This window comes from Streptomyces sp. NPDC058683 (assembly GCF_042716195.1).
Lineage (GTDB): Bacteria > Actinomycetota > Actinomycetes > Streptomycetales > Streptomycetaceae > Streptomyces.
This window is the reverse complement of sequence record NZ_JBHXSK010000003.1, coordinates 283,523-339,985: the sequence shown is the minus strand read 5'-3', so window position 1 is coordinate 339,985 and position 56,463 is coordinate 283,523. Positions and strand designations below refer to the sequence as shown.

At 71.4% G+C, this 56,463-nt stretch carries 53 protein-coding genes and 1 pseudogene (2 of these 54 only partly in view); 32 read left to right on the top strand and 22 right to left on the bottom strand.

Annotation, left to right across the window (positions count from 1 at the left end; all coding sequences use genetic code 11):
• Both ACFWXC_RS05310 and ACFWXC_RS05305 read right to left on the bottom strand, forming a co-directional pair.
• Positions 1-136, bottom strand: partial view of an MFS transporter gene (locus ACFWXC_RS05310; RefSeq protein WP_384473342.1) — the 5' portion only. 1,049 nt of this gene lie to the left of the window's left edge; the window shows 136 of its 1,185 coding nt (coding positions 1-136); its start codon is at positions 134-136; the stop codon falls past the left edge of the window.
• Positions 137-484: 348 nt separating this feature from the next.
• Positions 485-1,264 carry an IclR family transcriptional regulator gene (locus ACFWXC_RS05305; protein WP_384473339.1) on the bottom strand — a complete coding sequence of 260 codons (780 nt, stop codon included), beginning with the start codon at positions 1,262-1,264 and terminating at the stop codon, positions 485-487.
• A 153-nt stretch (positions 1,265-1,417) separates the two neighbouring features.
• Between ACFWXC_RS05305 and ACFWXC_RS05300 the strand changes: the two genes are divergently transcribed.
• From ACFWXC_RS05300 to ACFWXC_RS05290, 3 genes and pseudogenes are all read left to right on the top strand, one after another.
• Positions 1,418-2,314 carry a 5-dehydro-4-deoxyglucarate dehydratase gene (locus tag ACFWXC_RS05300; RefSeq protein ID WP_384473447.1) on the top strand — a complete coding sequence of 299 codons (897 nt, stop codon included), beginning with the start codon at positions 1,418-1,420 and terminating at the stop codon, positions 2,312-2,314.
• Positions 2,311-2,450, top strand: a pseudogene (locus ACFWXC_RS05295) (glucarate dehydratase); the annotation flags it as partial. The gene ACFWXC_RS05300 and the pseudogene ACFWXC_RS05295, both read left to right, overlap by 4 nt.
• Positions 2,451-2,616: 166 nt before the next feature.
• Positions 2,617-3,792, top strand: coding sequence for a carbohydrate kinase family protein (locus tag ACFWXC_RS05290; RefSeq protein ID WP_384473336.1), 1,176 nt, complete (start codon positions 2,617-2,619; stop codon positions 3,790-3,792).
• A 233-nt stretch (positions 3,793-4,025) separates the two neighbouring features.
• Here the strand turns inward: ACFWXC_RS05290 and ACFWXC_RS05285 are convergent, their stop codons facing one another.
• Positions 4,026-4,715, bottom strand: a complete 690-nt coding sequence (locus tag ACFWXC_RS05285; protein WP_384473333.1) for an FAD binding domain-containing protein — start codon at positions 4,713-4,715, stop codon at positions 4,026-4,028.
• Between the two features lie 251 nt (positions 4,716-4,966).
• Here ACFWXC_RS05285 and ACFWXC_RS05280 point away from each other — a divergent pair, with 251 nt between their 5' ends.
• From ACFWXC_RS05280 to ACFWXC_RS05245, 8 genes are all read left to right on the top strand, one after another.
• Positions 4,967-6,034: a PhoH family protein gene (locus ACFWXC_RS05280; protein ID WP_384473330.1), complete on the top strand. Its 1,068-nt coding sequence runs from the start codon at positions 4,967-4,969 to the stop codon at positions 6,032-6,034.
• Between the two features lie 14 nt (positions 6,035-6,048).
• Positions 6,049-6,546: an rRNA maturation RNase YbeY gene (ybeY, locus tag ACFWXC_RS05275; RefSeq protein ID WP_351691360.1), complete on the top strand. Its 498-nt coding sequence runs from the start codon at positions 6,049-6,051 to the stop codon at positions 6,544-6,546.
• A gap of 18 nt (positions 6,547-6,564) precedes the next feature.
• Positions 6,565-7,866 carry a hemolysin family protein gene (locus ACFWXC_RS05270; protein WP_384473327.1) on the top strand — a complete coding sequence of 434 codons (1,302 nt, stop codon included), beginning with the start codon at positions 6,565-6,567 and terminating at the stop codon, positions 7,864-7,866.
• Positions 7,863-8,222 carry an MmcQ/YjbR family DNA-binding protein gene (locus ACFWXC_RS05265; protein ID WP_384473324.1) on the top strand — a complete coding sequence of 120 codons (360 nt, stop codon included), beginning with the start codon at positions 7,863-7,865 and terminating at the stop codon, positions 8,220-8,222. The genes ACFWXC_RS05270 and ACFWXC_RS05265 overlap by 4 nt, the downstream gene beginning before the upstream one ends.
• A 50-nt stretch (positions 8,223-8,272) precedes the next feature.
• Positions 8,273-8,623: a cytidine deaminase gene (locus ACFWXC_RS05260; protein ID WP_384473321.1), complete on the top strand. Its 351-nt coding sequence runs from the start codon at positions 8,273-8,275 to the stop codon at positions 8,621-8,623.
• A gap of 465 nt (positions 8,624-9,088) precedes the next feature.
• Positions 9,089-9,556 (top strand): hypothetical protein, encoded by a 468-nt coding sequence (locus ACFWXC_RS05255; protein ID WP_384473318.1) that lies wholly within the window; start codon positions 9,089-9,091, stop codon positions 9,554-9,556.
• A gap of 154 nt (positions 9,557-9,710) precedes the next feature.
• Complete coding sequence (locus ACFWXC_RS05250) at positions 9,711-11,045, top strand: beta-xylosidase (RefSeq protein WP_384473315.1); 1,335 nt, start codon at positions 9,711-9,713, stop codon at positions 11,043-11,045.
• 80 nt (positions 11,046-11,125) lie between these two features.
• Positions 11,126-12,184 (top strand): WxL protein peptidoglycan domain-containing protein, encoded by a 1,059-nt coding sequence (locus tag ACFWXC_RS05245; protein ID WP_384473312.1) that lies wholly within the window; start codon positions 11,126-11,128, stop codon positions 12,182-12,184.
• Here the strand turns inward: ACFWXC_RS05245 and ACFWXC_RS05240 are convergent.
• Complete coding sequence (locus ACFWXC_RS05240) at positions 12,078-12,416, bottom strand: P-II family nitrogen regulator (protein WP_384473310.1); 339 nt, start codon at positions 12,414-12,416, stop codon at positions 12,078-12,080. The two genes, ACFWXC_RS05245 and ACFWXC_RS05240, sit on opposite strands and share 107 nt — an antisense overlap.
• Positions 12,413-13,723, bottom strand: a complete 1,311-nt coding sequence (locus ACFWXC_RS05235) for an ammonium transporter (RefSeq protein WP_384473308.1) — start codon at positions 13,721-13,723, stop codon at positions 12,413-12,415. The genes ACFWXC_RS05240 and ACFWXC_RS05235 overlap by 4 nt, the downstream gene beginning before the upstream one ends.
• A 142-nt stretch (positions 13,724-13,865) precedes the next feature.
• On the opposite strand from ACFWXC_RS05235, the gene era reads away from it, so the two are divergent.
• Complete coding sequence (era, locus tag ACFWXC_RS05230) at positions 13,866-14,834, top strand: GTPase Era (protein ID WP_384473305.1); 969 nt, start codon at positions 13,866-13,868, stop codon at positions 14,832-14,834.
• 34 nt (positions 14,835-14,868) lie between these two features.
• On the opposite strand, the gene ACFWXC_RS05225 is transcribed toward era, so the two are convergent.
• The 3 genes from ACFWXC_RS05225 to ACFWXC_RS05215 form a co-directional block, all read right to left on the bottom strand.
• Positions 14,869-15,348 (bottom strand): hypothetical protein, encoded by a 480-nt coding sequence (locus ACFWXC_RS05225; RefSeq protein ID WP_384473302.1) that lies wholly within the window; start codon positions 15,346-15,348, stop codon positions 14,869-14,871.
• Between the two features lie 43 nt (positions 15,349-15,391).
• Positions 15,392-19,924 carry an RHS repeat-associated core domain-containing protein gene (locus tag ACFWXC_RS05220; protein WP_384473299.1) on the bottom strand — a complete coding sequence of 1,511 codons (4,533 nt, stop codon included), beginning with the start codon at positions 19,922-19,924 and terminating at the stop codon, positions 15,392-15,394.
• Positions 19,925-19,991: 67 nt separating this feature from the next.
• Positions 19,992-20,840, bottom strand: coding sequence for a helix-turn-helix transcriptional regulator (locus ACFWXC_RS05215; protein WP_384473296.1), 849 nt, complete (start codon positions 20,838-20,840; stop codon positions 19,992-19,994).
• A gap of 131 nt (positions 20,841-20,971) precedes the next feature.
• On the opposite strand from ACFWXC_RS05215, the gene ACFWXC_RS05210 reads away from it, so the two are divergent.
• Positions 20,972-21,829, top strand: coding sequence for an NAD-dependent epimerase/dehydratase family protein (locus ACFWXC_RS05210; RefSeq protein ID WP_384473293.1), 858 nt, complete (start codon positions 20,972-20,974; stop codon positions 21,827-21,829).
• Between the two features lie 50 nt (positions 21,830-21,879).
• Here ACFWXC_RS05210 and ACFWXC_RS05205 read toward each other — a convergent pair whose 3' ends face one another.
• The 4 genes from ACFWXC_RS05205 to ACFWXC_RS05190 form a co-directional block, all read right to left on the bottom strand.
• Positions 21,880-23,133 (bottom strand): MFS transporter, encoded by a 1,254-nt coding sequence (locus tag ACFWXC_RS05205; protein WP_384473290.1) that lies wholly within the window; start codon positions 23,131-23,133, stop codon positions 21,880-21,882.
• Positions 23,130-24,503 carry a GH1 family beta-glucosidase gene (locus tag ACFWXC_RS05200; RefSeq protein ID WP_384473287.1) on the bottom strand — a complete coding sequence of 458 codons (1,374 nt, stop codon included), beginning with the start codon at positions 24,501-24,503 and terminating at the stop codon, positions 23,130-23,132. The genes ACFWXC_RS05205 and ACFWXC_RS05200 overlap by 4 nt, the downstream gene beginning before the upstream one ends.
• Positions 24,504-24,574: 71 nt before the next feature.
• Positions 24,575-24,841, bottom strand: coding sequence for a protealysin inhibitor emfourin (locus tag ACFWXC_RS05195; RefSeq protein WP_384473284.1), 267 nt, complete (start codon positions 24,839-24,841; stop codon positions 24,575-24,577).
• Positions 24,842-24,862: 21 nt separating this feature from the next.
• Positions 24,863-25,927, bottom strand: coding sequence for a M4 family metallopeptidase (locus ACFWXC_RS05190; RefSeq protein WP_384473281.1), 1,065 nt, complete (start codon positions 25,925-25,927; stop codon positions 24,863-24,865).
• A 319-nt stretch (positions 25,928-26,246) separates the two neighbouring features.
• Between ACFWXC_RS05190 and leuA the strand changes: the two genes are divergently transcribed.
• The 5 genes from leuA (at position 26,247) to ACFWXC_RS05165 (ending at position 31,816) form a co-directional block, all read left to right on the top strand.
• On the top strand, positions 26,247-27,968 hold the full coding sequence (gene leuA, locus ACFWXC_RS05185) for a 2-isopropylmalate synthase (RefSeq protein WP_384473278.1): 1,722 nt from the start codon (positions 26,247-26,249) through the stop codon (positions 27,966-27,968).
• A 185-nt stretch (positions 27,969-28,153) separates the two neighbouring features.
• Positions 28,154-28,849 carry a TerB family tellurite resistance protein gene (locus ACFWXC_RS05180; RefSeq protein WP_384473275.1) on the top strand — a complete coding sequence of 232 codons (696 nt, stop codon included), beginning with the start codon at positions 28,154-28,156 and terminating at the stop codon, positions 28,847-28,849.
• Between the two features lie 228 nt (positions 28,850-29,077).
• Positions 29,078-30,259 (top strand): exo-alpha-sialidase, encoded by a 1,182-nt coding sequence (locus tag ACFWXC_RS05175; RefSeq protein ID WP_384473444.1) that lies wholly within the window; start codon positions 29,078-29,080, stop codon positions 30,257-30,259.
• 82 nt (positions 30,260-30,341) lie between these two features.
• The gene (locus ACFWXC_RS05170; protein ID WP_384473273.1) at positions 30,342-30,875 is read left to right on the top strand and encodes a SigE family RNA polymerase sigma factor; all 534 of its coding nucleotides are present in this window, start codon (positions 30,342-30,344) and stop codon (positions 30,873-30,875) included.
• On the top strand, positions 30,872-31,816 hold the full coding sequence (locus tag ACFWXC_RS05165) for a hypothetical protein (RefSeq protein ID WP_384473270.1): 945 nt from the start codon (positions 30,872-30,874) through the stop codon (positions 31,814-31,816). The genes ACFWXC_RS05170 and ACFWXC_RS05165 overlap by 4 nt, the downstream gene beginning before the upstream one ends.
• Before the next feature lie 45 nt (positions 31,817-31,861).
• On the opposite strand, the gene ACFWXC_RS05160 is transcribed toward ACFWXC_RS05165, so the two are convergent.
• Complete coding sequence (locus tag ACFWXC_RS05160) at positions 31,862-32,539, bottom strand: TetR/AcrR family transcriptional regulator (RefSeq protein WP_384473267.1); 678 nt, start codon at positions 32,537-32,539, stop codon at positions 31,862-31,864.
• 125 nt (positions 32,540-32,664) lie between these two features.
• Here ACFWXC_RS05160 and ACFWXC_RS05155 point away from each other — a divergent pair, with 125 nt between their 5' ends.
• The 10 genes from ACFWXC_RS05155 (at position 32,665) to ACFWXC_RS05110 (ending at position 43,215) form a co-directional block, all read left to right on the top strand.
• Positions 32,665-33,081, top strand: a complete 417-nt coding sequence (locus ACFWXC_RS05155) for a nuclear transport factor 2 family protein (RefSeq protein ID WP_384473264.1) — start codon at positions 32,665-32,667, stop codon at positions 33,079-33,081.
• Positions 33,082-33,277: 196 nt separating this feature from the next.
• Positions 33,278-34,882: an ABC transporter substrate-binding protein gene (locus ACFWXC_RS05150; protein WP_384473261.1), complete on the top strand. Its 1,605-nt coding sequence runs from the start codon at positions 33,278-33,280 to the stop codon at positions 34,880-34,882.
• 4 nt (positions 34,883-34,886) lie between these two features.
• Positions 34,887-35,846, top strand: coding sequence for an ABC transporter permease (locus ACFWXC_RS05145; protein ID WP_384473259.1), 960 nt, complete (start codon positions 34,887-34,889; stop codon positions 35,844-35,846).
• A complete protein-coding gene (locus tag ACFWXC_RS05140; protein WP_384473256.1) occupies positions 35,843-37,867 on the top strand; it encodes a dipeptide/oligopeptide/nickel ABC transporter permease/ATP-binding protein in 2,025 nt (674 codons plus the stop codon). Before ACFWXC_RS05145 ends, ACFWXC_RS05140 begins: the two co-directional genes overlap by 4 nt.
• Positions 37,868-37,872: 5 nt before the next feature.
• Positions 37,873-38,862 carry an oligopeptide/dipeptide ABC transporter ATP-binding protein gene (locus tag ACFWXC_RS05135; protein WP_384473441.1) on the top strand — a complete coding sequence of 330 codons (990 nt, stop codon included), beginning with the start codon at positions 37,873-37,875 and terminating at the stop codon, positions 38,860-38,862.
• The gene (locus ACFWXC_RS05130) at positions 38,862-39,788 is read left to right on the top strand and encodes a dihydrodipicolinate synthase family protein (RefSeq protein ID WP_384473253.1); all 927 of its coding nucleotides are present in this window, start codon (positions 38,862-38,864) and stop codon (positions 39,786-39,788) included. Before ACFWXC_RS05135 ends, ACFWXC_RS05130 begins: the two co-directional genes overlap by 1 nt.
• A 105-nt stretch (positions 39,789-39,893) precedes the next feature.
• On the top strand, positions 39,894-40,118 hold the full coding sequence (locus ACFWXC_RS05125; RefSeq protein ID WP_360484394.1) for a hypothetical protein: 225 nt from the start codon (positions 39,894-39,896) through the stop codon (positions 40,116-40,118).
• 49 nt (positions 40,119-40,167) lie between these two features.
• A complete protein-coding gene (gene recO, locus ACFWXC_RS05120; protein WP_351691460.1) occupies positions 40,168-40,917 on the top strand; it encodes a DNA repair protein RecO in 750 nt (249 codons plus the stop codon).
• A gap of 17 nt (positions 40,918-40,934) precedes the next feature.
• Positions 40,935-41,774, top strand: a complete 840-nt coding sequence (locus ACFWXC_RS05115) for an isoprenyl transferase (protein ID WP_384473250.1) — start codon at positions 40,935-40,937, stop codon at positions 41,772-41,774.
• An 88-nt stretch (positions 41,775-41,862) separates the two neighbouring features.
• Positions 41,863-43,215: a histidine-type phosphatase gene (locus tag ACFWXC_RS05110; RefSeq protein WP_384473247.1), complete on the top strand. Its 1,353-nt coding sequence runs from the start codon at positions 41,863-41,865 to the stop codon at positions 43,213-43,215.
• A 179-nt stretch (positions 43,216-43,394) separates the two neighbouring features.
• On the opposite strand, the gene ACFWXC_RS05105 is transcribed toward ACFWXC_RS05110, so the two are convergent.
• From ACFWXC_RS05105 to ACFWXC_RS05090, 4 genes are all read right to left on the bottom strand, one after another.
• On the bottom strand, positions 43,395-43,814 hold the full coding sequence (locus ACFWXC_RS05105) for a transcriptional repressor (protein WP_360484170.1): 420 nt from the start codon (positions 43,812-43,814) through the stop codon (positions 43,395-43,397).
• Positions 43,815-43,875: 61 nt separating this feature from the next.
• Entirely contained in the window at positions 43,876-44,778 is a 903-nt protein-coding gene (locus ACFWXC_RS05100) for a metal ABC transporter permease (RefSeq protein WP_384473243.1), read from the bottom strand.
• On the bottom strand, positions 44,778-45,542 hold the full coding sequence (locus tag ACFWXC_RS05095) for a metal ABC transporter ATP-binding protein (RefSeq protein ID WP_384473240.1): 765 nt from the start codon (positions 45,540-45,542) through the stop codon (positions 44,778-44,780). Before ACFWXC_RS05095 ends, ACFWXC_RS05100 begins: the two co-directional genes overlap by 1 nt.
• Positions 45,543-45,553: 11 nt before the next feature.
• On the bottom strand, positions 45,554-46,510 hold the full coding sequence (locus ACFWXC_RS05090; RefSeq protein WP_384473237.1) for a metal ABC transporter substrate-binding protein: 957 nt from the start codon (positions 46,508-46,510) through the stop codon (positions 45,554-45,556).
• 185 nt (positions 46,511-46,695) lie between these two features.
• Here ACFWXC_RS05090 and ACFWXC_RS05085 point away from each other — a divergent pair, with 185 nt between their 5' ends.
• Positions 46,696-48,078: a glycine--tRNA ligase gene (locus tag ACFWXC_RS05085; RefSeq protein ID WP_384473234.1), complete on the top strand. Its 1,383-nt coding sequence runs from the start codon at positions 46,696-46,698 to the stop codon at positions 48,076-48,078.
• A 118-nt stretch (positions 48,079-48,196) separates the two neighbouring features.
• Here the strand turns inward: ACFWXC_RS05085 and ACFWXC_RS05080 are convergent, their stop codons facing one another.
• Positions 48,197-49,243: a chitinase gene (locus tag ACFWXC_RS05080; RefSeq protein WP_384473231.1), complete on the bottom strand. Its 1,047-nt coding sequence runs from the start codon at positions 49,241-49,243 to the stop codon at positions 48,197-48,199.
• A 185-nt stretch (positions 49,244-49,428) separates the two neighbouring features.
• Between ACFWXC_RS05080 and ACFWXC_RS05075 the strand changes: the two genes are divergently transcribed.
• Both ACFWXC_RS05075 and ACFWXC_RS05070 read left to right on the top strand, forming a co-directional pair.
• Positions 49,429-50,439: an aldo/keto reductase gene (locus ACFWXC_RS05075; protein WP_384473228.1), complete on the top strand. Its 1,011-nt coding sequence runs from the start codon at positions 49,429-49,431 to the stop codon at positions 50,437-50,439.
• Between the two features lie 26 nt (positions 50,440-50,465).
• Entirely contained in the window at positions 50,466-51,068 is a 603-nt protein-coding gene (locus ACFWXC_RS05070; protein ID WP_384473226.1) for a TetR family transcriptional regulator, read from the top strand.
• Here the strand turns inward: ACFWXC_RS05070 and ACFWXC_RS05065 are convergent.
• The 3 genes from ACFWXC_RS05065 to ACFWXC_RS05055 form a co-directional block, all read right to left on the bottom strand.
• Entirely contained in the window at positions 51,055-51,519 is a 465-nt protein-coding gene (locus tag ACFWXC_RS05065) for a hypothetical protein (RefSeq protein ID WP_384473223.1), read from the bottom strand. The genes ACFWXC_RS05070 and ACFWXC_RS05065 overlap by 14 nt on opposite strands.
• A 188-nt stretch (positions 51,520-51,707) precedes the next feature.
• Positions 51,708-52,850 carry a serine hydrolase domain-containing protein gene (locus tag ACFWXC_RS05060; RefSeq protein WP_384473438.1) on the bottom strand — a complete coding sequence of 381 codons (1,143 nt, stop codon included), beginning with the start codon at positions 52,848-52,850 and terminating at the stop codon, positions 51,708-51,710.
• Between the two features lie 61 nt (positions 52,851-52,911).
• Positions 52,912-53,130: a hypothetical protein gene (locus ACFWXC_RS05055; RefSeq protein ID WP_384473220.1), complete on the bottom strand. Its 219-nt coding sequence runs from the start codon at positions 53,128-53,130 to the stop codon at positions 52,912-52,914.
• A 290-nt stretch (positions 53,131-53,420) separates the two neighbouring features.
• Here ACFWXC_RS05055 and ACFWXC_RS05050 point away from each other — a divergent pair, with 290 nt between their 5' ends.
• Positions 53,421-55,682 carry a SpoIIE family protein phosphatase gene (locus ACFWXC_RS05050; RefSeq protein ID WP_384473217.1) on the top strand — a complete coding sequence of 754 codons (2,262 nt, stop codon included), beginning with the start codon at positions 53,421-53,423 and terminating at the stop codon, positions 55,680-55,682.
• A 7-nt stretch (positions 55,683-55,689) separates the two neighbouring features.
• Here the strand turns inward: ACFWXC_RS05050 and ACFWXC_RS05045 are convergent, their stop codons facing one another.
• Positions 55,690-56,463: the 3' portion of an MFS transporter gene (locus ACFWXC_RS05045; RefSeq protein WP_384473213.1), read on the bottom strand. Its footprint extends 654 nt past the window's final position; 774 of the gene's 1,428 nt are visible here — the last part of the coding sequence; its start codon lies off the right edge, out of view; its stop codon occupies positions 55,690-55,692.

Here is a 56,463-nt window from a genome sequence, read left to right as displayed (position 1 = left end):
CGATGGCGCCTGCCTGGGTGGCGGAGATCGGAAGCCCCGATTCGAGCCTGCCGACGGTGGTCGGGAGCAGGTAGGGGGCGAGGTACCCGGCCGTGAAAAGGGCGACGAGGGGCCAGGGGGTGGTGCGGGCGAACACGGGCGTTCCCAGGGCATGCGAAAGGACCGACGGAGGAGGGGGGTTGGGCGCAGGCCGTCGACGGACAGGAACGCGCGGGCAATTTGTATCAAGTGAGGGAGGGCGGAAGAAGGGCGGGGGGTGTGATGTGGGTCATGTTCTGTTTCGGGGGTGGGGTGAGGGGTAGAAGCGCCGCGCGCCGTGGGGGTTCGGTGGGGTGGCGGGTGCGGGTCCGATGTGGCTGATCGCGCAGTTCCCCGCGCCCCTGGGTTGGCTGCGGAGCCGCATGCTGACAGGTCCCGCGCCTCTGGGTTGGCTGTGGAACCGCGTGCTGACGTGTTGGCGCGCCCCTGGACGGAGGCGTTGTGGTCAGCGCCAGTTGACCGTGCCGCCGGGGGCTGTCGCCGACTCGATCCTGGCCCGGGTCTCCCTCATCACCGTCACGATCTCCGCCTCGTGCTCCGGGGTCAGGCGGGCCACCGGCACGGAGCAGCTGATCGCGTCCTGGGCCGGGGTGTCGTAGCGCAGGGCGAAGCCGAAGCCGACGATGCCGGTGACGGCTTCCTCGCGGTCGATCGCGTAGCCGCGGGCGCGGATCTCGGTGAGGTCGGCGGCCAGCGCGTCCCGCGTGGTGTGAGTGCGGGGGGTCAGCGGCTCGTACGGGCCCCCGGGGAGGTCCTCGGCGGGGCGTTCCGCGAGGAGTGCCTTGCCGAGGGCGCCCGCGTGGGCCGGCAGCCGTCGGCCCACCCTGCTGATCGTGCGCAGGTATTCGTGTGACTCCCGGGTCGCCAGGTACGCCACGTTCGGGCCGTCCAGGCGGCCCAGGTGGATCGTCTCGCCCAGCTCCTGGGACGCCTCGTCCAGGTACGGGCGTACGAGGCGGACGCGCGGGTCGGAGTCCAGGTAGGTCGTGCCGGTCAGCAGGGTGCGGATGCCGACGCCGTAGAGGGAGCCGGTCGTGTCGGTGCGTACCCAGCCCCGCGTGATCAGCGTCTGGAGCAGGGCGTACATCGAGCTGCGCGGGACGCCGAGTTCGTCCGCCAGTTCCTGGAGGCGGGCCGGGCGGTCGCCGCGGGCCGCGAGGAGCTCCAGCAGCTCCACCGTGCGCGCCGCGGACTTCACTTCGCGGACGCCTGCTGTCTCGGACATGTGCAGATCGTAGAGGGGCGGGGCGGTGTGCGCCGTTGACGGGGGGTGTTCGCATATCTAGTCTTTGTCTCTATACGTGGATGACGTCTACATGGGGAGATGGATTCGGTGGCCGGACAGCCGGAGGATGTGGTGCGGAGGCTGCGCGAGGGGATGGCGGGCGGGGTGCTGTCGTTCCCGCTCACCGCCTTTCACGCCGACGGGTCCCTGGACGTGGACGGAATGAGGGAGTACCTCGGCGGGCAGCTCGCCGCCGGGCCCGGTGCCCTCTTCCCGGCCTGCGGGACGGGGGAGTTCTTCTCGCTGGACGAGGACGAGTACCGGCAGGTCGTGGCCGTCTCCGTCGAGGAGGCCGGCGGCCGGGTGCCGGTGGTCGCCGGGGTGGGGTACGGCTGGGCGCAGGCCGTGCGGTTCGCCCGGGTCGCCGAGGAGGCCGGGGCCGACGCCCTGCTCGTGCTGCCGCACTATCTCGTCGCCGCCCCGCAGGACGGGCTGGTCGCGCAGCTGGAGCAGATCGCGGCCCGGACGTCCCTTCCGCTCATCGCCTACCAGCGCGGACAGGTCGCCTTCACGGCCGGCTCGCTGACGCGCATCGCCCGTATCCCCGGCGTGATCGGGCTCAAGGACGGGCACAGCGACCTGGACCGGCTCCAGCGGCTCACCCTCGCCGCCCCGGAGGGCTTCCTCTTCTTCAACGGCGCCGCCACCGCCGAGATCCAGGCCCGCGCCTACGCCGCCGTCGGCGTCCCCGCCTACTCCTCCGCCGTGCACGCCTTCGCCCCCGAGATCGCCGACGCCTTCTTCGCCGCCCTCGGCGCCGGCGACCGGGGCACGGTCGACAAGCTGCTGCGCGACTTCTACGTGCCGTTCGTCGAACTCCGCGACCGCGTCCCCGGATACGCCGTGTCCCTCGTCAAGGCGGCGGCCCGGCTGCGCGGCCGTCCCGTCGGCCCCGTGCGCGCCCCGCTCACCGACCCTTCGGCCGCCGACCTGGCCGACCTCGACGCCCTGCTGACGGCCGGACTCGACCTCGTGGGAGCGTCCCGGTGAACCTCACGATCGCCGACGTCCGCCTGAGCCGATCCTGGTCGCCTACCCGCCGCTGCTGAACACCCAGGGCGTGCACCAGCCGTACACGCCCCGGCTGATCGTGGAGGTGGAGACCGCCGACGGGGTGACCGGGCTGTCCACCGTCGCCGACGAGGTCGCCGTGGCCGCGACCGTCCCGGACCACACCGGCCGTGCCGCGCTGGTGGCGACGCTCGTTCGGGCGGTCGTACGGCGAGAGCCGCCGCCGCTGTCACGACATGGTGCAGACTGGCCGGATCCGCACCACGCCCAGGGAGCGCACCGTGACCGCGTCCAACGCGTTCGCCGGAGAGGAACCGGAGTACCTCGACGACGACAGAGGAGCAACAAGACCGCACTGCGCCGCGCAGGTCGACCCGCTGGCCGGCCTGCGCACGCCGGACGATCCGCCCTGGGACGTCTACCTCACCGGCACCGTCTTCCTCGACATCATCTTCACCGGCCTGCACTCCGCCCCCGTGCGCGGCACCGAGTCCTGGGCCCGGGGCATGGGTTCCAGCCCCGGCGGCATCGCCAACATGGCCACCGCCCTCGCCCGGCTCGGCCTGAAGACCTCCCTCGCGGCGGCCTTCGGCGACGACCACTACGGCGAGTACTGCTGGGACGCCCTCGAACAGGGCGAGGGCATCGACCTCTCCCCGTCGCGGACCGTGCGCGGCTGGCACTCGCCGGTCACCGTGTCCATGGCGTACGAGGGGGAGCGGACCATGGTCTCGCACGGCCACGAGCCGCCCGCCGACATGCTGTTCCGGCAGCAGAACGCGCCCGGCCACCCCGCCCACGCCCGCGCCGCCGTCGCCTCCCTCACGCCCGGCAAACGCAACCCCTGGATCGCCAAGGCCGCCGCCGAGGGCACCCGGATCTTCGCGGACGTCGGCTGGGACGACACCGGCGCCTGGGACCTGGCCGGGCTCGCCGATCTCGAACACTGCGAGGCGTTCCTGCCGAACGCGGAGGAGGCGCGGCGGTACACCGGCGCCGACTCCCCGCGCGCCGCGGCCCATGCCCTCACCGAGTACGTGCCCCTTGCGGTCGTCACCCTCGGGGCGGAGGGCGCCTACGCCGTCGACGGGCGGACCGGGGAGTCCGCGGAGGTCCCGGCGATCGCCGTGGAGGCCCTCGACCCGACCGGCGCGGGTGATGTCTTCGTCGCCGGGTTCGTCACCGGCACGCTGGCGGACTGGCCGCTGGCCGACCGCCTCGCCTTCGCCGGCCTCACGGCGGCGCTCTCCGTCCAGGAGTTCGGCGGCTCCCTGTCCGCGCCGGGCTGGTCGGAGATCGGGGCGTGGTGGCGGAAGGTCCAGTCGGTGGCGGGGCAGGATCCGGCGGCGCTGCGCAGGTACGCGTTCCTGGAGGGCCTGGTGCCGGAGGAGGACCAGGTGAGGCCGTGGCCCCTGCGGAGGGCGGTGCCTACGATCGGATTCGGCCGGTCGGCGTGATGATCACGGGTGCGGGTGCGTGGGGGCTGGCGGCGGGGGGTTTCGCTTACCGGCGCTTGCACGGTGCCTCCCCCAGAGGGGGTACCCCCAGCGCCCACCCGTGCCGCCCCAGCGGCACGACTGCCCGCAGCTAAGGAGAGACGGTGAGTGAAGCGCCCCTTCAGGGGCGCGGGGAACTGCGCGATCGGCCCCCACCGGCCCGCAGCCGACGACGAAACCCGCACGGCCCCGGCCTACCCTCCGCGCACCCCGGCAACCTGCTCCCGCAGCAGCTCCCGCCCCGCCCCCGACACCCCGGCCAACGCCCCGGCGAACAGTTCCTCCACCCCGCCCTCCTCGGCCCGCACCCTCCCGCTGCTCAGCACATACCCCTCCCGCACCGCGACTCTCAGCACACCCTCCGTGTCCACCGCCGCCGCGGCGATCGTCGGTACCTCGCCGCCCCCCGGGTCCGCCACCTTCACGTACGCCCCGTTCACCGGCTCCCGCCAGCGCAGCGCCAGCAGCACCGGCGACTTGGCCTCCAGCTCAGACAGGTCCACCTCGTCCACCCCGTCCGCCGTGAGCACCTCGGCCCACGCGTCCAGCACGATCGCCGCCGGCAGCAGATCCCGCAGGCTCGACCCGGCGATGTTCCCGCCCACCGTCGCCGTCCGGCGTACCGAGCCCGTGCCGACCCCCTTCGCCGCCTTCCGCAGCACCTCCGGAACCCGCTCGTCCACCTGGTGCAGAAGCACCGCACCCCCCAGCACGCCGTCCCCGATCGCCGTCGCCTCCGGCACCTTCCGCAGGGACACCGCCTGTTCCGGGAAGCCGTCCCGCTGCCAGACGGCCCAGATCAGGGTCGCACCACCGATGGGTATCGCCCCCTCGGCCAGGCACTCCCGGGCCTCGGACACCGACGTGGGCAGACGCAGCAGCACGGCTACCTGCTTTCTGGGCGGACAGGTGGCGTGGAGCGAACGCGGCCCCGTGACCACGTAGGGCAGTGACGGCCCGGATTCTGCCCAGGCGTGCAGGAGCGCATGCAGGGCTCACGGCTGCATCAGGGGCGCCTTTCCTCGCGAAAAGGCCTACGGCGTTGTCAGTCCCGCGTCGTACGCTTGGTACCGCGAGGCCGCCCTCAGCTACGCGGCCCTGATGAGGAGGAACCGCAGGCCTTAAGCGCCGGCCCATGACTCAGACACCCACAGCTCACACTCCCGCGCAGCAGCAGGCCCGAGCTCAGTTCGAGGTTCCCGCCCAGCACCCGATGGTCACCGTGCTGGGATCCGGCGACTCCCTGCTGCGCGTGATCGAGAAGGCCTTCCCGGCGGCCGACATCCATGTCCGGGGCAATGAGATCAGCGCGGTCGGCGATGCCCGTGAAGTCGCCCTCATACAGCGCCTGTTCGACGAGATGATGCTGGTGCTCCGCACCGGACAGCCGATGACGGAGGACGCAGTGGAACGCTCGATCGCCATGTTGCGGGCGAGTGAGAACGGGGAGGGACCGGAGGAGACCCCGGCCCAGGTTCTGACACAGAACATCCTGTCCTCGCGCGGCCGCACCATCCGCCCCAAGACCCTCAACCAGAAGCGGTACGTCGACGCGATCGACAAGCACACGATCGTCTTCGGCATCGGCCCCGCCGGTACCGGCAAGACCTACCTGGCCATGGCCAAGGCGGTGCAGGCCCTGCAGTCCAAGCAGGTCAACCGCATCATCCTGACCCGGCCGGCGGTCGAGGCGGGCGAGCGGCTCGGCTTCCTGCCGGGCACGCTCTACGAGAAGATCGACCCGTACCTGCGTCCGCTGTACGACGCGCTGCACGACATGCTCGACCCGGACTCGATCCCGCGCCTGATGGCGGCCGGGACGATCGAGGTGGCGCCGCTGGCGTACATGCGCGGCCGTACGCTCAACGACGCCTTCATCATTCTCGACGAGGCCCAGAACACCTCGCCCGAGCAGATGAAGATGTTCCTCACCCGGCTCGGCTTCGAGTCGAAGATCGTGATCACGGGTGACATCACCCAGGTCGACCTGCCCAGCGGGACCACGTCCGGTCTGCGCCAGGTGCAGGACATCCTGGAGGGTGTGGAGGACGTGCACTTCTCGCGGCTGACGTCCCACGATGTCGTACGGCACCGGCTGGTGGGCCGTATCGTCGACGCGTACGAGCAGTACGACAACGAGCACGGCACCGAGAACGGCACGCACCAGGGCGGCCGCTCGAAGTCCGGGCACAAGGGGAAGTAGACAAGCACAGCGCCATGTCGATCGACGTCAACAACGAGTCCGGAACCGAGGTCGACGAGCAGGCGATCCTCGACATCGCCCGCTACGCCCTCGCACGGATGCGCATCCACCCGCTCTCCGAGCTCTCGGTGATCGTCGTGGACGCCGACGCCATGGAGCAGCTGCACATCCAGTGGATGGACCTGCCCGGGCCGACCGATGTCATGTCCTTCCCGATGGACGAGCTGCGGCCGCCGTCGAAGGACGAGGACGAGCCGCCGCAGGGGCTGCTCGGCGACATCGTGCTCTGCCCGGAGGTCGCCGCGAAGCAGGGGGCCGAGGCCGACACGCAGCACTCCATGGACGAGGAGCTCCAGCTGCTCACCGTCCATGGCGTGCTGCACCTGCTCGGCTACGACCACGAGGAGCCCGACGAGAAGGCCGAGATGTTCGGTCTGCAGGCGGCCATCGTGGACGGCTGGCGGGGGGAGAAGGGCCTGACCGGTCCCTCCCCGGCGCCGACGGTCTCCTAGCCGGGTGGTCGTCCTCGTATGAGTCCGCAGATCGTCGCCGGAGCGATCGCCCTGGTCGTCGTGGCATGGCTGGCCGCCTGCGCCGAGGCCGGTATCGCCCGGGTCTCCAGCTTCCGCGCCGAGGAGGCCGTGAAGTCCGGGCGGCGCGGCAGCGCCAAGCTCGCCCAGATCGCCGCCGACCCCACCCGCTACCTCAATGTGGCGCTGCTGGTCCGCGTCGCCTGCGAGATGGCCGCAGCGGCCCTGGTCACCTACGCCTGCCTCCAGGAGATCCCGGCCACCTGGGAGGCGCTGCTCGCCGCGATCGGCGTGATGGTGCTCGTGTCGTACGTCGCCGTCGGCGTCTCCCCGCGCACCATCGGCCGCCAGCACCCGCTGAACACGGCCACGGCCGCCGCGTACGTGCTGGTGCCGCTGGCCCGCATCATGGGCCCGATCCCGTATCTCCTCATCCTCATCGGTAACGCCCTGACCCCCGGCAAGGGCTTCCGGCGCGGCCCGTTCGCCTCCGAGGCCGAACTGCGGGCCCTGGTCGACCTCGCCGAGAAGGAGTCCCTGATCGAGGACGACGAGCGCCGGATGGTGCACTCGGTCTTCGAACTGGGCGACACCCTCGTCCGCGAGGTCATGGTGCCGCGCACCGACCTGGTGGTCATCGAGCGGTACAAGACCATCCGGCAGGCCCTGACGCTGGCGTTGCGCTCGGGCTTCTCGCGCATCCCCGTCACCGGGGAGAGCGAGGACGACATGGTCGGCATCGTGTATCTCAAGGACCTGGTCCGCAAGACGCACATCAGCCGGGACGCCGAGTCCGACCTGGTCTCCACCGCCATGCGGCCCGCGTTCTTCGTGCCCGACACCAAGAACGCCGGCGACCTGCTGCGCGAGATGCAGAAGGAACGCAACCACGTCGCCGTCGTCATCGACGAGTACGGCGGCACGGCGGGGATCGTCACCATCGAGGACATCCTGGAGGAGATCGTCGGCGAGATCACCGACGAGTACGACCGGGAACTCCCGCCGGTCACCGACCTCGGCGACGACCGCTACCGGGTCACCGCCCGCCTCGACATCACCGACCTCGGCGAGCTGTACGGGCTCGAGGAGTACGACGACGAGGACGTGGAGACCGTCGGCGGGCTGCTCGCCAAGGCGCTCGGCCGGGTGCCCATCGCGGGTGCCGCCGCCCAGGTCGAACTCCCCGACGGACGGAGGCTGGCCCTGACCGCGGAGGCCGCCGCCGGACGCCGGAACAAGATCGTGACCGTGCTGGTGGAGCCGGTGCCGGTGGCCGACGACCCGAAGGACGAGCCCGAGTGACCCCCGACCGGCTCCGCGCCTTCTGCCTCTCCTTCAACGCGGCGGACGAGGACTTCCCCTTCAACCCGGACATCTCGGTCTTCAAGGTCCTCGGCAAGATGTTCGCGCTGAGCTGGATGGACGCCCGCCCCCTGAAGGTCAACCTCAAGTGCGACCCCGACGACGCGATCCGGCTGCGTACCGACCACGAGGGCCTGATCATCCCCGGCTACCACATGAACAAGCGCCACTGGAACACCGTGACCGTGGACGGCGGCCTCCCCGACCGCCTCGTGAAAGAGCTGATCGAGGACTCGTACGACCTCGTCGTGGCCGGCCTGCCGAGAGCGGAGCGGCTGCGGCTGGACCGGGCGTGACGCGGTGACCGGGGTGCCTGACCCAGTCAAGTTGTTCGTATGCTCGGGGCATGACCGAGAGCAGCGCGCTTGATCCCGAGGACCGCAAGATCGTCACCCTGGCCCGGTCGGCCCGGGCCCGCAACGGGGTGCCCGAGGGGGCTGCCGTGCGGGACTCGACGGGGCGGACGTATGTGGCGGGGACCGTGGAGCTGGCCTCGCTGAAGCTGAGCGCGCTGCGGACGGCGGTGGCGATGGCGGTGGCGTCGGGGGCGGAGTCGCTGGAGGCGGCCGCGGTGGTGACGGTTGCCGACGGCGTTTCGGGCGAGGACCTTGCGGCGGTGCGGGATCTTGGGGGGCCGGGGACGCCGGTGCTGCTGGCGGGGCCGGACGGGGCGGTACGGCTGACCGTCTCCGCCTAGCTTTCCCACCTACCCACCCGACTCGCTCCGCTGAGAAGCGAGGACCTTGTTGACTCCGTCCGTCGAGGGACCGGGGACTGTTGACTCGGGTGGGTGGGGGTGTGGGGCGGGTGCTGCGCCGTCGTGGCTTGTCGCGCAGTTCCCCGCGCCCCTTTCGGGGCGCCTGTGCTGGTCCCACCTGAAGGGGCGCGGGGCTGCGTCGATTTGCGGCTCCGCCGCGTGGGCGCGATCAGCCCCCGCGCACCCGCAGTCGTCCGCGCACCGCCGCCCCCCTCTCCGCAGTCGGCCAAATTTCAACCTTGTCGGTCTGCGTCTCTCGCGTATCAATGGGACCGTAAGTTCCGACGGGCCGTCAGATTGTGATGGTGCGTCAGATTCGGCCCCGCGGTGTGCCCGCATCCACCCGGACCGGGGTCGCCATCCCCACATGGCATTCCCACGCAACGGGAAGGGAGCTCGATCTCCATGAAACGCTTGACCACCGGTGCGGCACTCGCGGCGGGGGCCCTCGCCGCCACGGCACTGGCCTTCGCACCCTCGGCGGCCGCCGTCACCCCGACCACCGCCACCGTCACCGCCAGCTGCGGCATCTTCGGCGGCGGTGCGGCCACCCTCACCGCGACCCAGAGCGGTACCTCGGCCACCCTCACGCTCACCTCCAGCGCGATCACCACCCCGCTCGCCCTGTCGGCGAACTCCATCGCCTCCACGCTCACCATGGCCAACTCCACCGGCAGCAACGTCGTCTTCAGCGGCACCGTGAACCCGGCCATGGCCGCCGGCAGCGCCGTCACCGTCGGCCCGCTGCCCGGCACCGTCGCGTCCGGCGACAGTCTCGACTTCTACGGCGGCTCGCTGAAGATGGTCATCTTCGGCGTCACCGTCACCTGTACGTCCAGCGCCGCCCAGTCACCCGGACCGTTCGTCTTCTGAGCGTGCTGACGGGTTCGTTCCGGATGCCGCAGAAGCTGATGAACCGTCAGGTTTCTGCGGCATCTCCATTGACTTCTCACGCGCCCTCCACATCAATGGCCCCCTGTCGGCGCAGAGGAGCCGCTGCGCCCGCAACCCTCAGGAGGGGGCTTCCATGGGTTCACCCCCAAGATCACGAAGATCCCGACGGTGGCGCTGGATCTCACTGTTCGGGGCGACCGCGCTCGCGGTCACGACGGGGGGCGCGCTGGCCTGTCCGGCCGGCGCCGCCGGGGCGAACGTCGACTTCGCCACGCACTGCATCCCGCCCGCCGTCGCGGGCCTCCCGCCGATCGACGGCACCACCACCGCCAGCATCTCGGTGGACGACACCACCCCGAAGGTCGGCGACACGGTCACGGTGACCTACACCGTGGTCACGCCCGCCGCCAACAACCCCACCGCTCTCGCCCTGCCGGCCGACATCATGACGCCGACCGGGAAGGTGGCGCTGGGCGGCGCGCAGACCGGGGCCGTCACGGTCACCGGGCCGAAGAAGAACGACCCGGTGCCCGGCTACGGCACCTTCCCGTCGTTCTCCATGACCGGCACCTTCACGGTCACCTCGCCGGGTGCCATCACTCTCTCGCCCGGCGACTACAACATCCACACCAGCTACATCCTGGAGCTGGACACCCCCTGCACGGTCACCAACCCGCCCGCCCCGGTGTCGGAGACCGTCACGGCGACCGACTCGACCCCGGTCAACAACCGTGCCATCAGCCTGGGTTCGGCCTCCGGGAACCCCGGTGACAGCGTGACCGTCAGCGGGCAGAACTTCACACCCGGCGCGACCGTCACGCTCGCCGGGCGGTCCGGGACCAGCCAGACCGCGGACACGGCCACCGCGACCGCGGGCTCCGACGGTTCCTTCAGCGCCCCGATCACCGTCAACGACAAGACGACGACCGGGATCGTGGCGTACGAGGGCAGTGCGTGGAGCGACACGGCGGGGGCCGGTCCGGCCGCCTACGTCGTCAACGACACCACGCCGGTGCCGGACGGGAGCCAGAAGCTGACGACCACCGTCAAGGCGGGGACCCTGTCCATGTCCCAGGCCGGGGACTCCGTCGCGCTGTCGGCGGTCGACTTCGGTCAGGGCGGGGCGTCCACCGGCGCGCTGCAGACCGTCACCGTCAAGGACTTCCGTGGCGGTCCGGCCGGCTGGTCGCTCACCGGCAAGGTCACCGACTTCACCGGTCCCGGCGCCAAGATCGACGCCGGGAAGCTCAGCTGGACCCCGTCCTGTGCGACCAAGGCGGGCAGCCCGAGCACCTGTGCGGCCGGTTCCGCGGGCGCCGTAGGCGGTTCCGGAGCGACCCTCGCGTCGACCCCGGACGCCACGGTCACCGGCGGTGAGTTCACGGTCGGCGCCGGACTCTCCCTGGACGTACCGGCGTTCACGCCTCCGGGGTCGTACTCCGGAGTTCTCACCCTGACGCTCACCTGAGCCAACTCCCCTGTGACGGCCGGGCCTCCAGGAAGGACCCGGTCGTCACCCGACCCGCTTCCGACCGGGGGTCCGCACCCATGCGTCGCGTCAAGCCGTATGTCCTCCTCCTGAGCCTGCTCCTCGGACTCCTGTGCACGGCGGCTCCCGCGCACGCCGCCGACAACGGCAGCTGGTCCGTCTACCCGGTCGCCTCCAGGATCGCGGCGCGGCCGTACTTCTATCTCTCCCTCGACCCCGGGCAGACGATCACCGACAAGGTGGCCGTCGCCAACAAGACCGGCGAACCGCTCACCTTCCGGCTGTACGCGGCCGACGCCTACAACACCGCACGGGACGGCGGGTTCGCCGTCCGGACGGTGAAGGAGAAGATGCGGGGGGTGGGGGCCTGGGCGAGCATCGCGAAGACGCGGGTCACCGTGCCACCGCACAGGACGGTCACCGTTCCCTTCACCCTGCGGGTGCCCGAGGGCGCCGAGCCCGGTGACCATCCGGGGGCGATCGTGGCGCTGGACGAGCGTGTCGATCCGGGGGCCGGCTCCCTGGCGCTCGGTGTGCAGCGGGCCGTCGGCGCCCGGGTCTACCTGCGGGTGAGCGGGCCGACGCTACCGGCCGTCGCCGTCGAGAACGTGCACCTCACCCACCACCAGCCGCTCGTGCCCGGCCTCGGCGACAGCACGGCCACCGTCTCCTACACCCTGCACAACACGGGGAACGTGACGCTGAACCCCAGGGTGCGGCTGCGGGCCGAGGGGCTCTTCGGCCGTACGCTGCTCAGCCGCGACCTCGCCGGGATCCCCTCAGAGCTGCTGCCGGGGGAGCGGGTGCGGCTCACCGCGCGCTGGCGGGACGCGCCCCAACTCGACTGGGGGGACGTGACGTTGACGGCCAGCGCGAGTGGCACCAGGGAGTCGGCGAGCACGTCGTTCCTCGCGCTGCCGTGGCTGGTGGTGGGGCTGGCCTTCGCCGCCGGGGTGGCGGGCGGCGTGCTGCTCGCCCGGGCGCGCCGCGGCCGGGGTCTGCCGCGGCTGCTCAGAGGGCGTCGGGGCCGCGCTCGCCCGTCCGCACCCGTACGACCGTCTCCACCGGCAGTGCCCACACCTTCCCGTCCCCGATCTTCCCCGTCCGTGCGGCCTTGACGATCGCCTCGATCGTCGGCTCGGAGTCGGCGTCCTCGACGACGACCTCGATCCGGACCTTGGGGACCAGGTCGACCTGGTACTCGGCACCGCGGTACACCTCGGTGTGGCCGCGCTGCCGGCCGTACCCGCTGGCCTCGGTCACGGTCAGGCCCTGCACCCCGATCTCCTGGAGGGCGGTCTTCACCGCCTCGAGACGGTACGGCTTGACGATCGCGGTGACGAGCTTCATGGCTGGCTCTTGACCTTCTGGGCGGAGGGGAGGAGGGACGCGCCGACCGGGGCGCCGTGGCCCAGGACCCCGTGATCGTAAGCCGTCTCGGCGTGCACCGTAAGGTCCAGGCCGGTGTGCTCCTGCTCCTCGCTCGCCCGGAAGCCCAGCGTCCGGTCGAGCAGCCTGCCGAGGCCGTACGTCACCGCGAACGCGTACGCCGCCACGGCCACCACCGCCACCGCCTGCTTGCCGAGCTGGGCGAGCCCGCCGCCGTAGAGGAGGCCCTCGGCGCCGCCGGTCATGGCCCGCTCCGCGAACAGGCCGATGAAGAGGGTGCCGATGACACCGCCGACCAGGTGAACGCCGACGACGTCGAGCGAGTCGTCGTAGTTCAGCCTGAACTTCCAGGAGACCGCGTACGAGCAGACCACGCCCGCGGCGAGGCCGACGACCAGCGCGCCGGGCAGCGAGACCGAGCCGCAGGACGGGGTGATCGCGACCAGGCCTGCGACGGCTCCGGAGGCCGCCCCCAGGGTGGTCGGGTGGCCGTCGCGCTTCTGCTCGACGAAGAGCCAGCCCAGCAGGCCCGTGCAGCCGGCGGCCATGGTGTTGAGGAAGGCGGCGGCCGCGAGACCGTTGGCGCCGAGCGCGCTGCCCGCGTTGAAGCCGAACCAGCCGAACCAGAGCAGACCGGCGCCCAGGATCACCATCGGCAGGTTGTGCGGGCGCATCGCGTCCTTCTTGAACCCGAGCCGCGGGCCGAGGACCAGGCACAGGGCCAGGCCGGAGGCGCCGGAGGTGATCTCGACGGGGAGGCCGCCGGCGAAGTCCAGGGCGCCGAGGTGGTGCAGGATCCAGCCACCCGGGCCCCACACCCAGTGCGCCACCGGAACGTATACGAGCAGCGTCCAGACGGGGACGAACACCAGCCACGCCCCGAACTTCGCCCGGTCCGCGACCGCGCCGCTGACCAGCGCGGCCGTGACGATCGCGAAGGTGAGCTGGAAGGTGGCGAACAGGAGGGTGGGGACCGTGCCCTGCACGCTGTCCGGCCCGAGCCCGTGCATCCCGGCGTGCCGCAGCCCGCCGACGAGCCCGGCCCCGGCATCCTCGCCGAAGGCCAGCGCGTACCCGCCCGCCAGCCACACCACCGTCACCAGCGCGATCGACACGAAGCTCATCATCAGCATGTTGAGGACGCTCTTCGTGCGGACCATGCCGCCGTAGAACAGGGCCAGGCCCGGGGTCATCAGCAGGACCAGGGCGGTGGCGGCGAGCAGCCAGGCGGTGTCGCCGGTGTCGGCGTGCGCGGCGGAGAGGATCACGGGCGTCTCCAACGTCGTGGGGGCTCGTCAGAGATTCACCGGAACGCGTTTCCGGTCGCGTACGGCTGTGTTTCGGTGACGTTTCGTTGCGTCGGGGTTACCGGATTCTCACGGTGCGGCGGGGTGTCGTGGATCAGGGAGAATGGGGGGCATGAGCGTTCGCAGCCAGTCAACCGAGCCGTCGGAATCGTCGGAGGCCGTCCACCGGGCGGGCTTCGCCTGTTTCGTCGGGCGCCCCAACGCGGGCAAGTCCACCCTCACGAACGCTCTGGTCGGGCAGAAGGTGGCGATCACCGCGAACCAGCCGCAGACCACGCGGCACACGGTACGCGGCATCGTGCACCGGCCGGACGCCCAGCTGATCCTGGTCGACACCCCCGGCCTGCACAAACCGCGCACCCTGCTCGGCGAGCGCCTCAACGACGTGGTCCGCACCACCTGGGCCGAGGTCGACGTGATCGGCTTCTGCCTGCCGGCGAACGAGAAGCTCGGCCCCGGTGACCGCTTCATCGCCAAGGAGCTGGCCGGGATCCGCAAGACCCCGAAGATCGCGATCGTCACCAAGACCGACCTGGTCGACTCCAAGGCCCTGGCCGAGCAGCTGATCGCCATCGACCAGCTGGGCAAGGAGCTGGGCTTCGAGTGGGCCGAGATCGTGCCGGTGTCGGCGGTCGGCGACCAGCAGGTGAGCCTGCTGGCCGACCTCCTCGTCCCGCTCCTCCCCGAGGGCCCGGCCCTCTACCCCGAGGGCGACCTCACGGACGAGCCCGAGCAGGTCATGATCGCGGAACTGATCCGCGAGGCGGCCCTGGAGGGCGTCCGCGACGAGCTGCCGCACTCCATCGCCGTCGTGGTCGAGGAGATGCTCCCCCGCCCGGACCGCCCCGCCGACAAGCCCCTGCTGGACATCCACGCCAACCTCTACATCGAGCGCCCCAGCCAGAAGGGCATCGTCATCGGCCCCAAGGGCACGCGCCTGAAGGAGGTCGGCATCAAGTCCCGCAAGCAGATCGAGGCCCTGCTCGGCACGCCGGTCTTCCTGGACCTGCATGTGAAGGTGGCCAAGGACTGGCAGCGGGATCCGAAGCAGTTGCGGCGGCTGGGGTTCTAGGGCCGACCGGGTCCGGCCCGGGAGCCTGTGCCTCCTACGCCGTCGCCCCGAAGGACTCGACGAAGTCCCGTACCACCGCCGCGGAGAAGGCGTCGGTCGCGGGGTCCTCCGGTGTGAGCAGACTGACGGTGTAGTACTCGGCCATCAGCAGGCCCGTTCCTTCGACCGCCGGCTCGATGTCGGGGTCGTCCGCCCTGATGCCGGAGATCGCCGTGGCATGCAGCGGCCCGGTGCGACGCCGGTAGAAGACGGCGTACGGCCCCTGTCCCGAGTCGTCCAGCGCGTAGCCGTTCTCCTCCCAGAAGTCCTCCATCTCCGGCCCGGCGGAGAAGGTGACGATCCCGGAGTAGTCGTCGTCCGGTTCGGGCAGCCGCCAGTCCGCTTCCCCGGCCGGCGGCTCCCCGGACAGCAGGAGCCGTGACCACCGCTGCCGCGCGCGGGCCACGAAACGGCGCATGGCGTCGGGGAAGGCCGAGTCCACGGTGAAGTCGTTCGCATAGCCGGTGAGATCCATGGGTGTTCCTCGCAGGGTGCCGGGTCCGGATGATGCGCGTCGCTCAGGCCGTCCAGCCCGAGGTCGGGCCGTGGTACCGGATCGCGTCGCGGGGGATGGTGACGTCACTGTTGGAGAACCAGATGTGATCCCGGCCGCCCCGCAGCCGCCCCGAGAACAGCTTCTTCTCGGCCTCGAATTCGATCATGTACTCGCTCTTCTCCTTCGTGAGACCTAGGTAGGACTTGAAACCGCCGGGCTTCTTGGCCACCTCCGCCGGGCTCATCGGCGTGACGTATACCGCGGCCGCGTTTCTGCCCTGGGTCGTGGCCGGCACCTTCAGGGTGATGCCGTTCTTGCCGCCACCGCCCATGATCTTGTTGTAGCCGCTCTTGGTCGTATAGTGCCGGATGACGGTCTTGCACGAGGGGGCCAGCCCCAGCGGATCGACCCAGACCAGCGGGTTGACGACGTAGTTGTGGTGGTGCGGGGCCGGGTCCAGCCCCAGCGGGTCGGGGCTGTGGTACCGGGCCGTAGCGGGGTCGTAGTAACGGTGGTGGTTGTAGTGCAGCCCAGTCTCGGCGTCGAAGTACTGGCCCGGAAAGCGCAGCGGGCAGTCGGCCGGACCGGACGGCGAGTCACCCGTCGGCAGGCCCCACAGGGTGCTCCGGGAGCGCCAGACCGCCCGCCCGTCCTCGTCGACGAGTTCCGTGGGGGTACCGACGACATCGGTGACGATGGAGTAGAACCGTTCGTCGACCCACGCGTCGTCGTCCGGGCCGCCCCCCGAGCGGGTGCGCTGTGCGAGCGGGCGGTCACCGCCCGGCTCCCAGTCCCACGTGGTCACTTCCGGGAAACCCGGGACGGCCGAACGGCTCTGCTCGGCCAACCGGGTGCCGTCCCACACGAAGTCGGTGCGCTCCACCACGGTCGTACCGTCGGTGGCGAGGAGTTCCTTGGCGATCCGCCTGCCCAGCGGGTCGTAGCGGTAACGCCACAGGCTCCCGTCGGGAGTGCGTACGGTGCGCAGCCGGTCCTCGGGATCCCAGGTGAAGGTCCAGACGCGATGTCCGCCGGACAGCAGGGCACGGGTATGTCGCACCACCCGGCCCTGGGCGTCGTGCTCGTACCGGGAACGTCCGGCGGTCTGCACGAGGGTGCCCCGGTAGGTGATGTCACCCTGGACTTCGGGCACGCGACCGTCGGCCGGCCCGGACAACTCGGACCGGACGAGGTTGCCCAGGCTGTCGTAGGCGTACCTCTCCCGGCGGTCGCCGGCGGTGACCGCGGTGACCCGGCCGTTCGAGTCGAGTGCGTACGCCGTGGGGCCCACCGTGGAGTCGGTGACGACGCTGGGCAGGCCGTCGGCACGGTAGGCGTACGACCGGGCGATCCCGTCCGGCTCCGCTTCCCGGGCGCGCACGGCCTGGGACACCAGGCGATGGCCGGTGGAACTCCACCCCTGCCGCAGCGACGCGCCGGCCGGCAGGGACCGCAGCACCTCGTGGCCGGCGGCGTCGTGAGCGAAGCCCACCGTGTGTCCCGAGCCGCGCAACTCGACCGGCTGGTGACCGGCGTCGTAGCGCCACTCGCTGAGCGAGCCGCCCGGTGTCCGGCGCCGTACGCGTCGGCCGACCGCGTCGTAGGTGTTCGTCAGCGTCCCGCCGTTACAGGTCTCCGTCAGGACACGGCTGTTCGCGTCGTAAGTGAACGACAGGTCGGCGTCCGGGTTGACGGCCCGTAGGAGGGCGCCGCCCCGGTCGTACTCGAAGCGGGTGACACGGCCGTCGGAGTCCTGCTGCTCGATCACCCGGTCCAGCGGATCGTGACGGTAGCGCACGGACTGGCCGGCGCCGTTGAGGCGTTCGACGATCCTGCCCGCCGCGTCCCGGAGGTAGGTGACGGTCCGGCCGTTGAAGTCCGTCTCAGCGACGATGTCGCCCAGGGGGTCGTAGACGTAGGTCCAGGTCTGCCCCTGTGCGTTGCGTACGGCCACCGGGCGCAGTTCGGTGTCGTAGGTGAACTCGATTCTGCTGCCGTCGGCATCGGTTCGGGCGGCAGTCCGGTCGAAGGGGGCCGGCTCGAAGCGGGTGACGGCGGCCAGTACGTCGGTGTGGGTGAGGACGTTGCCCTCGGCGTCGTAGGTCCAAGTCTCGACGGATCCGTCCGGGAAGGTACGCCGTGCCGCGCGCCCCTCGACGGTCCACGCCACGGCGGTCGACCCGCCGTCCGGCTCGACGACTTCGCCGACCCGGCCGAACGCGTCGTAACGGAACCGCGTGACCGCCCCCACCGGTGAGGTCACCTCGGTCGGTAGCCCCGCGGCGTTGCTGGTCACCCGGCTCTCGCCGCCGAGCGCGTCGGTGACCGCGGCGATCGCGCCCTGTCCGTCGTAGCGGTATCCGGTGGTCGCGCCCGATGGATCGGTGACGGTCACCACGTTCCCGCGGTCGTCGTACACGTAGTGCCAGGTGGCACCGTCCTGCTCGACGGCCGAGACCAGGGCCCCGCCGTCCGTGTAGACGTACGAGGAGTCGCTTCCGTCCGGGTGGACCACGCGCGTGGTGTTCCCGGCCTCGTCATACGTGTAGCCGGTGGTGCGGCCGAGCGGGTCGGTGAGGGCGAGGAGGTTGTGGTACCGGTCCCAGGCCCGGGTCGTGGTGTGCCCGAGCGGGTCGGTCTCGGCGATCAGTTGGTAGGCCTCGTCGAACCGGTAGGTGGTGCTGTGGCCGAGGGAGTTCGTGGCGACCGAGGTGTGGCGTTCAGTGTCGTAGACGTAGGTGTAGTCGAGGATGCCGTCGGCTCCGGCGGTGGCCGTGCACCGGTTCTCGTCGTCGTACGTGTAGCGGTACCGGACCCCGTTCCGGTCCTCCCAGCGGGTGATGCGGTGCCGCTCGTCGTAGTCGAACCTCAGGGGCAGGCCCGAGGAGTTGTAGATCGCCGTGAGGTTGCCCCTCGCGTCGTACGCGTAGCGCAGGAGCGTCGGCCGATCCGGGTCGCTGAGCAGGGTGAACCGGCTGATCCGGCCCCCTTCCGTGGTCACTCCCAGCCGGTAGCCCCCGCTGTGCGTGACCTCGGTGAGGGTGCCGTCCGGCTCATGGCTCAGGGTGACGGTGTTGCCGTTGGCGTCGGTGAGGGAGGCGAGTGGGAGATCGGTGGCCGAGCCGCCGGGCGGCGGGCGGAAATGGAGCACCACGCCGGTCTCGGGCTGACGTACGGCCAGGACTCCGGCTGCCTCGTCGTCCCACTCCAGCGGCCACCGCGGACCTTCGACCGGAAGCACCGGGACGTCCGGGCCCGGAAGCGGATAGGTGAGGGTCATTCCATCGGCGGTGAAGAACCGGACCCCGTACGGTTCGAGGAGCAGTCGCTGATCCACCGTGGACGCCCAGGCGGGGCCGAACCGGCGTCCGTCGCCAAGGCCGGTTCGGTGGTGGCGCTCGATCTCCAGCGGGAACACCCCGTCCAGCAGGACGTCCGTCTCGGAGAGGACCATCTGACCCGTGGCCATGTCGATCGGGTCGCCGCAGGTGAAGAGCTGCTTCATCTGACGTCCCAGCGCACGGGTGCTCTTGCCGAGCCCCTTCACCCCGAGGGCCATGGCTTTCATGCCGCCCTTGAGGTTCTTCAGCTCCTTCATTCCCTTGGCGAGCTTGCCGAGGCTGGTGATGCCCTTGCCGCCGGGTATGCAGTCCAGCGCCGCGAACGCGACATCCCATAGGGATGCCTGGCCCTTGGAGTATTTGTAGAGCGTGTCCGCGAGGACGACGAGCGCGGCGACCAGCACGATCGCGCCGAGGATGGGTCCGCCGATGATCAGCGCGATGATGCCGACGACCGCGACGACGACCTTGCAGACGGTGACGATGGTGTCCCAGTTGTCCTCGAACCAGTGACCGACGTCCTGCCACCAGTGCCGGTTCGGGATCCCCGCGTCGGAGGCCTCGTCGATCTTCCGCTTCGCCTCACCCGCCGCGTCGTCCCGCATCTTGCGGGCGTCCTCGGCCATCTTCTTCGCGGCATCGAGGGCGTTCTGGGCGGTGGTGACGTCCGACTGGGCCTGGGTGTGCGCGGACTTGGCGCTCTGCACGTCCCGGGTGGCGGCCCGCACCTTCGCCTCGTCCGGCTTGTCACCGTCCGACTTGCTGCCGGTGGGGTCGTCCTTGTACTTGTCGGCTTCCTTGCCGGCGCGGGTGACCCATGAATCGGCGGAGGAGAGGCGGGACTTGGCGGAGCTGAGGTCGCTCTGGGCTTCCTTCGCCTTGGCGAGCGCCTTGTCGGCCAGGGCCTGCGCGCGCTCCAGCTTCGGCCAGTAGTCGGCCAGCGCGTCGCCGCACATCTCGTACGACTTCTTCAGCTTCTTCAGGTTCTTCGGGACGTCCTTGAACTGCTCCTTGAACACCTCGGCCGACTTGCCGGCCCACTGGAGCAGGGTGTCCTCGCCGGCCATGCCCTTGACCAGACGCAGGGCGTCGGAGACGTCGTCGGCGAAGTCGTGCAGCTGTGTGGCGAGGGAGCGGACGCGTTGCGGGTCGCCCGGGGTCGGGTCCCGGTCGAGGTCGAGTGGATGCCAGTCCGCCGGTCGGTACCCCGCCATGTCCCCGCAACCCCCGTTGCCGTTCTTCACTCATTGCGCGTGCGTCCCGGCAAAGGTATCGGGTGGGTCAACTGCGGCTCGGTGTCATGTCCTGCAGCCCCACCACCCGTAGCAGTTGCAGGCGTTCGTGGGACTCCGTGCCCGGGCGGGCCGTGTGGATGACGAGGAGCTGGTGGTGGTCGGCGGAGAGAAGGACCTCGCAGTCCAGCTCCAGCAGGCCGACGGCCGGGTGGCGGAAGCGTTTTGTCGACGCCCGGCGTACCGAGACCTCGTGCTGCGCCCAGAGGCCGGCGAACTCCTCGCTGTGGGCGCGGAGTTCGGCCACCAGCGCACCCGGCTCCGGGTCCGTGGGACGGGCCGCCGCCACCGCGCGCAGGTTCGCCACGTGTTCGCGGGCCCGCACCGGCCGGTCCTCCGGCGGGAACAGGGTGTGGGACGTCGGGTCCAGGAAGAAGCGGCGGACCACGTTGCGGTCCCGGGACGGGCGGCCCGAGACATCGCCGTACAGGGCCTTGGCGAGGGCGTTCTGGGCGAGGACCTCGCCCAGGTCGGTGATCACGGTCGCGGGTGCGTCGTGCAGCCGGTCCAGGACCAGGAGGAGGCCGGGGCGGACGTGCGTGCTCGTCGCCTCCCGGCGCGGGGGTTCCTCGCCGCCCAGGTGGAACAGGTGATCGCGTTCGTCCTCCGTCAGGCGCAGCGCGCGGGCCATCGCCGTCAGCATCTGGCGGGACGGGCGCGGGCCCCGGGACTGTTCGAGACGCGTGTAGTAGTCCGCCGACATGCCCGCCAGCGACGCCACCTCCTCGCGGCGCAGGCCCGGGGTGCGGCGGCGGGCGCCGGGGGCCAGGCCCACGTCGGCGGGGTCCAGGCGGGTGCGGGCGTGGCGCAGGAAGTCGGCGAGTTCGGGGCGGTTCACCCCTCCAGGGTGGCCCGGGGCGGCCGGCTTATCCAGGGACTGCCGGTCCCCGGATCGGGAGGTCTCTCCCGGCCGTGCCGCAGGCGGCCGAGGGTGGTGGCACCAGAGCGAAGGAAACCAGGGAGAAGACCATGATCACTCTTGTCACCGGGGCGACCGGGCAGGTCGGGCGGCGGTTCGTGCCGCGACTGCTGGCACAGGCCCGGCCCGGGGAGCGGGTGCGCGTGCTCGTACGGGACGCGGCCCGCGGGGAGCCGTTCGCCGGTCTCGGCGCCGAGACCGTCGTCGGCGACCTGCGGGACGAGGAGGCGCTCGGCAAGGCCGTCGCCGGGGTGGACGCCGTGGTGAATGTCGCCGCCGCCTTCCGCGGGGTGCCGGACGCGGAGGCGCGGGCCGTCAACCGGGACGCGGCGGTGGCCCTCGGGCGGGCCGCGCTCGGCGCCGGCGTACGGCGGTTCGTGCAGGTCAGCACCGGGCTCGTGTACGGCACCGGACGCGGCCGCCCGCTGACCGAGGACGACGAGAGCCGGCCCGGCGGCGAGATGTGGGGCGCCTACCCCGAGTCCAAGGCGCTCGCCGAGCGGGAGCTGCTCGCGCTGGAGGGCGGCATGGACGTGCGGATCGGACGGCTGCCCTTCGTCTACGGCGAGGGCGACCCCCACCTCGCCGACTCCCTGCGCTGGGCGGCGCACTGGGCACCGACCCAGCGGCTGCACATGGGCCACCACGCCGATGTCGGGCAGGGGCTGCTGCGCCTCCTGTACGCCCCGGCGGTGAACGGCCCGGTCCACAACATCGCCGACGACGCCCCCGTCACGGCCGTGGACCTGCACCAGCTCAACGGCGTCGAGATGCCCGAGAGCCTGCACACGAAGGCCGACCCCGACCCCTGGTTCGGGATCATGTCCACCCAGAAGATCCGCCGGGATCTCGGTTTCCGGCCGATCTACCCCAGCGTCTGGACGGCCCGGGACGCCGGGGCCCTCTAGCCGGCTGCTCCGGATCGACTCCTCCGGATCGACTCCGCCGATCGACTCCGCTAATCGACGCCCCTGATCCGCCCCACCAGCCCCGCCCCCGCCAGCCCGATCACGGCCGCCGCCAGGTAGAGCACCCGGTAGCCGCCCAGGTACGTCACGACCGGTGCGGCGAGGGCGGGCGCCGCGACCTGGGGCAGGGCGTTGGCCACGTTGATGACGCCGAGGTCCTTGCCGCGGTCCAGGGCCTTCGGCAGGACGTCCGTCATCAGGGCGAAGTCGACCGAGGTGAACACGCCGAAGCCGATGCCCAGGAAGGCCGCCGCGACGATCGCCCCCGGCCAGGTCTGCCACGCGGCCAGCAGTGCCGTCGCCGCCGCCATCAGCATCCCCGACCAGACCACGAACGGCTTGCGCCGGCCCACCCGGTCCGACCAGACCCCGCCGACCACCACCGTCGCCATCAGCGTCAGCCCGTTCACCGCCGTCAGGATCAGCACGCCCTGGTCGGGGTCGTGGTAGTGCAGGCGGTCCCGCAGGTAGTACAGGAGGTACAGCAGCACCAGCGCGTTGCTCAGGTTGATCAGGAACCGGGTCAGCCAGGCCCAGCCCAGGTCCGGGTAGCGGCGCGGGCTCAGCCAGAAGCCCGCCAGGAAGCCCCGCCGGGACCAGGGCGGCCGGTCCTCCGGGGCCAGCCGCAGATCCGGGTGGCGGAGCACGTACGGCAGCACGCCCACCGCCGTGAACACCGCGCACGCCACATAGCCCGCCCCGACACCCCCGGCGGCCGTCGCCAGCCCCGTGCCGCCGACCACCCCGAGGACCTGCGCGGCCCCCAGCCAGCCGCCCACCGAACCCCGCTGGCTCCTCGGCACCCGGTCCGGCACCGCCGCCGTCACCGCCGCGAAGGCCGCGTTCAGCGTCAGCTGGACCAGACACCAGCCCAGCATCATCGTCCACATGCCGCCGGCGCCCGCGAGGAGCAGCAGCGACAGCGCCCCGCCCGCCGTGCCGGCGACGATCCACGGCGTACGGCGGCCCCAGCGGGACGTCGTACGGTCCGACAGCGCGCCGAACAGCGGGTTCGCCGCCAGCGACACCACCGCGCCGACGCCCGTCACCCACGCCAGCATCGTCTCCTTCGACATCCCGGAGCCGGGCGCGAAGTCCTTGGCCTGGGAGGCGAGGAGGATCTGGAGGGGGCCGTACCAGCCCACCCAGATCGCCCCGTTGGCGAGGGAGAGCGCCGACGTCCAGCCCCGGCCGACCTTCTCGGCCGGTTCCGCCAGCGCGGCCGGCGCCCGCGTCGTCGTCATCCCTGTGCCTGGAATCTCTGCGCCGGGAGTCGCTGCGCCCGGATCAGGTCCCGGAACCAGCCGTACGACGACTTCGGCGTCCGCGCCTGGGTGTCGTAGTCCACGTGGACCAGACCGAAGCGGCGCGCGTACCCCTCCGCCCACTCGAAGTTGTCGAGCAGCGACCAGACGAAGTAGCCGCGCACGTCCACCCCGGCCTCCACCGCCCGGTGCAGCGCCCGGATGTGGCCGTCCAGGTAGGCGATGCGGTCCTGGTCGTCGACGCCCTCGTAGGAGCAGCCGTTCTCGGTGATGACGATCGGCGGGAGCTTGTCGCCGTAGCGGTCCCGGAAGCCGGTGAGGAGTTCCGTCAGGCCCTCCGGGACCACCGGCCAGCCGAAGTCCGTCACCGTGACGCCCTCGATGTCCTGGACGGAGAAGGGGAGGTCGGCGGGGAGGGTCAGCCCGCCGAACTCGATCTCGGCGCCCTGCGGGGCGCCCACCTTCGTCGGGGCGTAGTAGTTGACGCCGTACCAGTCGAGCGGCTCGGCGATCACCTTCAGGTCCGCGGCGACGTCGCCCGGCATCAGGTCGCCCATGCCCTCCGGGTACTCGCCCAGCAGCACCGGCTCCGCGAACAGCCGGTTGAGGAGGAGGTCGTAGAAGCCGGCCGCCTCCAGGTCCGGCTGCTCCTGGGAGGCCGGCCAGGTGGGGCCGTGGGAGTTGGCGATGCCGATGTCGGCGGCGCCGGCCGCGCGCAGTGCCCGCACCGCCAGGCCGTGGGCGAGGAGCTGGTGGTGGGCGACCGGCAGCGCGTCGAACATCAGCTGCTCGCCGGGGGCGTGGGCGCCCAGCGCGTGGCCGAACAGGGTGTGTTCGGCGGGCTCGTTGAGGGTGATCCACTTCTGCACGCGGTCGCCGAGCCGGTCCGCGACGGTGGAGACGTGGTCGGCGAACCGTGCGGCGGTGTCCCGCTCCAGCCAGCCGCCCTTCTCCTGCAGGGCCGTCGGCAGGTCCCAGTGGAAGAGGGTCGGGACCGGCCGTACGCCCGCCGCGCACAGCTCGTCCACCAGCCGGTCGTAGAAGTCCAGGCCGCCCGCCGAGCGCACCCTCGGCCAGGAGACCGAGAAGCGGTACGCGTCCACGCCGAGGCCGGCCAGCAGGGCCACGTCCTCGCGGTGGCGGTGGTAGTGGTCGCAGGCCACCGCGGCCGTCGAGCCGTCCTTGATACGGCCCGGCTCGGCCGAGAACACGTCCCACACGGAGGGCTCGCGCTCGTCGGCCGCGCCCTCGATCTGGTGGGCCGAGGTCGACACACCCCAGAGGAAGCCGTCGGGGAAACCCGGAAGACCGGGGACACCGGGTATCGGATGGACCGCGTCAGTCGCCATGGGCGGGATCATCCTTACCACCAGTAACAGAAGTCAACGTCCGGACGTGAACTACCCGTTACCGGTGCCGCTTAGGCGCCCTCCTCCAACACCCTTGAGATCAGCTCGCGTTGCTCGGAGGTCAGATGCGGATCGGCCGCGTACACCGTCCGCCCGTCCACCGTGATCTGGTACGCGAACCCGTCCGGCACCCCGGGCGGCGGCGTGCCCCGGCCGGCCGCGAGCGCGTGCTCGGCCAGGACCTGCCACTCATGGGCGTCGGGCCGCCCCGAGGTGTCCACCTCGGCCCGCCGCTCGATGCCCGCGAACCCGCCCGTACGCCTCACCTGAATACGCATGGGTCCCTGTGTAGTACGGGATCAGCCGGTCTGCACACCCACCTGCGCCCACGCCTTGAGGACCGCCTCGGTCTCCTCGCCCTCCTTGAAGCGGGCCTTGGCCGCCGCCACGGTGAGCTTCGCGAAGTCCGTGAAACGGGCGTCCGACTGCAGTTCGCCGCCGGTCAGCACGTCGTACCAGATCAGCCCGGCCCGCTCCCAGGCGTTGCCGCCGAGCGCACTGGCGAGGAGGTAGAAGGCGTGGTTGGGGATGCCGGAGTTGATGTGCACCCCGCCGTTGTCCCGGTTGGTCTTCACGTACTCCGCCATGGTCCCGGGCTGCGGGTCCTTGCCGAGGCGGGGGTCGTCGTACGCCGTGCCCGGGGCCTTCATCGAGCGCAGGGCCACGCCGTGCACGCCCGGGGCGAGCAGGCCCTCGCCGATCAGCCAGTCCGCCTGGTCGGCACTGTGGCCGAGGGAGTGCTGCTTGATGAGCGAGCCGAAGACGTCCGAGACCGACTCGTTGAGGGCGCCGGACTGGCCGTAGTACTCCAGGTTGGCGGTGTACTGGGTGACGCCGTGCGTGAGCTCGTGGCCGATGACGTCGACGGAGCTGGTGAAGTCGGTGAAGATCTGCCCGTCGCCGTCGCCGAACACCATCTGCTCGCCGTTCCAGAAGGCGTTGTCGTAGTCGACGTCGTAGTGCACGGTCGCGTCGAGGGGCAGCCCCTCGCCGTCGATGGAGTCCCGCTCGAACGCCGTCAGGTACAGGTCGAAGGTGGCGCCGAGGCCGGCGTAGGCACGGTTGACGCTGGCGTCCTGGCCGGGCTCGGAGCCCTCGTCGCGGACCTTGGTGCCGGGCAGGTCGGTGCCGTGCCCGGCGTCGTAGATCGTGCGGTGCGGGGTGCCGGTGGCGGCCGTCACCGCCGGGGCGACGGCGCCGCGGACCGTGGTGATCCGGCGGCGGGTGCGCTGCACGGCGTCCTGCTGGAGGGTGCGCAGTGCGGAGTCGGCGAGCTCCCGCTCCTCCTGGGTGGCGAGGTGGTCGAGGATGTGCGGCGGCACGATGGTGCAGAAGACGGGCCTGTGGCCCCCGTTGGTCGTCATGGACCGCACCCTCGCACTGAGTCATGTGGCTGTCACTACCCGCAACCATGATTGGTGAAATACGGTGACAATTGACCACCCTCCGTGAGCGGGAGTGGTATGGCGCACCTTTTGTCCCGTTCCTCCCGGCGGTCCCGCATACTGATACGGCGCCCCGCGTCCGGAGGGGCTCGGCTAGCATGCGGAGCATCATGCGTTTCGGGCTGCTTCTTCTTAGCTGCCGCGGCGAGGGCCTGTAGTCCAGGTCGACTCCCTCCCCGCGGAGCTTCGCGTTGCGTCGTCGGCCGTCCTTCCGGACCTCCTGAGGAGCCCCGCAATCATGGCGAACCGCCAGCAGCCCACCACCATGCCGGTGCACAAGTACGGCCGCTACGAGCAGGTCGACATCCCGGACCGCACCTGGCCCCAGCAGCGCATCACCACCGCCCCCCGCTGGCTCTCCACCGACCTGCGCGACGGCAACCAGGCCCTGATCGACCCGATGTCGCCCGAGCGCAAGCGCCGGATGTTCGACCAGCTGGTGAAGATGGGCTACAAGGAGATCGAGGTCGGCTTCCCCGCCTCCGGCCAGACCGACTTCGACTTCGTGCGCTCGATCATCGAGGAAGAGGGCGCGATCCCGGACGACGTCACGATCTCCGTGCTGACCCAGGCCCGCGAGGACCTGATCGAGCGGACCGTGGAGTCGCTGAAGGGCGCCAGGCGGGCCACCGTCCACCTGTACAACGCGACCGCCCCCGTCTTCCGGCGCGTGGTGTTCCGCGGCTCCAAGGACGACATCAGGCAGATCGCCGTCGACGGCACCCGCCTGGTGATGGAGTACGCCGAGAAGCTGCTGGGCCCGGAGACCGAGTTCGGCTACCAGTACAGCCCCGAGATCTTCACCGACACCGAGCTGGACTTCGCGCTGGAGGTCTGCGAGGCGGTGATGGACGTCTACCAGCCGGGTCCGGGCCGCGAGATCATCCTCAACCTGCCCGCCACCGTGGAGCGTTCGACGCCGTCCACGCACGCGGACCGCTTCGAGTGGATGCACCGCAACCTCTCCCGCCGCGAGCACGTCGTGCTGTCCATCCACCCGCACAACGACCGCGGTACGGCCGTCGCCGCCGCCGAGCTGGCGCTGATGGCCGGCGCCGACCGCGTCGAGGGCTGCCTGTTCGGGCAGGGCGAGCGCACCGGCAACGTCGACCTGGTCACCCTGGGCATGAACCTGTTCTCCCAGGGCGTCGACCCGCAGATCGACTTCTCCGACATCGACGAGATCCGTCGTACGTGGGAGTACTGCAACCAGATGGAGGTCCACCCGCGCCACCCGTACGTGGGCGACCTGGTCTACACGTCCTTCTCCGGCTCCCACCAGGACGCCATCAAGAAGGGCTTCGACGCCATGGAGGCCGACGCGGCCGCGAAGGGCGTCACCGTCGACGACATCGAGTGGGCCGTCCCGTACCTGCCGATCGACCCGAAGGACGTCGGCCGCTCCTACGAGGCGGTCATCCGGGTCAACTCGCAGTCCGGCAAGGGCGGTATCGCCTACGTCCTGAAGAACGACCACAAGCTGGACCTGCCGCGCCGGATGCAGATCGAGTTCTCCAAGCTGATCCAGGCCAAGACGGACGCCGAGGGCGGCGAGGTCACCGGCTCCGACATCTGGTCGGTCTTCCGGGACGAGTACCTGCCGAACCCGGAGAACCCCTGGGGCCGCATTCAGGTCCGCACCGGCCAGTCGACCACCGACACCGACGGCACCGACACCCTCACCGTCGAGGCCACCGTCGACGGCGAGGACACCGTCCTGACCGGCTCCGGCAACGGCCCGATCTCCGCGTTCTTCGACGCACTGCAGGGTCTGGGCATCGACGTACGGCTCCTGGACTACCAGGAGCACACGATGAGCGAGGGCGCCTCCGCGCAGGCCGCCTCGTACATCGAATGCGCGATCGACGACAAGGTTCTGTGGGGGATCGGCATCGACGCGAACACGACGCGTGCGTCGCTGAAGGCGGTCGTCTCCGCCGTCAACCGCGCGACGCGATAATCGCTCTGACCGGCGGTTTAAGGGCCCTGATCGTGCTGTACGGCGATCAGGGCCCCGTCGTTTACCGGCCATCCGGCCGTGGAGGTCACGGAAAGGTCTCGTACGGGGTACTGACTCCACCTCACCGATGTGGCTAACATCACGCCAGCGGTGGCGATGTTGCCACGGCGTTAAGGAGGTGCGACGTGCTGCCAGTACGGGGACGAGACGGCCGAACCGCCAGGCCTGCCCGCATTCTGGGCACCCGCACCGCATGGACACCCGTCGGCGACGGCGAGTTCTTCTGCCCCGGCTGCGGAGGCGACCGCAACTACCAGCGGCTCACCGGCCGCCGCCGCTTCACCCTGCTCGGCGTACCCGTGCTGCCGCGCGGCACCACCGGGCCGGTCGTGGAGTGCGCCGCCTGCCGTCACCACTACGGCACCGATGTCCTCGACCACCCCACCACCTCCCGCTTCTCGGCGATGCTCCGCGACGCCGTGCACACCGTCGCCCTCGCCCTCCTCGCCGCGGGCGGCGCCTGCGCCCGCACGTCTCTCGGGGCGGCCGCGGCCACGGTCCGCGCGGCCGGCTTCGAGGACGTCACGGAGGAGCAGCTGAGCGCGCTCGTCGACGCGCTCGCCGCCGACACCGGCCGGGTCTTCGAGCAGCCGGGCGGGGCGAGCCTCGCGATAGAACTGCACGAGGCCCTCGACCCGCTGGCCCCGCACCTCGCCCCCGCCGGCCGCGAGTCCCTGCTCCTCCAGGCCGCCCGGATCGCACTCGCCGACGGCCCCTACACCAACGCCGAACGCGAGGTCCTCGGCACGGTCGGCGCGGCCCTGACCATCTGCGCCGACGATGTGACCCGCCTGCTGGCAGCGGCCCGCACCCCCTCCTGAGCCGCGGCGGACACGGCCCGTACGGCCTCCTGAGCCGCGGCGGAACACGGCTCGGACGCCCGCCCGAGCCGCCGGTGGAGCACGGCCCGTACGTCCCCCCTCGGTTCGCGGCCCGGCCGCCCGGCCCGGGAGCTGACGGTGTACCAAACCGCGTGACCCGTTCGGCCGTTGCGGGGGTGCGGTGAAGGCGGCGGGGAGGAACATGGAAGGGTGAGCCATGTGTCTCCTGTGACCCGTGTGAGCCGGATCTCCCTCGCCGCCGCCCTGCTGCTCGGGGCGTTCGCCGTCGAACCCAGGGCCTGGGCGGCCACCTGCGAGTCCTCGGTGCCGTACGTGTCCGGCGAGGGCGGCTACACCCAGTACCGCATCCCGGCCGTCGTCCGCACCGGGCACGGCACCCTGCTCGCCTTCGCCGAGGGCCGGCAGACCACCGCCGGCGACAGCGGTGACATCGACGTCGTGCTGAGACGTTCCTCCGACGGCGGCTGCACCTGGGGCCCGCTCCAGGTGGTGGCCGACGGCAAGGGGAACACCCGCGGCAACCCGGCACCCGTCGTCGACCCGCGCACCGGCGACATCGTCCTGGTGACCTCCTACAACGACGGCTCGGTGAGCGAGGACCAGATCATGCGCGGGCAGGTCACCAAGGAGCAGAGCCGCCGGGTGTTCGTGCAGCGCAGCCGGAGCGACGGCCGGTCCTTCACCGCCCCGCGGGAGATCACGGCGCAGGTGAAACCTTCAGGCTGGCGCTGGTACGCCACCGGCCCCGGCCATGCCGTCGCCGTCACCGAGGGACCGCACCGCGGCCGCCTGGTCGTCGCCGCCGACCACTCCGGCCCACCGCGCCCCGGCTCCTCCGACACCGGCCGGGAGGCCCGGTACTACGGCGGTCACGCGATCTACAGCGACGACGGCGGCCGCCGCTGGCACCTCGGCTTCGTCGACGACTCCTACACCGGCCGCGACAACGCCAACGAGACGACCGCCGCCCAACTCCCCGACGGCCGCCTCTACTTCAACGCCCGTGACCAGAACGGCACCAGCCCCGGCAACCGCCTCAACGCCTGGTCGAGCGACGGCGCGGAGACCCTGGACGCGCAGTACACCGTCCAGCCGACCCTGCGCCGCGTCCCGGTGGTCGAGGGCTCGGTCCTCCAACTCCAGGGCCTGGGAGCTCCGTTGCTCTTCTCGGCCCCCTCGATCCCGACGGCCCGCCAGGCCATGGCCCTGTGGACCAGCACGGACGAGGGCATCAGCTTCGACAAGCTCCTCACCCTGTCCGGCCGCAAGGCGGCCTACTCGGACCTGGTCCAGGTGGACAAGAGCACGGTGGGGGTGCTCTACGAGACGGGGACGCGGACGGCGTACGACACGATCGAGTTCCGGCGGGTCCCGGCACCCCGGGAGTGAGCCGTGCCGTGCACCGGTCGTTGCCATGAACCGGGCAACCGAATCGGCCCGGCCGGTGGTCTGGAGGGCGAGGGGGTGGCTGATGCAGGCCGAACTCGAGGCCCAGTTCCAGGAATTCGTCAGAGCGCGGTGGTCCCATCTCGTACGGACCGCCTATCTGCTCACCGGCGACCCGCACCACGCGGAGGATCTCACGCAGACCGCGCTGGCGAAGGCGTACCGGTCGTGGCGCCGGGTCTCCGGGACCGACCGCCCGGAGGCGTACGTCCGCCGCATGCTGGTCAGCTGCAACAGCGACCGGTTCCGCAAACGGCGGGTCACCGAGTCGCTGACCGCCGCTCCGCCCGAGCGCGCGGAGCACGACGACGCGGTCTCCCGGGCCGACGAGCGCGGCACGCTGCTCGCCGCCCTGACGGAACTGCCGCCCAGGCAGCGCGCGGTGGTGGTGCTGCGGTACTGGGAGGACCTGTCCGAGGCGGAGGTCGCCGACGTGCTCGGCTGCTCCCCGGGCACCGTCAAGAGCCAGGCGTCCAAGGGCCTGGCGAAGTTGCGTACGTTCCCGGGGCTCGCGCACACCATGAGCCACGCGGGATCCGGACAGGGAGGCACCAGGTGAGCGGCGAGAAGCAGGGCGCGGAAGCCGAGCCGGACTTCGAGGACCGGGTCCGGGCGCTGCTGGCGGGGGACGCGTCGGCGCTCAGGCCGTCACCGGTGCCGTACCCGGAGATCCGGCGGCGGGGCGTGCTGGAGCGCCGCCGCCGGCGTCTCGGGGTGACCGGGGTGGCGCTGGCGACCCTGGCGGTGGTGCCGGTCGGCGCGTACGCGATCGGCGGCGGTGGGGGCGGTGCGGTGAGCCCGGCGGGGCCCGAGCCGTCCGTGCGGATCAGCGCGCGCCCGACGCCGTCCGCGCCGCCCACGCCGTCCGTGCCGGGCCCCGCGCGGCCCGCCACCGCGGGGCAGCTCCTCGACGGTGTCACCTACGAGAACGCCGCCGCCGGGCTCGGCAAGTGCATCGCCTACAACACGGCGAACCAGGTCGCCGGGGATCCCGGCCACACCGACCTCGGCACGGCCGCCGACTACCGGATCATCCTCGCGATGAAGAGCACCGGCGACTCCAACGCACCCGGCGACGGCATCTCCGTGGTCGCCGTGCGCGAGAAGCCGACGCCGGCCCGGCTGATCTGCACGGTGAAGGGCGGCGAGGCGCAGGGGCTGAACACCAGCGTCGGCGACCCCTTCGGCGACTCCCTGGTGGCCGTGAGCCCGGACATCAACGCCGGGAAGCTGTACCAGCAGTCGTACCTCGACAAGGGGCACTGGAAGCTGCCGTTCCGGTGGGGTGTCATCGGCGGCTACCGCAGCTCGGTCAGCAAGGTGACCGTCTCCTACGGCGGCAGCACGCGCAAGGCCGTGCTGGACCACGGCTGGTTCGTCGCCACCGGCACCCTGCACCGGCAGGTCACCGAGGCGCCCCGCCTCAGGGGCTACGACGGGACCGGAAAGCTCGTCTACGACTCGGACCAGGACGGGTCCTACGAGAAGACGCTGCCCTAGCCTCCCTGCCTGCCCCGGGCCGCCCGACGGTCCTCGGGGGCCGTCTCACCCCGCCGCCTCCCGCAGCGCCGTGTCCAGCAGGGCCTGTGCCGCCCAGCGCATGACCTCCTTCGCCTCCGCCGGCTCCAGGTCGCAGACGTCGCGGGTGGAGACCAGGGCCTCCACGCCGTACACCAGGGTGAGCGCCATGGTCAGCCGGCGCAGGGCGGCGGGCGGGAGGGTCGCGGCGAGGGGGTCCAGCGCGGTGCGCGAGAGGTCGAGCCGGGTCCGGTTCCGGACCGGGAAGCCCTCTTCCTGCCCGGCGCCCTGCCCGGCGCCCTGCCCGGCGCCCTGCCCGGCCTCCCGGCCGTCGTTCTGCTCGAAGTACCGCTCCAGGCTCGCGCCGAGCATCGCCCGCCAGGCCGGCTCGTTCGTCAGCTGCATGTCGGCGACGCGGGAGATCACCGCGTCGACGCGCTCGGCGGGGTCGGCCGGCAGGTTCGCGGTGACGTCCGGGCTGCGCAGCAGGGTGTGGGTCTCCCGGAGCAGTTCCTGGGGGCTGGAGAAGTAGCGGTAGGCGGTGGCCGTCGAGACCCGGGCGGCCTCGGCCACCTCGGCGATGGTCACCGTGCGCCCCTCGCGGAGCAGTTCCGCGGCCGCGTCGACGAGGGCCCGGCGGGTGCGCAGCTTCTGGTTGCGCCGGCCGTCCTGCGCGCCCCCTGTGCTCCCTTCACTCCCTTCCACGGCGGGCCTCCTCTTGTCGTGAGAAATTGTTCTCATTACGGTAACAGTGTCTCACTACGGGGGTCGCGGGCTCTGCCGAAGGGCGCGCGGCGTGACGAGAGAGGGGGCTCCCGACCATGGGCTCCATGACAACCGCCGAGATGGAAGAGCTGATCCAGGCGCATCTGAGCGCCGAGGAGCGCGGTGACCCGGAGGGGTCGGTCGCCGTGTACACCGACGACATCGAGCACGACGTCGTGGGCGACCCGAACGGCCCGAAGCACGGCATCCCGGCGGCGCTCGACTTCTACCGGCAGCTGTGCAAGGACTTCCGCACCGAGAGCGAGGAGCGCACCCACACCTACTACTCCGACGACGCCGTCACCATGGAGAACGTGATGACAGGCACCGTCCCGGGCTCCTTCCTGGGGATTCCGGGAGGCGGCCGCCGGATCACCTTCCGGATCCTGCACGTCTTCGAGTTCCGCGACGGCAGGATCTCCCGGGAGAACGTGTGGCTGGACGGCGCCGCGGTGGCCGCCCAGCTGACCGCTCCCGCCTAGCCCCTCCGGCGCTGGTCACCTCCCCGGTGGCCGGCGCCGGCCGCTGCCTTTCTGCCGTCCTCTCGCGCCGCCATTGGTCCGACCTCTGACGGTTTACGCCATTCGTGTGTGCTGCCTTGACCGCCCCCAAACGCCCTCTTATGGTCGCGCTTACACAGGACGTCCGACGTCTCCTTTCCCCCACGCTGGAGGCACCGTGCGCGACGAGGCGACCCACGGCCGCAGGACGTTCCTGAAACACGCCGGGGCCCTGAGCGCGGCCGCCTCGCTGACGACACTGACGGCCTGCGGACCCAAGTCCACGATCGACCTCGGCGGCAGCGGCTCCGACCGCGGCCTGACGGCCGTGATCGGCTACGGCAACGACGGCAGCTGGGACCCGACCCAGACCGCGTCCGCGTTCGCGATGGCCGCCAACAACCACATCTACGAGGGCCTCGCCGACACGGATCCGATCACCCGCGCCCCCTATCCGGCGCTGGCGACCCGGCTGCCCGCCGACCCGGACGCCACCACCTGGCGGTTCACCCTGCGCCCGGACGCCACCTTCCACGACGGCAGGCCGGTCACCGCCGACGACGTGGTCTTCGTCTTCGACCGGATCCTGGACCCGGGCACCCAGACCCTCGCCAAGGGCTTCTTCGCGAGCTGGCTGAAGGAGGCCCGCAGGATCGACACCCGGACCGTCGACCTGGTCCTCAGGTTCCCCTTCCCGGACGGGATCGCCCGCCTCACCCTCGCCAAGATCATGCCGGCGCACGTGTTCTCCCGGCCCGGCGCCTGGGACGACGCGATCAAGGGACTCGCGGTGGGCACGGGACCGTACCGGCAGACCGGGCACCACCCGAAGTCGAACACCACCTTCGCCGCGTACGACGGCTACAACGGCCCCCGCAGGCCCGCCTTCCGGCGGATGAACTGGCTGACGATCGTCGACGCGGCCTCACGCGTGGCCAGGATCTCCGGCGTCGACGCGGGCGCGCAGATCTCCGACAACATCCCCTACGCCAACATCACCCGCCTGGAACAGGGCGGACTGTCGGTCGGCGGCGGCGCCGGGATGAACAACCTGTTCCTGATGTTCAACACGCGGCACAAGCCCTTCGATGACGTCCGGGTCCGCCAGGCCCTGCACCATGCCATCGACAAGGACAAGATCATCGAGGTCGCCCTCAAGGGCCACGGAAAACCGGCGAGTTCGTTCCTGAACGAGACCAACCCCGGCTACCGCAGGGCGAAGACGGTCTACGACTACGACCCCGACCGGGCGAAGGCGCTCCTCAAGGCCGCCGGGGTCAGCGGACTCCACGTGAACATCCTCGCCGTCAACGTGAGCTGGATCGTCGACTGCCTGCCCACCATCAAGTCGTCCTGGGACGCGATCGGCGTCGCCACGACCCTGTCCCCGCAGGAGACCACGGCCGTGTTCACCAAGATGGACCAGAAACAGGACTACCAGGTCGTCGCCGCCGTCTCGAACCCCAACCAGTTCGGCCTCGACGCCGACCTGATCATGCACTACAACTACGGCCCCGAGAACCTCTGGATGGGCTACGCCCGATGGGCCGACGACGCCGTCGCGAAACGGCTCTTCAAGGACATGGACGCGGCCACCCGCGAATCGGACCCGGACAAGAAGAAGACGATGATCCAGGACTACATCGACGTCGTCGCCGAACAGGCCGTCCTCTACCCGGTCGTCCACAACGAGCTGATCACCGCCTGGGACCCGCGCAGGCTCACCGGCATAAGGGCCCAGCCCTACCCCGGCATCAACGTCCTGACGGCCCAGTGGGCCTGACGGCATGAACGCCGTCCTGCGCATCCTGCTGCGCCGCATCGCCCTGCTGGTGCCGCTGCTGCTCGGCATCGCCCTGTTCGTGTTCCTGGTGATGCGCTTCTCCGACGTCGACCCGGCGTCCGCGTTCTTCCAGGGCGCCAACCCCACCCCGCGGCAACTCCACGACTTCCGGGAGCGCAACGGCCTCCTCGACCCGCTCCCGGTCCGCTACGTCCATTTCATCGGCGACCTGTTCCACGGCGACCTCGGCACCAGCGCCCTCACCCGCACCCCGGTCCTCGACCAGGTCGCCACCGCCCTGCCGCTCACCCTCCAGCTGACCTTCCTCGGCCTCGGCATCGCGGTCGTCCTGGCGCTGGCCGGCGGTGTCACGGCGGCCATCCACCGGGACCGCTGGCCGGACCAGGTCATCCGGGTGCTCTCGCTCGTCGGTGTCGCCGCCCCCGCCTTCTGGCTGGCGCTGCTGATGATCCAGTACCTGGCGGTCGACCGGGGCTGGTTCCCGTCCGGCGGCTACATCAACCCGGAGGACTCCGTCACCGGCTGGCTGAAGACCATGGCCCTGCCCGCCCTCGCGCTCTCCCTCCCGGTCGCCGCCCAGCTCACCCGGATCGTCCGCACCTCGGTGGTCGAGGAACTCGACCGGGACTACGTCCGCACGGCGATCGGCAGCGGCCTGCCGCCCCATGTCGTGGTCGGCCGCAACGTCCTGCGCAACGCGCTCGTCAACCCGCTGACCGTGCTCGGCCTGCGGGTCGGCTACCTCCTCGGCGGCGCCGTCGTCATCGAGACGATCTTCGCCCTGCCCGGCATGGGCAAGCTGATGATCGACGCCGTGCAGAACGGCGACCCGGCCGTCGTCCAGGGCGTGGTCCTCACCACCGCGACCGGCTTCGTCGTCGTCAACCTCGTCATCGACGTCCTCTATCTGCTGGTCAACCCCCGTCTGAGGGAGGCGACATGACGACGTTCACCCGCGCGGCCCTCACCACCGCCCTCGCCCGTCCCGGCGTACGGCTGCGCAGGCTGTCCCCGCTGTCCAGGGCGGCCCTCGTCTTCCTGGCCGTGGTGGTCCTGGTCGCGGTGTTCGCGCCCCTGCTGGCCCCCGACGACCCCCTGGCCCAGCAGGCCCCCGCCGACGGCACCGGGCACCCCTCCGCCGGCCACTGGATGGGCCAGGACAGCCTCGGCCGGGACATCCTCAGCCGGCTGATGTACGGCGCCCGCTGGTCCCTCGCCATCGGCCTCGGCGCGACCGGCCTGGCCCTGGTCGCCGGCGCGCTGCTCGGCGCGCTCGCGGCCACCTCCCGCAAGGGCGTCGACGAGACGCTGATGCGCTGCCTGGACGTGGTGATGGCGTTCCCGGGCATCGCGCTGGCGGCCGTCCTGGTCGCCGTCTTCGGCGGCGGCATCACGGTCTTGATCTGCGCGATCGCCTTCCTCTTCACCCCACCGGTGGCCCGCGTGGTCCGGGCGAACGTCCTCGACCAGTACGGCGAGGACTACGTCACCGCGGAACGCGTGATCGGCGCCCGCACCCCGCACATCGTGCTCCGCCACGTGGCCGTGAACTGCGCCGCCCCCGTCCTGGTCTTCTGCACGGTCCAGGTCGCCGAGGCCATCGTGTTCGAGGCGTCCCTGTCCTTCATCGGCGCGGGCGTCCGGCCCCCGGACCCGTCCTGGGGCAGCGTCATCGCGGACGGCAAGAACATGGTGCTGACCGGAGGCTGGTGGGCGACCCTCTTCCCCGGCCTGCTGATCCTGCTCACCGTCCTCTCCCTGAACATCCTCTCCGAGGGCGTCTCGGACGCGTGGGCGTCACCGGCGCCGAGGGAGACGGAGCCGACAGGGGCCGATCCGGTGGAGACCGTCGAGCACGGCGAGGTCCTGGCGCTGCCCGGCCTGGCGGAGGCGGGGGAGCGGCTCCGCGCCCGCGCCCGGCCCCCCGTTGCGGGCGGCCGACCGGTACTGGCCGTGGAGAGGCTGGCCATCGGCTTCCCCGACCGCCACCGGGGCGTGAACATCGTCGACGGCATCAGCTTCGAGGTGCATCCGGGCGAGGTGCTGGGCCTGGTCGGAGAGTCGGGCTGTGGAAAGTCCCTGACGGCCCTGACGATCATGGGCCTGCAGCCGAAGACGGCACGGGTAAACGGGCAGATCTGGTTCGCCCCCAAAGGGGCGCGGGGCGGTATCGAATATGCGGCTACCGCCGCGCGGGCGCGATCAACCCCCACCGGCCCGCAGCCGCCCATCGACCTCACCACCCCCCACCGCCGCCTCCTCGGCCACGAACTCGCGATGGTCTACCAGGACGCCCTGTCCTCCCTGAACCCCTCCATGACCGTCAACGCCCAGCTCAAGCAGCTCACCCGGCGCGGCGGCCACCGCACCCCCGCCGAACTCCTCGCCCTCGTCGGCCTGGACCCCATCCGCACCCTCCCCAGTTACCCCCACGAACTCTCCGGCGGCCAGCGCCAGCGCGTCCTGATCGCCATGGCCCTCTCCCGCGACCCCCGCCTGATCATCGCCGACGAACCGACCACCGCCCTCGACGTCACCGTCCAGGCCCAGGTGATGGAACTCCTCCTGCGCCTCCGCGAGGAACTCGGCTTCGCGCTGATCCTCGTCTCGCACGACCTGGCCCTGGTCGCGGACGTCACCGACCGGGTGGTGGTGATGTACGGCGGACAGATCGTCGAGACCGGCGTCACCGCGGAGCTGGTCGCCGCCCCCGCCCACCACTACACGCGCGGCCTGCTCGGCAGCGTGCTGTCGCTGGAGTCCGGGGCCGAGCGGCTGACCCAGATCCGGGGCGTGGTGCCGTCCCCGGCCGACTTCCCGGCGGGCTGCCGCTTCGCGGACCGCTGCCCGGCGGCGAGCGAGATCTGCCGTACGACACCACCGGACCTCGTCGGCTCCCGCATCCACACCGCGGCCTGCCACCACCCGGCCGTCGACCTGGCGAGCACGGAGGCGGTGACGTGAGCGCGGTGGAGCTGTCCGGCGTCCACGTGGTCCACCGGGCCCGCGGCGGGGGCGTGTTCGGCCGGGACCGGGTGTACGCGCTGACCGGCGCCGACCTCACCGTGGCGCCCGGCGAGACGGTCGGCGTGGTCGGCGAGTCGGGGTGCGGGAAGTCGACGCTGGCGAAGGTGCTGGTCGGCATCCAGCGGCCGACCGCCGGCACGGTCACCTTCCACGGCCGTGACCTGTGGGCGATGCCGGGGGCCGAACGCCGGTCGACCGTCGGCGCCGGCACCGGCATGATCTTCCAGGACCCGTCGACGGCCCTCAACCGCCGACTGCCGGTGCGCCGAATCCTCCGCGACCCGCTGGACGTCCACGAGCGCGGTACCCGGGCCGAACGGGACGAGCGGGTACGGGAGTTGATGGGCCTGGTCGGTCTGCCCCGGGCCCTCGCCGAGGCCCTGCCCGGCCAGCTCTCCGGCGGCCAGCGGCAGCGGGTGGCGATCGCCCGGGCGCTCGCCCTGGACCCCGACCTGGTGGTGGCCGACGAACCGACCAGCGCCCTGGACGTCTCGGTCCGCGCCCAGATCCTCAACCTCCTCCTCGACCTGCGCGAGCGGCTCGGCCTCGCCATGGTCTTCGTCTCCCACGACATCCAGACGGTACGGCGGATGAGCGACCGGGTGATCACCATGTACCTGGGCCGGATCGTCGAGGAGACCCCGGCCGCCGAGGTCACCGAGCACGCCCGGCACCCGTACACCAGGGCCCTGTTCTCGGCCACCCCCGGCCTGCTCCGCCCGATCGACCCCATCCCGCTCACCGGTCCGGTGCCCTCGGCCACCCGCCCGCCGTCCGGCTGCCCGTTCCGCACCCGCTGCTGGAAGGCGGACGACGAGTGTGCCGTCCGCATGCCTGACTTCACGGCCGCGTCACGCACCGCTCACCGCTACCGCTGTCACCATCCACTGGAGGAGGACCAGCCGAGCCACAGCCTGCCCAGGGAGCCCTGATGACCCTGCCCACTCCGCTGACCGGTGTCGTACCGCCCGTCTGCACCCCCCTGACACCGGACCGCGAGGTGGACGTCCCGTCCCTGCGCAGGCTCGTCGACCATCTGGTCGCGGCCGGGGTGGACGGCCTGTTCGTGCTGGGCTCCACCTCGGAGGTGGCGTATCTGACGGACCGGCAGCGCAGGCTGGTCACCGAGACCGTGGTGACGCACGCGGCGGGGCGGCTCCCGGTGCTGGCGGGCGTGATCGACATGACCACGCCCCGGGTCCTGGACCACGTCGAGTCCGTCACCTCCGCCGGTGCGGACGCGGTCGTCGTCACCGCGCCCTTCTACACCCGCACCCACCCCGCCGAGATCGCCCGCCACTTCCGCCTGGTCGCCGGCCGCTCGCCCGTCCCGGTGATCGCCTACGACATCCCGGCCGCCGTCCACACCAAGCTCCCCGCAGGCCTGGTCCTCGAACTGGCCGCCGACGGGGTGCTGGCCGGGCTGAAGGACTCCAGCGGTGACCTGGCGGGCTTCCGCGAGGTCGTCACCGGCAGCCGGAGCCTGCCCCGCTTCAGCGCGCTGACGGGCTCCGAGCTGACCGTCGACTCGGCCCTCGCGCTGGGCGCCGACGGGGCGGTACCGGGTCTCGCCAACGTCGACCCGGACGGCTATGTCCGCCTGCACCGGCTCTGCCGGGCCGGTGACTGGGAGCGGGCGCGGGCGGAGCAGGAGCGGCTGTGCGGGCTCTTCCGGATGACCGGAGTCGGGGACCCGGCCCGGATGGGCGGCAGCTCGGCGGCGCTGGGCGCGTTCAAGACGGCGCTGCACCTGCGGGGGGTGATCGGCTGCCCGGCCACGGCCGAACCGCAGGTGCCGCTGTCGGAGGCGGAGACCGAGTGCGTGGGGAAGTTCCTGGCGGGAGCGGGGCTGCTGTAGCCGGCCGCGCCGGCGTCCGGGACAGACTCCGGCCGAGTCTAGGCACGCAGCGCCACCTCAGTGATGCGAAGCGTGAAATTCCCGGAGGCGGGGGAGCCAGGTGAGGTGAACGCGAAGAACCTCCCCGTCGGCTCCTGCGCCGTCGACACCCGTACCGGACGGCTGGGCATCGTCATGGGGCACGAGGGCCCCTATGTGCAGCTGAGGCCGTACGGGGGAGGGCGGGAGTGGGACGCCCACCCGGACGCCGTACGGATCGCGACCCAGGCCGAACGGCTCAGCGCGGCCACCGCCCACGCCAACGCCCGCAGCCGCGGCGAGGTGCCTTGAAGGTTCCGGTCCGCACCGGCCCCCTGCCACGGCAGGGCAGAATGGGCCCATGAGCCTGTTCCGCGACGACGGCATCGTGCTGCGCACCCAGAAGCTGGGTGAGGCGGACCGGATCATCACCTTGCTCACCCGTGGACACGGCCGGGTGCGGGCCGTCGCTCGTGGGGTGCGGCGGACCAAGTCGAAGTTCGGGGCGCGGCTCGAGCCGTTCTCCCATGTCGACGTCCAGTTCTTCGCGCGGGGGAGCGAGCTGATCGGGCGCGGGCTGCCGCTGTGCACCCAGAGCGAGACCATCGCGCCGTACGGCGGCGGGATCGTCACCGACTACGCCCGGTACACCGCCGGGACGGCCATGCTGGAGACCGCCGAGCGGTTCACGGACCACGAGGGCGAACCGGCCGTGCAGCAGTACCTGCTGCTGGTGGGGGCGCTCAGGACACTCGCCCGCGGCGAGCACGCACCCCACCTCGTGCTCGACGCCTTCCTGCTGCGCTCGCTCGCCGTCAACGGCTACGCGCCCAGCTTCGACTCCTGCGCCAAGTGCGGGATGCCCGGTCCGAACCGGTTCTTCTCGGTCGCCTCCGGCGGCAGTGTCTGCGTCGACTGCCGGGTGCCCGGCAGCGTCGTACCCTCGCCGCAGACCCTGGTTCTCCTCGGCGCTCTGCTTACGGGAGACTGGGAGACGGCGGACGCGGCCGAGGCACGGCACGTCCGGGAGGGCGGCGGGCTGGTGTCCGCCTATCTGCACTGGCACCTGGAGCGGGGGCTGCGCTCGCTCAGGTACGTAGAGAAGAGCTAGAGGGAGACGAGAAGCACATGGTCGTACGCGGGATCCTGGGGAGCCGGCGCCGCGAGTACCGGACGCCGGAGCCACACCCGTCCGGTGCCCGACCGCCGAAGCTCCCGGGCGAGCTGGTCCCGAACCATGTGGCCATCGTCATGGACGGCAACGGCCGCTGGGCGAAGGAGCGCGGGCTGCCGCGCACCGAGGGGCACAAGGTCGGCGCCGAACGCGTCCTCGACGTGCTCCAGGGCTCCATCGAGATCGGCGTCCGGAACATCTCCCTCTACGCCTTCTCCACCGAGAACTGGAAGCGCTCGCCCGAAGAGGTCCGCTTCCTGATGAACTTCAACCGCGACTTCATCCGCAAGACCCGCGACCAGCTCGACGAACTCGGCATCCGGGTGCGCTGGGCGGGCCGGATGCCCCGGCTGTGGAAGTCGGTCGCCAAGGAGCTCCAGGTCGCCCAGGAGCAGACCAAGGGCAACGACCTGCTCACCCTGTACTTCTGCATGAACTACGGCGGCCGCGCCGAGATCGCCGACGCGGTGCAGGCGATCGCCGAGGAGGTCAAGGCGGGCCGCCTCGACCCGTCGAAGGTTTCCGAGAAGACCATCCAGAAGCACCTGTACTACGGGGACATGCCGGACGTGGACGTGTTCCTGCGCCCCAGCGGCGAGCAGCGCACCTCCAACTTCCTGCTCTGGCAGAGCGCTTACGCCGAGATGGTCTTCCAGGACGTCCTGTGGCCCGACTTCGACCGCCGCGACCTGTGGCGCGCCTGCCTCGAATTCGCCTCCCGGGACCGCCGGTTCGGCGGCGCCATCCCCAACGAGGAACTGCTGGCCTTGGAGGACAACCACCCCGGCGACTGACGGCCACCCGCCGTTCACGCGAGCCGTTCAGGATGCGGGAGATCATGCCTGGCCACCCCCTGGTCTCCCGCCTCTGGAACGGTCCCTCATGAAGCGTGTCACCCCTGTCCTCGCCCTGGGCGCCCTGCTCCTCACCGCGCTGCCCGCACATGCCACGGACAACGGGCTCACCCACCGCGACAGCTACGGCACCAAGGCCGTGTACTCCCCGGGCCAGAACCCGCGCACCTACCAGCAGGCGCCCGCCGGGTACACCGCCGTGTTCACCGAGAACGTCTCCCGGCACGGTTCCCGCTCCGCCACCGACGGCGAGGACGGCGACATCATCCTCGCGCTCTGGAACCAGGCCGAGGCGGACGGCCAGCTCACCAGGCTGGGCAAGGAGTTCGGCCCGGACGTGCAGGCCCTCGAAGCGGCCATGAGCACCGTCGGGTACGGCAACCTCAGCGGCCGCGGCAAGGACGAACTCCGCGCCACCGCCGTCCGCCTGGAGAAGCGCCTGCCCTCTCTCTTCTCGTCCGTCGCCAGGAACGGCGAGAAGATCGACGTCGTCAGCTCGGGCCAGGGCCGCGCGGTCGACAGCGGTACGGTCTTCGCCACCGCCCTCACCGACGCCGACCCGGCGCTCAAGGCCTCGCTCGGCACCGCCCGGGTCGACAAGGACCTGCTCTACTTCCACAAGTCCGCCGGCGGCGCCGACTACCAGAAGTGGCTGGCGAGCGACGAGCGGCTGGCCTCGACCCTGGAGGCGGTCACCGACCAGCCGGCCTCGCACAGGGCGGCCGCCCGGGTGCTGGGCAAGATCTTCAAGCCGGCGTTCGTGCAGCGCGTCGTCGACGGCGAGTTCTCCGCCACGGCCTCCGACATCACCGCCGCCCAGGCCGTCTACAACCTTTACGCCATCGCGCCGGCCATGAGCGAGGAGAGCCCGAACGGCAAGGGCTGGGACTTCGACCGCTACATCGCCCCGCGCGACGCGGCCTGGTTCGGCTACCTCGGCGACGCCGAGGACTTCTACGAGAAGGGCCCGAGCTTCTCGGACAGCGACATCACCTACAAGATGGCGGACGTCCTCCTCGACGACCTCTTCAAGCAGGTCGAGGCCAAGCGGGACGGCACCAGCACGCTGGGCGCCGAACTCCGTTTCACGCACGCCGAGGAGATCATCCCGCTGGCCGCGCTGATGCGGCTGCCGGGCAGCGAGAAGCCGGCGACGCCGGGCCGGACGTACACCTACGCCGACAACCCGTGGCGCGGTGCCGAGGTGGCCTCCCTGGCCTCCAACATCCAGTGGGACGTCTTCCGCAAGGGCGACGACTACCTGGTGCGGATGCTCTACAACGAGAAGGAGATCGCCTTCAAGGCGGGCTGCCACCCCATCAGGAAGAACAGCAAGTTCTACGACCTGAACGAACTGGAGCGCTGCTTCGGCAGGGGCTGACCGGGGGTTGGGGCAGGGGTGTGACGCTCACCGGCGCTGGCCGGGTGCCGCTGCGCCCACCCGTGCCGCCCTGCGGCACGCCTGCCCGCAGCTATGTGGCTGACGCTACTGCAGCGCCCCGTAAGGGGCGCGGGGAACTGCGCGAGCAACCCCCACCGGGCCGCGCTCGGACAACCGGCTCACCCCGCGGCGCACCCCGCGCAGTCCGCACACGTGCCGAAGATCTCCACGGTGTGCGCCACATTCACATACCCGTGCTCCGCCGCGATCGCCTCCGCCCACTTCTCCACCGCGGGGCCCTCCACCTCCACCGCCTTGCCGCACACGCGGCAGACCAGGTGGTGGTGGTGTTCGCCGGTGGAGCAGCGGCGGTACACCGACTCGCCCTCGGAGGTGCGCAGGACGTCCACCTCACCGGCGTCGGCGAGGTTCTGGAGCGTGCGGTAGACCGTGGTGAGGCCCACCGAGTCGCCCTTGTGCTTGAGCATGTCGTGCAGTTCCTGCGCGCTGCGGAACTCGTCGACCTCGTCCAGGGCCGCCGCCACGGCTGCCCGCTGACGGGTCGAGCGGCCCTTCACGGGCGGTCCAGCGGTCGTCACCGGTTGCCTCCTCACATCACTGCTTCTGCCGGGCCATTGTGCCAGCCCGGAGTGTGCGCGGTCAGACGCCGACCTCGTCGGCGGCCTCCCGGCCGGCCGGAATCGCGCACTCCGCCGGGTCGCCGGCGGGCCGCCGCGCGGCGGCCGTGCGGGCGCGTCGCCGGGCCAGCGGTGCGGCCAGCAGGCTCAGCACGATGAACGCGGCGATCGTCAGCAGCACGATCGTCGCGCCCGGCGGAACGTACTGGTAGTACGACGTGATCGTGCCCCCGATGGTCACCGTCACACCGATCGCGACGGCGATCGCGAACGTGGCCGCGAAGCTCCGGCTGAGCTGCTGGGCGGCGGCCACCGGCACCACCATCAGCGCCGACACCAGCAGCAGGCCCACCACGCGCATCGCGACCGTCACCGTGACCGCCGCCGTGATCGCCGTCAGCAGGTTCAGCGCCCGCACCGGCAGGCCCGTCACCCGGGCGAACTCCTCGTCCTGGCTCACCGCGAACAGCTGCCGGCGCAGGCCGAGGGTGACCAGCAGGACGAAGGCGGCGAGCACGCAGATCGCGGTCACGTCCGACTCCGACACCGTCGACAGCGAACCGAAGAGGTACGACATCAGGTTGGCGTTGGAGCCGCCCGGCGCGAGGTTGATCAGCATCACCCCGCCGGCCATCCCGCCGTAGAAGAGCATCGCGAGGGCGATGTCGCCGCGGGTCCTGCCGTACCAGCGGATCAGCTCCATGAGGACGGCGCCCAGCACCGAGACCGCCGTCGCCATCCACACGGGGGAGGTCGAGAGCAGGAAGCCGAGGCCGACGCCGGTCATGGCCACGTGGCCGATGCCGTCGCCCATCAGGGCCTGGCGGCGCTGGACCAGGTAGATGCCGATGGCGGGGGCGGTGAGGCCGACCAGGACGGCGGCGAGCAGGGCCCGCTGCATGAAGGCGTAGTTCAGGAAGTCCATCAGCTCAGCAGTCCCGTGCGGATCGGCGCGTGCTCGTGGGGGTGTACGTGGTCGTGGCCGGGGAGGGCGTGCTGGCCGACCGCGCGCGGCGGCGGGCCGTCGTGCAGGACGCAGCCGTCGCGGAGCACGACCGCGCGGTCGATCAGCGGCTCCAGCGGGCCCAGTTCGTGCAGGACCAGCAGGACCGTGGTGCCCTGCTCGACCTGCTCGCGCAGCGTCCGCGCGAGGATCTCCTGGCTGGCCAGGTCGACGCCCGCCATCGGCTCGTCCATGATCAGCAGTTCGGGCCGGGCGACCAGGGCGCGGGCGATCAGCACCCGCTGGTGCTGGCCGCCGGAGAGCGCCTCGACGTTGTCCTTGGCCCGGTCGGCCATCCCGACCAGGCCGAGCGCGTCCCGTACGGCCTGGTGGTCGGCCTTGCGGAAGAGGCCGAAGCGGGTGCGGGAGAGGCGGCCGGCGGAGACGACCTCGGTGACGGTGGCGGGGACACCGCCCGCGGCGGTGGTGCGCTGCGGGACGTAGCCGACCCGGGACCAGTCGCGGAAGGTGCGGCGCGGGGTGCCGAACAGGGTGATCTCGCCGCCACTGGCCGGTACCTGGCCGATGATCGTGCGGATCGCGGTCGACTTGCCGGAGCCGTTCGCGCCGAGCAGCGCGACGACCTCGCCGCGGTGCACGGTGAGGTCGATGCCGCGCAGCACGGGACGCGAGCCCAGCTCGGCGGTGACCCCGCGCAGGGATATGACGGGCTCGCCGGTGGTCATCTCGTCTCCGCTCACTTGGTGCCCAGGGCCGTCTGGAGGGCCTTGAGGTTGGCTTCCTGGACCGCGAAGTAGTCCTTGCCGCGGGACTTGGCGGTGATGCCCTCGATCGGGTCGAGGACGTCCGTCTTCAGTCCGGCGTCGGCGGCGATCGTCTTCGCGGTCTTGTCGCTGACGAGCGTCTCGTAGAACACGGTGCTGACGCCGTCGGCCTTGGCCATGGTCTCCAGGTCCTTCACACGGGCCGCGCTCGGCTCCGACTCCGGGTCGAGGCCGTTGATGGCCTCCTCGGTCAGGCCGTAGCGCTCGGCGAGGTAGCCGAAGGCGGCGTGGGTGGTGATGAAGACCTTGGACTTGGTGTTCGCCAGGCCGTCCTTGAACTTGGTGTTCAGGTCGTCCAGCTTCTTCACCAGGGCCGCGGTGTTCTTCTTGTAGTCGGCCGCGTGGTCCGGGTCGGCCTTCTCGAAGGCCTTGCCCACCCCCTCGGCGACCTGGGCGTAGCGCACCGGGTCCAGCCAGATGTGGGGGTCGAGGCCGGACAGCTCCTCGTTGTCGGAGGTGTCGTGGGAGGCCGCGTGGCCGCCGGCCTCGTTGCCGTGCTTCTCCAGCGTGGTCAGGGAGGCCGCGTCGATCTTCGTCCGCACCGACGACTGGGCGACGGCGTCGTCGACGGAGGGCTGGAGGTTCTTCAGGTAGAGGACCGCGTCGGACTTCTCGATCCCGATGATCTGCTTGGGGCTGATCTCCAGGTCGTGCGGTTCCTGGCCGGGTGATGTGAGACTGGTGACGTGGACGTGGTTCCCGCCTATCCGGTCGGCGAGGAAGGCCATCGGATAGAAGGACGCGACGACGTCGAACTTGCCGGTCTGGGCCGCCGTGGCGTCGCCGCCGCAGGCGGAGAGCGTCGCCATGCCGAGTGCGGTGACGGCGGTCGCGGCGGCCGTGGGTATGAGGCGTCGTCGTACGTTCATGAGACTCATTTTCAACAAATATGGAAACCGTTGTCAACAAGCATCGGTAAGGCCTCGGTAAGCCCTGGGTGGTCTGTCCGTCATGGGGGACCGATTTGGTCGAGGGGGAGCCCCCGCCGGTAACCTGAAGCATTCGCTCTGAAGCATCTCGCTTCGTCGCCCGTCGTCGTAATGAAGAGAGCACCGTGGCCGCCGACAAGATCGACACCATCGTCAGCCTGAGCAAGCGCCGTGGCTTCGTATTCCCGTGCAGTGAGATCTACGGCGGTCAGCGTGCCGCCTGGGACTACGGGCCGCTGGGTGTCGAGCTCAAGGAGAACCTGAAGCGCCAGTGGTGGCGCTACATGGTGACGTCGCGCGAGGACGTGGTCGGTATCGACTCGTCCGTCATCCTGGCCCCGGAGGTCTGGGTGGCCTCCGGTCATGTCGCCACCTTCACGGACCCGCTGACCGAGTGCACCGCCTGCCACAAGCGGTTCCGCGCGGACCACCTGGAGGAGGCCTACGAGGCCAAGCACAACCGCCTCCCGGAGAACGGCCTGGCCGACGTGAACTGCCCGAACTGCGGCAACAAGGGCCAGTTCACCGAGCCCAAGCAGTTCTCGGGTCTGCTGTCGACGCACCTCGGCCCGACCCAGGACAGCGGTTCCGTCGCCTACCTGCGCCCCGAGACCGCGCAGGGCATCTTCACCAACTTCGCCCAGGTGCAGACCACCTCGCGCCGCAAGCCGCCGTTCGGCATCGCGCAGATGGGCAAGTCCTTCCGCAACGAGATCACGCCCGGCAACTTCATCTTCCGCACCCGCGAGTTCGAGCAGATGGAGATGGAGTTCTTCGTCAAGCCGGGCGAGGACGAGAAGTGGCAGGAGTACTGGATGGAGCAGCGCTGGAACTGGTACACCGGCCTGGGCCTGCGCGAGGAGAACATGCGGTGGTACGACCACCCGAAGGAGAAGCTCTCCCACTACTCCAAGCGCACCGCCGACATCGAGTACCGCTTCCAGTTCGGCGGCAACGAGTGGGGTGAGCTGGAGGGCGTCGCCAACCGCACCGACTACGACCTGGGCGCCCACTCCAAGGCCTCCGGCCAGGACCTCTCCTACTTCGACCAGGAGGCCGGGGAGCGCTGGACGCCGTACGTCATCGAGCCGGCGGCCGGTGTCGGCCGCGCGATGCTGGCGTTCCTGCTCGACGCCTACGTCGAGGACGAGGCGCCCAACGCCAAGGGCAAGCTGGAGAAGCGCACGGTGCTGCGCCTGGACCACCGCCTGGCGCCGGTGAAGGTCGCGGTCCTGCCGCTGTCCCGCAACCCCGAGCTGTCCCCGAAGGCCAAGGGGCTGGCCGCCGCCCTGCGGCAGAACTGGAACATCGAGTTCGACGACGCCGGCGCCATCGGCCGCCGCTACCGCCGCCAGGACGAGATCGGCACGCCGTACTGCGTGACCGTCGACTTCGACACGCTCGAGGACAACGCGGTGACGGTCCGCGAGCGTGACTCGATGAAGCAGGAGCGGATCTCGCTGGACCAGATCGAGGGGTACCTCGCGGGGCGCCTCGTCGGGTGCTAGGAGTTTGAGCGGGTCGGCGTCTGCCTGGCTTGTGTGAGGTGCCGGCTGCGGGTCGTGCGTGGCTGGTCGCGCAGTTCCCCGCGCCCCTTCGGGGCGCGGGGAATCGGCGTTTATGGGCTCAGCGGTGCTGCAGTGCCTTCACGTTGTCGCCGAAGGTCCAGTTCTTCGAGCCGTCCCAGTTGAGCGACCAGGTCATCAGGCCCTTGAGGGACGTGCCGTAGTGGTTCCAGGCCTGTGCGACCAGGCTCGGTGACATGTAGCCGCCGCCCGCGCCGGACTGCGCGGGCAGCCCCGGCACCTGCTTGTCGTACGGCACCTTGATCGTCGTACCCTGCACGACCAGGCCCTTGTTGAGGCAGTCGGTCTGGGCGGTGAAGCCGGCCACCGTGCCCGCCGAGTAGGAGTCGCCGGAGCAGCCGTACATGCTGCCGTTGTAGTACTGCATGTTGAGCCACCACAGCCGGCCGTTGTCGGCGTACTTCTTCACGATCGGCAGGTAGGCGCCCCAGATCGAGCCGTAGGTGATGCTGCCGCCGGTGACGTAGGCCGTCTCCGGGGCCATCGTCAGGCCGAAGCCCGCCGGCATCTGGGCGAGGATCCCGTCGATGATGCGGACCAGGTTGGCCTGCGAGGTGGAGAGCTGGGTGATCGACCCGCTGCCCACCAGGCCGGTCTCGATGTCGATGTCGATGCCGTCGAAGTTGTACTTCTTCAGGATCGGGACGATCGTCGAGACGAACTTGTCGGCCACGGTGGTCGAGCTGAGGTCGATGCCCGCCGCCGCGCCGCCGATCGACATCAGGATCGTCTGGCCGGAGGCCTTCGCCGCGCACATCTCCGCCGGTGTCGCCACCTTCACGCCCGCGTCCATGCCGTCCTCCCACAGGGCCGTTCCGTCGGAACGGATGACCGGGAAGGCCGCGTTGATCACGTTGTAACCGTGCGTGGCGATCGCGGAGTTGGTGATCGGGGTCCAGCCGAAGGGCGGGTGGACGCCGTTGGCGGAGCCGTCCCAGTTCTCCCAGTAGCCCTGCAGGACCTTCCCGGCGGGCCGTGACTTCACCGCGCAGGTGTCGGCGGCGGAGGCGGGGGCGGCGGCGGGGAGCTGGGTGAGCGCGGCGGTCGCCAGGGCGGCGGTGAGCAGGCCGAGGGTGCGGCGGAACATACGGATCCTCCCGGTGGGGGTGCGGCGAGGTGTCGTAGCCATGACAGTGCTCGTGGTCCAGACCTCTCGTCAATAGGTCTGGACCAGAAACGGGCTCACCCGGCGACGCGTATGGCGATGGGTGTGGCGACAAGTATGGAATGACAGAAATTGAATTCTGTCAGCTGTCATGCCAAGGTGGAGCCATGACGATGCACACGCGCTCCCTCGGAACCACCGGCCCCCGCTCCTCGGCCCTCGGCCTCGGCTGCATGGGCATGTCCGCCCTCTACGGCGAGGCCGACCGCGCCGAGTCGATCGCCACCGTCCACGCCGCCCTCGACGCCGGCGTGACGCTCCTCGACACCGGCGACTTCTACGCCATGGGCCACAACGAGATGCTGGTCGGCGAGGCCCTGCGCACCGCCCCCGCCGCCCTCCGTGAAAACGCCCTGACCAGCGTCAAGTTCGGCGCCCTGCGCGACCCGGCCGGCGGCTGGAACGCCTACGACGGCCGCCCGCAGGCCGTGAAGAACTTCGCCGCCTACTCCCTCCAGCGCCTCGGCGTCGACCACATCGACGTCTACCGGATCGCCCGCGTCGACCCGGACGTGCCGATCGAGGAGACGGTCGGCGCGATCGCCGAACTGGTCGAGCAGGGATACGTCCGGCACATCGGCCTCAGCGAGGCCTCCGCGGACAACATCCGCCGGGCCGCCGCCACCGCGCCCGTCTCCGACCTGCAGATCGAGTACGCGATCATCACCCGCGACATCGAGCGGGAGATCCTGCCCACCACCCGTGAGCTGGGCATCGGCATCACCGCCTACGGCGTGCTCTCCCGGGGCCTGATCTCCGGCCACTACACCCGCGACCGGCAGCTGGGCGCGGGCGACTTCCGGGCCTACTCGCCCCGCTTCCAGGGCGAGAACCTCCACCACAACCTCGACCTCGTGGAGGCGCTGCGCAAGATCGCCGACGAGAAGGGCGTGACCGTCGCGCAGATCGCCATCGCCTGGGTGCTCTCCCGCGGCGATGACATCGTGCCCCTCGTCGGCGCCCGCACCCGCGAGCGGCTCGCCGAGTCGCTGGGCGCGCTGGACGTCACGCTGGACGCGGCCGACCTGGCGGCGATCGAGGAGGCGGTACCGGCGGACGCGGCGGCGGGCACCCGCTACCCGGCCGCGCAGATGAGCCATCTCGGCACCGAGCACTGATCGCGGCGCCGGGTACCGTCTAGGCCATGGCAGCGACCTCCCCGACCCCGACCCCGGCCCTGACCGCCGAGCGCATCCTCGAGGCGACCGAGGAGGTGCTGCGCCGCCACGGCCCGGCCAAGGCCACCGTGGTGGACGTGGCCCGCGCGCTCGGCGTCAGCCACGGCAGTGTCTACCGGCACTTCCGGACCAAGGCGGCGCTGCGCGAGGCGGTGACCAAGCGGTGGCTGGACCGCACCTCGCTGGTGCTGTCCGTCATCGTGGCCGAGGACCGCGCTCCGAAGGAGCGGCTGCGCGACTGGCTTTGGGCGCTCTTCGACGCCAAGCGCCGCAAGGCGGGCGATGACCCGGAGCTGTTCGCCACCTACATGGTGCTGGTCGACGAGAACGGTCCGGCGGTCACCGAGCACATCGACGACCTGACCGGGCAGCTCGCCGAGATCCTCCGGGACGGGGCCGGCACGGGAGCCTTCACCGTGTCCGACCCCGCCGCGGCGGCCCGGGTCGTCTTCCAGGCCACCGGCCGCTTCCACGACCCGGGCTACGCCCGCGAGTGGGTGCGGCCGGAGGCCGAGGCGGACTTCGCCTCGCTGGTGGATCTGCTGCTGCGCGGCCTCAGTTCACCTTGACGGTGACCGTGGGGGAGTGGGCCTGGCCGGCCGCGATCCGCAGATGCTCGGTGCCCTTGGTGTTGATCTTCGCGGTCAGCGAGTAGGCGCTGCCGCTCTTGACCTTGACGCTCGCCCTGAGCGGGATCCACTTGCCGTGGTTCTGGTGCTGGAGCACCAGCGGCGTGCCGATCCTCAGGCCCTGGGTGCGACCGGTGAAGGTCACCGGGTCACCGGCCTTGACCGAGGTCTTGCTCGCCCTGATCGTGATCGACCCCATGGCGGACATGGACGGGCTCGGCTTCGGCCGGGGGCTGCTGGGGGTAGGGCTCGGCTTCGGCCTGGGGCTGCTGGGCGAGGGGCTCGGTTTGGCCTCCGCGGCGAAGGCGCCGGCGGTACCGGCCGACAACAGGGCCAGGGAGAGGGCGCCGGCGGCGAGGGCCCGGGACACCGGGCGGTGGATGCGGTGCATGGCAGAGCTCCTGTCGACGAGGACGGGGGACTCATCCAGGCTTGGCCGGGCCGCCCGCGACGGCGACCCGGGAGGTTCCGCAAGCGGTGGGGGCCACCCCTTGCTCCGGTAAAGTCCGCAGGTGGCGATATGTGTGCTGACCTCGTGATTCCTCCCCGCACCATCACCCGAATGCAGTAACGGACGGGTTAGGCCGTGACCCGCCAGAAGTCCCGCATCAGCGGGGGCGGCGTCGGGCCCGTCATGGCCACCTGGGTCAGCAGGACCGTGACCGTGCCGGTGGCGGGGACCAGGTGCGCGGTGGTGCCGGTGCCGCCGACCCAGCCGTAGCGGCCGGGGACGTTCCAGGGGTCGGCCGGGGTGACGTCGACCTGGCCGCCGTAGCCCCAGCCCTGGCCCTCCAGGAAGAGGGCGGCGCGCTCGCGCTGGGCCGCCGTCAGATGGTTGGTGGTCATCCGGCTGACCGAGGTGGCGGACAGGAGCCGGCGGCCGTCCGGAGCGGCGCCCGCGTTCAGCAGCAGCCGGGCGAACGCCAGCCAGTCGTCGGCCGTGGAGACCAGGCCGCCGCCGCCCGAGGGGAAGCGCGGCAGGCGGCTGTAGTCGCCGTCCGGGGTGTCCGTCAGGCGCAGGGTGCCGTCCCCGGCGGGGGCGTAGGAGGAGGTGAAGCGGTCCCGCTTCGACGCCGGCACCTCGAACGCCGTGTCCCGCATGCCCAGCGGCTCGAAGATCCGCTCCGCCAGGAAGTCGGGGAGGGTACGGCCCGACACCCGGGCGACCAGGATGCCCTGCAGGGCGGACGAGGTGCCGTACAGCCAGGCCTCGCCCGGCTGGTGCAGCATCGGCACCTGGGCCAGCAGGCCCAGCCAGGTGTCCGGGTCCGGCCAGTCCTGGAAGGGAAGGCTGTGATCCTGCACCGCGAACAGGGCTCGCGCGGCGGGCAGCGCGAAGTCGTCGGGGAGGCCCCAGCCGGCGCGGAAGCTGAGCAGGTCCTCCACGGTGACCGGGCGGTCGGCCGGCACGACGTCGTCGACGGGGCTCGCGGGCGTCCGGACCACCACCGGCTTCGCCAGCTCCGGGAGCCACTCGGCCACCGGGTCGCCGAGCCCGATCCGGCCCTCGTCCACCAGCATCAGCACCGCCGCCGCGGTGACCGGCTTGGTGACCGACGCGATCCGGAAGATCGACTCCCGGGTCATCGGCGCGGACCCCTCGGCAGCCAGGTCCCCGACGGTCACGACCTCGACGTCGGCACCCCGGGCCACCAGCCCGACGGCCCCGGGGACCGTTCCGTCCTCGACGCGACGGCGCAGGATGGCATGGAGCGGGGACACGGTCATCGGTCGTCCTTCCGTCGGGTGCGGTCGTGTGTACGACTTCCCCGGCGGCGGAAACTCATCGGGAGGGCTGGGCTCCCGCGGGGTCCACGGTGGCCTGGTGGGCCTCGGCCAGATGCTCCTGTGCCTTCAGCCAGGGCAGGAACTGCGCGCTCTGCCGCCAGCCGCAGGTGTCACACCTGATCGTGCGCTGGACGCCGGTGCGCTGCACCTGCACCGTGTGTTCCCGCCCGTGCTGGTCCCAGCGGCTGACCTTGCTCGAGTCGATCTGTGACATGACGCCTCCGAGTCGGTGCCCGATCTGCCGTTCGGCACGTGTCGACGGGAGGAGTGTGCAGCATGACGAACATCAACGGGGATTTCTTCACAGCGAGTTGGCCAAGCCGTGTCCGGCCGGTCGGGTTCCCGCCGCTGGACAGGCCGTTCCATGGGTACATCCAGGCTGCCGGGCCAACCCTCGGACCACGAGCCCGACTTGGTGTACCGGCGGAAACCCTGGACACGGCATTGACCAAGGCTCAAGATGAGAGCGACCTTAGCTGAAGCGGCCACCGGCACGGAGAGGCGATGCTGCCGGATCCTCAACGTTTCCTGGCCGTCTCCGGCCGCCGGATCGCTCGCGCCCAGGGCGCGGCCCAGGTCGTCAGGGAGCTGTGCCTGTCGACCGTCCCGGACCTGGCGGACGGGGTGTTCGTCTACCTCGCCGAGCAACGGCGCGACCCGGACGGCCCGTTGCGCCTGCGACTGGACGGACTGCCGGCCGAACTCGGCGGCCTGATGGGCGGCACACCCCCGGCCGTCGCCCCGGTGCCGTCCGACGGCGCGCTGGCCGGGCTCCTGCGGTGCGGCAGAGCGCACGGCAGAGGTCCGGACGACGTCGAGGAGGCCCTCCGTGAGCTGCTGGGCACCGCTTCCCGCCTCCCGCAGGGGAACAGGGTTCTGCTCGCCCCGCTGCGCGCACCCGACGCCGTCGTGGGCGTGGCGGTGTTCCTGCGGCGCCTGGACCGGGAGGACTTCGTGGTGGACGACATCGCCCTGGCCGACGCGCTGGCGGCACAGGCCGCGCTCGGCGTGAGCGAGGACACCGGCGCCCCGCAGGCCCGGCCCGCCGCCACGCCCAAGGCCCCGGACGAGGACCGGCTGCGCTACGTCGGCGCCGCCACCCGCCGGATCGCCCGCGGCTTCGACACCGACGAGATCGTGCTCGGCCTGTGCCGGGCCGCCGTACCGACGTACTCGGACGCGGCCCTCGTCTATCTGCGCGACCCGCTGCCGGTCGGCGACGAACGCCCCGCGGGCCCGGCCGTGCTGCGGCTGCGCCGCACCGACCGGATCAAGGGTCCCGGCGCCGAGGGCCTGGTCTGGCCGGCGGAGACCGTGGACGACGAGCAGGACGACCTGGACGCGGGCGACTGGAGCGAGGTGGTGCCCGGCGGCGCGCTCGCCGAGGTGCTGCGCGGGGTCCGGCCGGTGTTCGCCGACGATCCGGCCACCCGGGCCGCGCTGAGCGAACTCGTCGGCGAGGACAGCGCGTTGAACGGCTGGGCCGGTACGCACGCGATCCTCGCCCCGCTGCGCGGCCGCCGCCGGGTCACCGGCGCGGTGGTCTTCCTGCGCCGCCCGGAACGCCCGGCGTTCGAGCCCGCCGACCTCCTGGTCGCCGCCCAGCTGGCCACCCACACCGCGCTCGGCGTCGACAAGGCGGTGCTGTACAGCCGCGAGGCCTTCATCGCCGACCGGCTGCAGCGCGCGATGCTGCCGCATTCCCTGCCCCGGCCCACCGGCGTCCGGCTGGCCGTCCGCTATCTTCCCGCCGCCGAGACCGCGCGCGTCGGCGGCGACTGGTACGACGCGATCCCGCTGCCCGGGAGCCGGGTGGCCCTCGTCGTCGGCGACGTCATGGGGCACTCCATGACCTCGGCGGCCGTCATGGGCCAGCTGCGCACCACCGCGCTCACCCTGGCCGGCCTCGACCTGCCCCCGCAGGAGGTGCTCCACCACCTCGACGAGCAGGCCCAGCGGCTGGGCACCGACCGCATGGCGACCTGCCTGTACGTCGTCTACGACCCGGTCTCGCACCGCATCACCGTCGCCAACGCCGGCCATCCGCCGCCGATCCTGCTGCACCCCGGCGGCAAGACGGAGGTCCTCGCGGTGCCGCCCGGCGCCCCGATCGGCGTCGGCGGCATCGACTTCGAGGCCGTCGAGCTGGACGCCCCCGCCGGGGCGACCCTGCTCCTGTACACCGACGGCCTGGTGGAGTCCCGGCTGCGTGACGTGTGGACCGGCATCGAGCAGCTGCGCGAAAAGCTCGCCGCCACCGCCCAGCTGACCGGCCCCGACCGGCCGCCCCCGCTGGAGGCGCTGTGCGACGAGGTCCTCGACATGCTCGGGCCGGGCGACCGGGACGACGACATCGCGCTGCTCGCCGCCCGCTTCGACGGCATCGCGCCGAGCGACGTGGCCTACTGGACCTTCGAACCGGAGGTCGGCAGCCCCGGCCGGGCCCGCCGGCTGACCCGGCAGGCCCTGGCCGGCTGGGGCCTGGAGGAACTCACCGACACCGCCGAGCTGCTGGTCAGCGAGATCGTCACCAACGCCGTACGGCACGCCTCCCGGCCGATCAGCCTGCGGCTGCTGCGCACCGACGTGCTGCGCTGCGAGGTCGGCGACGACGTGCCGCAACTGCCCAGGCTGCGCCGGGCGTCGCCCGAGGAGGAGCACGGCCGGGGCCTGTTCCTGGTGAACCGGCTGGCCCGGCGCTGGGGCACCACCCGGCTGGGGACCGGCAAGAACGTGTGGTTCGAACTGGGCGGTCCCGCGGGCTGAGGGCCGCTCAGCCCACCGTCCGCGGCAGCCGCAGGCTGAGCAGTCCGGTCAGCACCACCAGGCCCAGCTGCACCAGCAGGGTGATGACCAGGGCGTCCCGGGTGCCCTGGTGCGGGACCAGGGAGAGGAACAGCGTGCCCAGCGTGGCCACGCCCAGGGCCAGGGCGGACTGCTGGGTGGTGACCATCACCCCGCTGCCGACGCCGGCTCGCGCGGCCGGCACCTCCGACATCACCAGCCGCAGCACGTTGGGGAGTTGGAGCGCCTGACCGGCACCGGCGACCGCGACCCCGGGGAGCAGCCCGGTGAAGTCCAGGTGCGGCCAGTCCCGCCAGGCGGCCAGCGTGATGAGGACGATGCCGATCCCCTGGAGCACCGAGCCGGCCGTCACCACCCGGCTGCCGTACCGGGCGATCAGCCGCGGCCCGGCCAGCGACACGAACAGGAAGGCGACGGCCATCGGCGCGAGCGCCAGCCCGGCCGGGACCGGGTCCATCCGCTCCCCGCTCTGCAGGGCCACGGCGATCACGAACATGAATCCGCTGAAGCCGATGGAGAACGGCACCATCAGCACCAGACCCCGGCGCAGCGAGGCGAGGGCGAACAGGCTCGGCGGGACCAGCGGGGTACGGCCGGCCCGGTCGGCGCGGCGCTCCACGGCGTAGAAGGCGGATGCCACCCCCGGGAACGCGGCCAGCGACAGCCAGGTCCACAGCGGCCAGCCCGCCGCCCGGCCCTCGGTGAGCGGGGCGAGCAGGGTGAGCAGGGAGAGGGCGAGCAG

Coding starts and splice junctions, on each gene's coding strand:
- ACFWXC_RS05305 (WP_384473339.1), bottom strand. CDS start 1,264: ATGTCCGAGACAGCAGGCGTCCGCGAAGTGAAGTCCGCGGCGCGCACG.
- ACFWXC_RS05300 (WP_384473447.1), top strand. CDS start 1,418: ATGGCGGGCGGGGTGCTGTCGTTCCCGCTCACCGCCTTTCACGCCGAC.
- ACFWXC_RS05280 (WP_384473330.1), top strand. CDS start 4,967: ATGACTCAGACACCCACAGCTCACACTCCCGCGCAGCAGCAGGCCCGA.
- ybeY (WP_351691360.1), top strand. CDS start 6,049: ATGTCGATCGACGTCAACAACGAGTCCGGAACCGAGGTCGACGAGCAG.
- ACFWXC_RS05270 (WP_384473327.1), top strand. CDS start 6,565: ATGAGTCCGCAGATCGTCGCCGGAGCGATCGCCCTGGTCGTCGTGGCA.
- ACFWXC_RS05260 (WP_384473321.1), top strand. CDS start 8,273: ATGACCGAGAGCAGCGCGCTTGATCCCGAGGACCGCAAGATCGTCACC.
- ACFWXC_RS05255 (WP_384473318.1), top strand. CDS start 9,089: ATGAAACGCTTGACCACCGGTGCGGCACTCGCGGCGGGGGCCCTCGCC.
- ACFWXC_RS05250 (WP_384473315.1), top strand. CDS start 9,711: ATGGGTTCACCCCCAAGATCACGAAGATCCCGACGGTGGCGCTGGATC.
- ACFWXC_RS05245 (WP_384473312.1), top strand. CDS start 11,126: ATGCGTCGCGTCAAGCCGTATGTCCTCCTCCTGAGCCTGCTCCTCGGA.
- ACFWXC_RS05240 (WP_384473310.1), bottom strand. CDS start 12,416: ATGAAGCTCGTCACCGCGATCGTCAAGCCGTACCGTCTCGAGGCGGTG.
- era (WP_384473305.1), top strand. CDS start 13,866: ATGGGGGGCATGAGCGTTCGCAGCCAGTCAACCGAGCCGTCGGAATCG.
- ACFWXC_RS05225 (WP_384473302.1), bottom strand. CDS start 15,348: ATGGATCTCACCGGCTATGCGAACGACTTCACCGTGGACTCGGCCTTC.
- ACFWXC_RS05220 (WP_384473299.1), bottom strand. CDS start 19,924: ATGGCGGGGTACCGACCGGCGGACTGGCATCCACTCGACCTCGACCGG.
- ACFWXC_RS05210 (WP_384473293.1), top strand. CDS start 20,972: ATGATCACTCTTGTCACCGGGGCGACCGGGCAGGTCGGGCGGCGGTTC.
- ACFWXC_RS05205 (WP_384473290.1), bottom strand. CDS start 23,133: ATGACGACGACGCGGGCGCCGGCCGCGCTGGCGGAACCGGCCGAGAAG.
- ACFWXC_RS05200 (WP_384473287.1), bottom strand. CDS start 24,503: ATGGCGACTGACGCGGTCCATCCGATACCCGGTGTCCCCGGTCTTCCG.
- ACFWXC_RS05195 (WP_384473284.1), bottom strand. CDS start 24,841: ATGCGTATTCAGGTGAGGCGTACGGGCGGGTTCGCGGGCATCGAGCGG.
- ACFWXC_RS05190 (WP_384473281.1), bottom strand. CDS start 25,927: ATGACGACCAACGGGGGCCACAGGCCCGTCTTCTGCACCATCGTGCCG.
- leuA (WP_384473278.1), top strand. CDS start 26,247: ATGGCGAACCGCCAGCAGCCCACCACCATGCCGGTGCACAAGTACGGC.
- ACFWXC_RS05170 (WP_384473273.1), top strand. CDS start 30,342: ATGCAGGCCGAACTCGAGGCCCAGTTCCAGGAATTCGTCAGAGCGCGG.
- ACFWXC_RS05155 (WP_384473264.1), top strand. CDS start 32,665: ATGACAACCGCCGAGATGGAAGAGCTGATCCAGGCGCATCTGAGCGCC.
- ACFWXC_RS05145 (WP_384473259.1), top strand. CDS start 34,887: ATGAACGCCGTCCTGCGCATCCTGCTGCGCCGCATCGCCCTGCTGGTG.
- ACFWXC_RS05140 (WP_384473256.1), top strand. CDS start 35,843: ATGACGACGTTCACCCGCGCGGCCCTCACCACCGCCCTCGCCCGTCCC.
- ACFWXC_RS05130 (WP_384473253.1), top strand. CDS start 38,862: ATGACCCTGCCCACTCCGCTGACCGGTGTCGTACCGCCCGTCTGCACC.
- recO (WP_351691460.1), top strand. CDS start 40,168: ATGAGCCTGTTCCGCGACGACGGCATCGTGCTGCGCACCCAGAAGCTG.
- ACFWXC_RS05115 (WP_384473250.1), top strand. CDS start 40,935: ATGGTCGTACGCGGGATCCTGGGGAGCCGGCGCCGCGAGTACCGGACG.
- ACFWXC_RS05110 (WP_384473247.1), top strand. CDS start 41,863: ATGAAGCGTGTCACCCCTGTCCTCGCCCTGGGCGCCCTGCTCCTCACC.
- ACFWXC_RS05100 (WP_384473243.1), bottom strand. CDS start 44,778: ATGGACTTCCTGAACTACGCCTTCATGCAGCGGGCCCTGCTCGCCGCC.
- ACFWXC_RS05095 (WP_384473240.1), bottom strand. CDS start 45,542: ATGACCACCGGCGAGCCCGTCATATCCCTGCGCGGGGTCACCGCCGAG.
- ACFWXC_RS05090 (WP_384473237.1), bottom strand. CDS start 46,510: ATGAACGTACGACGACGCCTCATACCCACGGCCGCCGCGACCGCCGTC.
- ACFWXC_RS05080 (WP_384473231.1), bottom strand. CDS start 49,243: ATGTTCCGCCGCACCCTCGGCCTGCTCACCGCCGCCCTGGCGACCGCC.
- ACFWXC_RS05075 (WP_384473228.1), top strand. CDS start 49,429: ATGACGATGCACACGCGCTCCCTCGGAACCACCGGCCCCCGCTCCTCG.
- ACFWXC_RS05070 (WP_384473226.1), top strand. CDS start 50,466: ATGGCAGCGACCTCCCCGACCCCGACCCCGGCCCTGACCGCCGAGCGC.
- ACFWXC_RS05065 (WP_384473223.1), bottom strand. CDS start 51,519: ATGCACCGCATCCACCGCCCGGTGTCCCGGGCCCTCGCCGCCGGCGCC.
- ACFWXC_RS05055 (WP_384473220.1), bottom strand. CDS start 53,130: ATGTCACAGATCGACTCGAGCAAGGTCAGCCGCTGGGACCAGCACGGG.
- ACFWXC_RS05050 (WP_384473217.1), top strand. CDS start 53,421: ATGCTGCCGGATCCTCAACGTTTCCTGGCCGTCTCCGGCCGCCGGATC.